Origin of the sequence: Thioclava sp. ES.031 (genome assembly GCF_002563775.1) — a bacterium.
Lineage (GTDB): Bacteria > Pseudomonadota > Alphaproteobacteria > Rhodobacterales > Rhodobacteraceae > Thioclava.
This window is the reverse complement of record NZ_PDJO01000001.1, coordinates 3438522-3493890: the sequence shown is the minus strand read 5'-3', so window position 1 is coordinate 3493890 and position 55369 is coordinate 3438522. Positions and strand designations below refer to the sequence as shown.

General features: G+C 65.3%; 56 protein-coding genes and 1 other RNA gene (2 of these 57 only partly in view). 34 read left to right on the top strand and 23 right to left on the bottom strand.

The genetic code is table 11. The features are described from left to right. On the top strand, positions 1-33 hold the end of the coding sequence (locus AXZ77_RS16565; protein WP_255266531.1) for an NAD kinase. 732 nt of this gene lie to the left of the window's left edge; the window shows 33 of its 765 coding nt (coding positions 733-765); the start codon falls outside the window, past its left edge; its stop codon occupies positions 31-33. Positions 34-36: 3 nt separating this feature from the next. Here the strand turns inward: AXZ77_RS16565 and AXZ77_RS16560 are convergent, their stop codons facing one another. The 4 genes from AXZ77_RS16560 to AXZ77_RS16545 form a co-directional block, all read right to left on the bottom strand. Continuing rightward, entirely contained in the window at positions 37-1497 is a 1461-nt protein-coding gene (locus AXZ77_RS16560; RefSeq protein ID WP_098411992.1) for a sigma-54 dependent transcriptional regulator, read from the bottom strand. Next, positions 1487-2917 carry an ATP-binding protein gene (locus AXZ77_RS16555; RefSeq protein WP_098411991.1) on the bottom strand — a complete coding sequence of 477 codons (1431 nt, stop codon included), beginning with the start codon at positions 2915-2917 and terminating at the stop codon, positions 1487-1489. The genes AXZ77_RS16560 and AXZ77_RS16555 overlap by 11 nt, the downstream gene beginning before the upstream one ends. Before the next feature lie 270 nt (positions 2918-3187). Continuing rightward, a complete protein-coding gene (locus AXZ77_RS16550) occupies positions 3188-5080 on the bottom strand; it encodes a propionyl-CoA synthetase (RefSeq protein WP_098411990.1) in 1893 nt (630 codons plus the stop codon). Positions 5081-5286: 206 nt separating this feature from the next. Further along, on the bottom strand, positions 5287-7563 hold the full coding sequence (locus AXZ77_RS16545) for an NADP-dependent malic enzyme (RefSeq protein ID WP_098411989.1): 2277 nt from the start codon (positions 7561-7563) through the stop codon (positions 5287-5289). A 242-nt stretch (positions 7564-7805) separates the two neighbouring features. Here AXZ77_RS16545 and cdd point away from each other — a divergent pair, with 242 nt between their 5' ends. The 5 genes from cdd to AXZ77_RS16520 all read left to right on the top strand — a co-directional run bounded on the left by cdd (position 7806) and on the right by AXZ77_RS16520 (position 12337). Next, positions 7806-8198 (top strand): cytidine deaminase, encoded by a 393-nt coding sequence (gene cdd / locus AXZ77_RS16540; protein ID WP_098411988.1) that lies wholly within the window; start codon positions 7806-7808, stop codon positions 8196-8198. After that, complete coding sequence (locus AXZ77_RS16535; RefSeq protein ID WP_098411987.1) at positions 8198-9520, top strand: thymidine phosphorylase; 1323 nt, start codon at positions 8198-8200, stop codon at positions 9518-9520. Before cdd ends, AXZ77_RS16535 begins: the two co-directional genes overlap by 1 nt. Then, a complete protein-coding gene (locus AXZ77_RS16530; RefSeq protein ID WP_098411986.1) occupies positions 9517-10734 on the top strand; it encodes a phosphopentomutase in 1218 nt (405 codons plus the stop codon). The genes AXZ77_RS16535 and AXZ77_RS16530 overlap by 4 nt, the downstream gene beginning before the upstream one ends. A gap of 11 nt (positions 10735-10745) precedes the next feature. Beyond that, entirely contained in the window at positions 10746-11378 is a 633-nt protein-coding gene (gene upp / locus AXZ77_RS16525) for a uracil phosphoribosyltransferase (protein ID WP_098411985.1), read from the top strand. Between the two features lie 65 nt (positions 11379-11443). Next, entirely contained in the window at positions 11444-12337 is an 894-nt protein-coding gene (locus AXZ77_RS16520; RefSeq protein ID WP_098411984.1) for an SPOR domain-containing protein, read from the top strand. Between the two features lie 49 nt (positions 12338-12386). On the opposite strand, the gene AXZ77_RS16515 is transcribed toward AXZ77_RS16520, so the two are convergent. Together AXZ77_RS16515 and AXZ77_RS16510 are read right to left on the bottom strand one after the other, a co-directional pair. Then, positions 12387-13406: a hypothetical protein gene (locus AXZ77_RS16515; protein WP_083078366.1), complete on the bottom strand. Its 1020-nt coding sequence runs from the start codon at positions 13404-13406 to the stop codon at positions 12387-12389. 174 nt (positions 13407-13580) lie between these two features. Continuing rightward, positions 13581-14015: a DsrE family protein gene (locus AXZ77_RS16510; protein WP_098411983.1), complete on the bottom strand. Its 435-nt coding sequence runs from the start codon at positions 14013-14015 to the stop codon at positions 13581-13583. Positions 14016-14211: 196 nt separating this feature from the next. Here AXZ77_RS16510 and rnpB point away from each other — a divergent pair. The 4 genes from rnpB to rpmG all read left to right on the top strand — a co-directional run bounded on the left by rnpB (position 14212) and on the right by rpmG (position 16318). Further along, positions 14212-14625, top strand: an RNA gene (gene rnpB, locus AXZ77_RS16505) — RNase P RNA component class A. Between the two features lie 191 nt (positions 14626-14816). After that, complete coding sequence (locus AXZ77_RS16500; RefSeq protein ID WP_078522514.1) at positions 14817-15200, top strand: DUF302 domain-containing protein; 384 nt, start codon at positions 14817-14819, stop codon at positions 15198-15200. A gap of 80 nt (positions 15201-15280) precedes the next feature. Next, positions 15281-15991, top strand: coding sequence for a tellurite resistance TerB family protein (locus AXZ77_RS16495; protein ID WP_098411982.1), 711 nt, complete (start codon positions 15281-15283; stop codon positions 15989-15991). Positions 15992-16150: 159 nt separating this feature from the next. Beyond that, positions 16151-16318: a 50S ribosomal protein L33 gene (gene rpmG / locus AXZ77_RS16490; protein ID WP_011750518.1), complete on the top strand. Its 168-nt coding sequence runs from the start codon at positions 16151-16153 to the stop codon at positions 16316-16318. Positions 16319-16734: 416 nt separating this feature from the next. Here the strand turns inward: rpmG and AXZ77_RS16485 are convergent, their stop codons facing one another. Together AXZ77_RS16485 and AXZ77_RS16480 are read right to left on the bottom strand one after the other, a co-directional pair. Next, positions 16735-17067 (bottom strand): AzlD domain-containing protein, encoded by a 333-nt coding sequence (locus AXZ77_RS16485; protein WP_098411981.1) that lies wholly within the window; start codon positions 17065-17067, stop codon positions 16735-16737. After that, a complete protein-coding gene (locus AXZ77_RS16480) occupies positions 17064-17810 on the bottom strand; it encodes an AzlC family ABC transporter permease (protein ID WP_255266530.1) in 747 nt (248 codons plus the stop codon). Before AXZ77_RS16480 ends, AXZ77_RS16485 begins: the two co-directional genes overlap by 4 nt. Before the next feature lie 88 nt (positions 17811-17898). Here AXZ77_RS16480 and mobA point away from each other — a divergent pair, with 88 nt between their 5' ends. Together mobA and AXZ77_RS16470 are read left to right on the top strand one after the other, a co-directional pair. Further along, on the top strand, positions 17899-18501 hold the full coding sequence (gene mobA, locus AXZ77_RS16475; protein WP_255266529.1) for a molybdenum cofactor guanylyltransferase MobA: 603 nt from the start codon (positions 17899-17901) through the stop codon (positions 18499-18501). Next, positions 18498-19085, top strand: a complete 588-nt coding sequence (locus AXZ77_RS16470; protein ID WP_255266528.1) for a GNAT family N-acetyltransferase — start codon at positions 18498-18500, stop codon at positions 19083-19085. Before mobA ends, AXZ77_RS16470 begins: the two co-directional genes overlap by 4 nt. An 80-nt stretch (positions 19086-19165) precedes the next feature. Here AXZ77_RS16470 and AXZ77_RS16465 read toward each other — a convergent pair whose 3' ends face one another. Continuing rightward, positions 19166-20212: a hypothetical protein gene (locus tag AXZ77_RS16465; protein ID WP_255266527.1), complete on the bottom strand. Its 1047-nt coding sequence runs from the start codon at positions 20210-20212 to the stop codon at positions 19166-19168. Positions 20213-20269: 57 nt separating this feature from the next. Next, on the bottom strand, positions 20270-20740 hold the full coding sequence (gene greA / locus AXZ77_RS16460) for a transcription elongation factor GreA (protein ID WP_078522518.1): 471 nt from the start codon (positions 20738-20740) through the stop codon (positions 20270-20272). A gap of 238 nt (positions 20741-20978) precedes the next feature. Between greA and AXZ77_RS16455 the strand changes: the two genes are divergently transcribed. The 3 genes from AXZ77_RS16455 (at position 20979) to AXZ77_RS16445 (ending at position 24283) form a co-directional block, all read left to right on the top strand. Next, positions 20979-22625 carry an electron transfer flavoprotein-ubiquinone oxidoreductase gene (locus AXZ77_RS16455; protein WP_098411979.1) on the top strand — a complete coding sequence of 549 codons (1647 nt, stop codon included), beginning with the start codon at positions 20979-20981 and terminating at the stop codon, positions 22623-22625. Positions 22626-22769: 144 nt separating this feature from the next. Then, positions 22770-23600 (top strand): hypothetical protein, encoded by an 831-nt coding sequence (locus tag AXZ77_RS16450; protein WP_141536298.1) that lies wholly within the window; start codon positions 22770-22772, stop codon positions 23598-23600. 32 nt (positions 23601-23632) lie between these two features. Beyond that, entirely contained in the window at positions 23633-24283 is a 651-nt protein-coding gene (locus tag AXZ77_RS16445; RefSeq protein ID WP_098411977.1) for an acetyltransferase, read from the top strand. A gap of 2 nt (positions 24284-24285) precedes the next feature. Here the strand turns inward: AXZ77_RS16445 and AXZ77_RS16440 are convergent, their stop codons facing one another. Continuing rightward, positions 24286-25317, bottom strand: coding sequence for a DegT/DnrJ/EryC1/StrS family aminotransferase (locus tag AXZ77_RS16440; protein WP_098411976.1), 1032 nt, complete (start codon positions 25315-25317; stop codon positions 24286-24288). A gap of 285 nt (positions 25318-25602) precedes the next feature. On the opposite strand from AXZ77_RS16440, the gene AXZ77_RS16435 reads away from it, so the two are divergent. Beyond that, on the top strand, positions 25603-27477 hold the full coding sequence (locus tag AXZ77_RS16435; protein ID WP_141536297.1) for a tetratricopeptide repeat protein: 1875 nt from the start codon (positions 25603-25605) through the stop codon (positions 27475-27477). Continuing rightward, entirely contained in the window at positions 27464-28345 is an 882-nt protein-coding gene (locus AXZ77_RS16430) for a 4-(cytidine 5'-diphospho)-2-C-methyl-D-erythritol kinase (protein ID WP_098411974.1), read from the top strand. The genes AXZ77_RS16435 and AXZ77_RS16430 overlap by 14 nt, the downstream gene beginning before the upstream one ends. 46 nt (positions 28346-28391) lie before the next feature. On the opposite strand, the gene AXZ77_RS16425 is transcribed toward AXZ77_RS16430, so the two are convergent. Beyond that, a complete protein-coding gene (locus AXZ77_RS16425; protein WP_255266526.1) occupies positions 28392-29426 on the bottom strand; it encodes a polyprenyl synthetase family protein in 1035 nt (344 codons plus the stop codon). Between the two features lie 36 nt (positions 29427-29462). Between AXZ77_RS16425 and AXZ77_RS16420 the strand changes: the two genes are divergently transcribed. The 3 genes from AXZ77_RS16420 to AXZ77_RS16410 all read left to right on the top strand — a co-directional run bounded on the left by AXZ77_RS16420 (position 29463) and on the right by AXZ77_RS16410 (position 30734). After that, positions 29463-29675, top strand: a complete 213-nt coding sequence (locus tag AXZ77_RS16420) for a DUF2007 domain-containing protein (RefSeq protein WP_075773958.1) — start codon at positions 29463-29465, stop codon at positions 29673-29675. A 5-nt stretch (positions 29676-29680) separates the two neighbouring features. Further along, positions 29681-30448, top strand: a complete 768-nt coding sequence (locus AXZ77_RS16415) for a tRNA1(Val) (adenine(37)-N6)-methyltransferase (RefSeq protein WP_098411973.1) — start codon at positions 29681-29683, stop codon at positions 30446-30448. Positions 30449-30566: 118 nt separating this feature from the next. Beyond that, positions 30567-30734: a YdcH family protein gene (locus AXZ77_RS16410; RefSeq protein WP_078548964.1), complete on the top strand. Its 168-nt coding sequence runs from the start codon at positions 30567-30569 to the stop codon at positions 30732-30734. An 82-nt stretch (positions 30735-30816) separates the two neighbouring features. Here AXZ77_RS16410 and AXZ77_RS16405 read toward each other — a convergent pair whose 3' ends face one another. From AXZ77_RS16405 to AXZ77_RS16390, 4 genes are all read right to left on the bottom strand, one after another. After that, on the bottom strand, positions 30817-31737 hold the full coding sequence (locus tag AXZ77_RS16405; protein ID WP_098411972.1) for a DMT family transporter: 921 nt from the start codon (positions 31735-31737) through the stop codon (positions 30817-30819). 67 nt (positions 31738-31804) lie between these two features. Next, positions 31805-32527, bottom strand: a complete 723-nt coding sequence (locus AXZ77_RS16400) for a beta-ketoacyl-ACP reductase (protein ID WP_078569828.1) — start codon at positions 32525-32527, stop codon at positions 31805-31807. A 106-nt stretch (positions 32528-32633) separates the two neighbouring features. Beyond that, positions 32634-33809: an acetyl-CoA C-acetyltransferase gene (locus tag AXZ77_RS16395; protein WP_078548959.1), complete on the bottom strand. Its 1176-nt coding sequence runs from the start codon at positions 33807-33809 to the stop codon at positions 32634-32636. A 141-nt stretch (positions 33810-33950) separates the two neighbouring features. Next, positions 33951-34793 (bottom strand): EAL domain-containing protein, encoded by an 843-nt coding sequence (locus AXZ77_RS16390; protein ID WP_098412592.1) that lies wholly within the window; start codon positions 34791-34793, stop codon positions 33951-33953. A gap of 165 nt (positions 34794-34958) precedes the next feature. On the opposite strand from AXZ77_RS16390, the gene AXZ77_RS19765 reads away from it, so the two are divergent. After that, positions 34959-35327 carry a PAS domain-containing protein gene (locus AXZ77_RS19765; RefSeq protein WP_255266525.1) on the top strand — a complete coding sequence of 123 codons (369 nt, stop codon included), beginning with the start codon at positions 34959-34961 and terminating at the stop codon, positions 35325-35327. Beyond that, the gene (locus AXZ77_RS16385; RefSeq protein WP_255266524.1) at positions 35299-36201 is read left to right on the top strand and encodes a histidine kinase; all 903 of its coding nucleotides are present in this window, start codon (positions 35299-35301) and stop codon (positions 36199-36201) included. Before AXZ77_RS19765 ends, AXZ77_RS16385 begins: the two co-directional genes overlap by 29 nt. A gap of 274 nt (positions 36202-36475) precedes the next feature. Here AXZ77_RS16385 and AXZ77_RS16380 read toward each other — a convergent pair whose 3' ends face one another. Next, positions 36476-37024, bottom strand: a complete 549-nt coding sequence (locus AXZ77_RS16380; RefSeq protein ID WP_098411971.1) for a TlpA disulfide reductase family protein — start codon at positions 37022-37024, stop codon at positions 36476-36478. A gap of 27 nt (positions 37025-37051) precedes the next feature. On the opposite strand from AXZ77_RS16380, the gene argH reads away from it, so the two are divergent. The 4 genes from argH (at position 37052) to AXZ77_RS16365 (ending at position 42797) form a co-directional block, all read left to right on the top strand. After that, a complete protein-coding gene (argH, locus tag AXZ77_RS16375; protein WP_078522532.1) occupies positions 37052-38458 on the top strand; it encodes an argininosuccinate lyase in 1407 nt (468 codons plus the stop codon). Then, complete coding sequence (locus AXZ77_RS19640) at positions 38455-38613, top strand: hypothetical protein (RefSeq protein WP_165756994.1); 159 nt, start codon at positions 38455-38457, stop codon at positions 38611-38613. Before argH ends, AXZ77_RS19640 begins: the two co-directional genes overlap by 4 nt. Positions 38614-38732: 119 nt before the next feature. Beyond that, positions 38733-39998, top strand: a complete 1266-nt coding sequence (lysA, locus tag AXZ77_RS16370) for a diaminopimelate decarboxylase (RefSeq protein ID WP_098411970.1) — start codon at positions 38733-38735, stop codon at positions 39996-39998. A 39-nt stretch (positions 39999-40037) separates the two neighbouring features. Then, entirely contained in the window at positions 40038-42797 is a 2760-nt protein-coding gene (locus tag AXZ77_RS16365) for a DUF4175 domain-containing protein (RefSeq protein ID WP_255266523.1), read from the top strand. A gap of 53 nt (positions 42798-42850) precedes the next feature. Here AXZ77_RS16365 and AXZ77_RS19760 read toward each other — a convergent pair whose 3' ends face one another. Then, positions 42851-43996 (bottom strand): zinc-ribbon domain-containing protein, encoded by a 1146-nt coding sequence (locus tag AXZ77_RS19760; RefSeq protein WP_255266522.1) that lies wholly within the window; start codon positions 43994-43996, stop codon positions 42851-42853. 138 nt (positions 43997-44134) lie between these two features. Between AXZ77_RS19760 and AXZ77_RS16355 the strand changes: the two genes are divergently transcribed. Genes AXZ77_RS16355 through AXZ77_RS16345 form a run of 3 tightly spaced genes read left to right on the top strand, consistent with a single transcriptional unit; the run spans position 44135 to position 46475 of the window. Further along, entirely contained in the window at positions 44135-44806 is a 672-nt protein-coding gene (locus AXZ77_RS16355) for a cell division ATP-binding protein FtsE (protein ID WP_078542197.1), read from the top strand. A gap of 8 nt (positions 44807-44814) precedes the next feature. Then, positions 44815-45699, top strand: a complete 885-nt coding sequence (locus tag AXZ77_RS16350) for an ABC transporter permease (protein WP_098411969.1) — start codon at positions 44815-44817, stop codon at positions 45697-45699. Further along, positions 45699-46475, top strand: coding sequence for a 1-acyl-sn-glycerol-3-phosphate acyltransferase (locus tag AXZ77_RS16345; protein ID WP_255266521.1), 777 nt, complete (start codon positions 45699-45701; stop codon positions 46473-46475). The genes AXZ77_RS16350 and AXZ77_RS16345 overlap by 1 nt, the downstream gene beginning before the upstream one ends. 100 nt (positions 46476-46575) lie before the next feature. Here AXZ77_RS16345 and AXZ77_RS16340 read toward each other — a convergent pair whose 3' ends face one another. Continuing rightward, positions 46576-46908 (bottom strand): helix-turn-helix transcriptional regulator, encoded by a 333-nt coding sequence (locus AXZ77_RS16340; RefSeq protein WP_098411968.1) that lies wholly within the window; start codon positions 46906-46908, stop codon positions 46576-46578. Positions 46909-46991: 83 nt separating this feature from the next. Between AXZ77_RS16340 and AXZ77_RS16335 the strand changes: the two genes are divergently transcribed. Then, the gene (locus tag AXZ77_RS16335; RefSeq protein WP_098411967.1) at positions 46992-48212 is read left to right on the top strand and encodes an MFS transporter; all 1221 of its coding nucleotides are present in this window, start codon (positions 46992-46994) and stop codon (positions 48210-48212) included. Positions 48213-48243: 31 nt separating this feature from the next. Here the strand turns inward: AXZ77_RS16335 and AXZ77_RS16330 are convergent, their stop codons facing one another. Further along, complete coding sequence (locus tag AXZ77_RS16330; RefSeq protein ID WP_098411966.1) at positions 48244-49203, bottom strand: acetyl-CoA carboxylase carboxyltransferase subunit alpha; 960 nt, start codon at positions 49201-49203, stop codon at positions 48244-48246. 183 nt (positions 49204-49386) lie between these two features. Here AXZ77_RS16330 and AXZ77_RS16325 point away from each other — a divergent pair, with 183 nt between their 5' ends. Next, entirely contained in the window at positions 49387-49854 is a 468-nt protein-coding gene (locus tag AXZ77_RS16325; protein ID WP_176536062.1) for a GyrI-like domain-containing protein, read from the top strand. 197 nt (positions 49855-50051) lie between these two features. Here AXZ77_RS16325 and AXZ77_RS16320 read toward each other — a convergent pair whose 3' ends face one another. Next, complete coding sequence (locus AXZ77_RS16320; protein WP_098411964.1) at positions 50052-51008, bottom strand: L-malyl-CoA/beta-methylmalyl-CoA lyase; 957 nt, start codon at positions 51006-51008, stop codon at positions 50052-50054. Between the two features lie 289 nt (positions 51009-51297). On the opposite strand from AXZ77_RS16320, the gene dgcN reads away from it, so the two are divergent. The 3 genes from dgcN to AXZ77_RS16305 all read left to right on the top strand — a co-directional run bounded on the left by dgcN (position 51298) and on the right by AXZ77_RS16305 (position 54212). Then, the gene (gene dgcN, locus AXZ77_RS16315; RefSeq protein WP_098412589.1) at positions 51298-52299 is read left to right on the top strand and encodes an N-acetyltransferase DgcN; all 1002 of its coding nucleotides are present in this window, start codon (positions 51298-51300) and stop codon (positions 52297-52299) included. Positions 52300-52369: 70 nt separating this feature from the next. Beyond that, the gene (gene dgcA / locus AXZ77_RS16310; RefSeq protein WP_098411963.1) at positions 52370-53332 is read left to right on the top strand and encodes an N-acetyl-D-Glu racemase DgcA; all 963 of its coding nucleotides are present in this window, start codon (positions 52370-52372) and stop codon (positions 53330-53332) included. A 19-nt stretch (positions 53333-53351) separates the two neighbouring features. Continuing rightward, a complete protein-coding gene (locus AXZ77_RS16305; RefSeq protein WP_098411962.1) occupies positions 53352-54212 on the top strand; it encodes a D-amino-acid transaminase in 861 nt (286 codons plus the stop codon). Between the two features lie 91 nt (positions 54213-54303). Here AXZ77_RS16305 and AXZ77_RS16300 read toward each other — a convergent pair whose 3' ends face one another. Both AXZ77_RS16300 and AXZ77_RS16295 read right to left on the bottom strand, forming a co-directional pair. Beyond that, a complete protein-coding gene (locus tag AXZ77_RS16300; RefSeq protein WP_098411961.1) occupies positions 54304-54816 on the bottom strand; it encodes a hypothetical protein in 513 nt (170 codons plus the stop codon). Between the two features lie 215 nt (positions 54817-55031). Further along, positions 55032-55369: the 3' portion of a calcium-binding protein gene (locus AXZ77_RS16295; protein WP_098411960.1), read on the bottom strand. It continues 601 nt past the right edge of the window; only the last 338 of its 939 coding nucleotides appear in the window; its start codon lies beyond the right edge, outside the window — the gene reads right to left on this strand; its stop codon occupies positions 55032-55034.

The following is a 55369-nucleotide window of genomic DNA, read 5'->3' as shown; positions in this document are numbered from 1 at the left end:
GAAGAGCGGTTGATGCGCGAACAGTTCGCCTGAAGTTCAGCCCTTCGACAGCCACGCCTCGCGCTTGCGATAGATCGTAGAGGGCGCGACCCCCAGTTCCAGCGCAGCGCGCGGGATCGATCCGTCATGCCGGGTGATCGCGGCCTCTATCGCCGCACGTTCGATCTCGGCGAGGGTGCGGTTCGCGAAGGGATCGGAAGTCTGCACAGCGGTGGATGCGGCGCGGCTCATCGCCGGATCGAATTCCGGCAGCATATGAGCGCGCAGCACCGGTCCGTCATGCATCACGATCGCGGCGCGGATCACGTTCATCAGCTGGCGGACATTGCCGGGCCACGGGCGGTCCTCCAAGCGGGTGATTGCCTCCGGCTCGATCTCGCTGAAGTCGCGCTCCTCCTGGGACGCGAACCGCTCCAGCGCCATCCGCGCCAGAGGGCCGATATCCTCGCGATGCAACCGGAGCGGCGGCATCTCGATCGCGAGCACCATCAGCCGGTAATAGAGGTCTTCGCGGATCACGCCGCTTTGCAGCATGGTGGTGGGCGAACTGGTGGAGGCGCAGACGATGCGCACATTGACGTCGATCGGTTGGTTCGCGCCGAGCGGTTTGATCTGGCCGCTTTGCAGGAACCGCAGCAGCTTGATCTGCGCGGTGGGGGCAAGTTCGCAGATATTGTCGAGCAGAAGCGTCCCGCCATTGGCCTCAGAGAACGCGCCGGGCTTGTCCTCCAAGGCGCCGGGGAAGGCCCCGCGGCTATGACCGAACAGCTCGCTATCGGTGCGCTCGGCAGTCAGTGCGCCGCAATCGAGCGCGATGAACGGCCCATCGGCACGCGGGCTCACGGCGTGTACCGCTTGGGCGCAAAGCTCCTTCCCGGTGCCGCTTTCGCCCCAGATATAGACCGGGGCGGTCGAACGCGCCGCAGCGCGGATCCGGGCGTAGAGTGCCCGCATCTGTGGCGCGTTGCCGATGAAATCCCCGACCGTGTCTTCGCCGGAGCTCGCGTCGTCGAGATCCGCCCGCAGAGACAGGCTGCGCGCGCTCTTGATGGCGCTGCTGAGACGCGGTTCGTCGATCGGTTTCACGAGGAAGTCGATTGCGCCCTCCTGCATCGCCCGCACCGCGCGGTCGATCGAGCGGTCGGCTGTGACCGCAATGATCGCCGTGTAGGGGCGCAGAGCCAGCATTTCGGCGATCAGCGTGTCGCCGTCGCGATCGGGCAGCATCAGGTCCAGCAGAACCATGCGGATCGGGTTCTCGCGGAAGATGCGCATCCCTTCCTCGGCGCTTGCCGCGAGATGGGTGACAAAGCCGGCGTTGCGCAGATAGGCGTCATAGATCGCCCGGAGCGATCCCACATCTTCGATCAATAGAAAATGTTCGGCCTCGGAGTCGACGCTGTTCCGCCCGCTTCGGCTGAGGCCGTATTGCGGGCTATCCGTCTCGGAGCTGGTATCCCTGTCCGGGGAGGTCGTATCGAAGTCACTAGTTCTCATGCTGTAAATCAGTCTTCGCGTTCAAATTATTTCGGGTGGTGGCTATCAGCCGGTCGATGAAAATGAGGGCGACCCGGCCAAGATCTTGAATATCTTCATAAGTCCCATGTCGGGTTGCACTGTCAAGCGCGCGTGCATGCCGCGAGAGGGGGTGGTCTCCCGCCACTCCGGCCACCGCACTGAGCTTGTGGCTCAGCAATTGCAGGGCGCAGAGGTCGAAAGGGGGCAGTGCGAGCGACAGCCCGTGACGTACCGTCTCGAGATCGGCGATCAGTTCCTGTCCGAGCCCCGCTGGCAATGCCTTATCAGCCAGACGCAGATGGGCGAGCAAACCGCGCGGCGGCGTAGTTACGCGTGGTACGGTCGTCATGCAACCAGCCTCTTCCAAGGCGCGCAGGATCGGCTGCAGGCCCAGCACCGGCTTGATCAGGCAGGCATCGGCGGCGCCTTTCTCCACGTCGCGATGGCCGCTGCACTGGATGATCGGCAGTTCCGCCCAAGGCAGACCGGAGCGGCGAATGGTGGCGATCACCTCGGGGCCGCGGCTGCCGGGCATTTCGACATCCAGCACCGCGAGATCGAACCGTTCGGCCAGCAGTTGCGCGGCTGCGGTGTCGCCGCGGCGCAGCCCGGTCACCTGCGCGCCCATCGCGCTCAGGAACTTCTCGAGCACGGCGCGGCTCATCTCGCTGTCATCGGCGACGAGCACGTTCCACCCGCTCAGATCGGGCAGGGGGGCATCGCGCATCGTGGAGCTGATATCGATGGGACGGGCGGGAAGCGACACGCGGATTTCGGCCCCGCCTTGCGGCGCGTTGGCGAGGTCTATCTTGCCGCCTGCCTCTGCCACCAGCGCGTGACAGATCGCAAGGCCCAGACCTTGCCCCTCGGGATTGCGGAAGGTGGCGGGTTCGCTGCGTTGCCCGGCACAGGCGGGCGCGCGCAGGCGCTCCTCGGGGAAGCCGTCGCCCTCGTCGCGCACGGTCAGTAGCAGCCCCTGGGCCGGATCGAAGCCGAGCGACAGATGGATCGTGCCGCGCCCGGCATAGCACAGCGCGTTGCGCATCAGGTTGGCGAAGATGCGGTTGAGCGGCACGCGATCGATTGCCAGCACCGGCGGCAGATCGGGGGCCATTTGGATCGCGAGCGACATGCCCCGGGCGGCAGCCGCGCCCGTCCAGCGGCGGCGCACCCGTTCGAGCGCGTCGGCAATGACCAAGAGCGGCGTAGCGGGCGTCGCCTCAGTCTCGCTGGCCGGATCGCTTGCGGCATCCTCGCTCGGAACGGCAGGTGCGCGTGTATCCGCCCCGTCCAGATCCAGCAGCTGCGCCAGATCGCTCGCCGCTTCGCGCGCACGTTCGAGTTGCCCATGCGTGCCTTTGCCGCCCGGATCGGCCAGCGCCGCGTCCAGACCACACATTACATCGGCCAAAGCGGCGCGTAGATCGTGCTGCCATAAAGGACCCAGATCGCATCGCAACGTCGCGAGAGGCGTTTGGTCAGTGGGATCGGGCAGCTTCCGGTTCGTCAAAATAACCCCTCGATGGATGATTCCGGGGTGCGGTTCTCAAATTAACCTTCCATAGCATAAACAATAACATAAAGCCGCACCCATTGTGGATGCGGCTTCTTAACTCGGGCGTAAACTTTTGACGTGGTGCTTATCAGCGCCACTCATTGTAAGCGCCGCTCATTTTTTCGGATAGCCAAGACCTTTCAGCGCCTCGGTGATCTCGTCGAGGATCGCGGGATCGTCGATTGTCGCGGGCATTTTCCACTCCTGCCCGTCTGCGATCTTCACCATCGTGGCCCGCAGGATCTTGCCCGAGCGGGTCTTCGGCAGGCGGTCCACCACGGTGGCGAGCTTGAAGGCCGCGACCGGGCCGATCTGTTCGCGCACGCGGCTCACGCATTCCTTGATCACCTCGCCATGCGGGCGGTTGCAGCCCGAATTGAGGCACAGGAAGCCCATCGGGGTCTGACCCTTCAGGTCGTCGGCCACACCGATCACCGCGCATTCGGCGACGTCGCTATGCCCGGCAAGGACCTCTTCCATCGCCCCGGTCGAGAGACGGTGCCCGGCCACGTTGATGACGTCATCGGTGCGCGCCATGATGTAGAGATAGCCGTCCTCGTCGACATAGCCCGCATCGCCCGTCTCGTAATAGCCGGGGAATTGCTCGAGGTAGCTTTTCTTGAAGCGCGCCTCGGCATTCCACAGTGTCGGCAGCGTGCCCGGAGGCAGCGGCAGCTTGATCGCGATGGCGCCAAGCTGGCCCGTCTCGACCGGGTGGCCGCCCTCGTCGAGCACCTGAATGTCGTAGCCCGGCATCGGCACCGAGGGGCTGCCTACCTTGGTCGGCAGCTCTTCGATCCCGATCGGGTTCGCGGCGATGGCCCAGCCGGTCTCGGTCTGCCACCAGTGATCGACCACCGGCACGCCGAGATGTTTCTGCGCCCATTCGACAGTGGCGGGGTCGGCCCGCTCGCCTGCGAGGAACAGCGCCTGCAGATCGTGCAGCGCGTAGCGTTTGATCCATTCGCCATTCGGGTCCTCGCGCTTGATCGCGCGCAGCGCCGTGGGGGCGGTGAAGAAGCTCTTGATGCGATTGTTCTGAATGATCCGCCAGAACACGCCCGGATGCGGGGTGCCGATCGGCTTGCCCTCGAATACCACCGTGGTCGCGCCCGCGATCAGCGGGCCGTAGCAGATGTAGGAGTGGCCCACGACCCAGCCGACATCCGAGGCCGCCCAGAACCGGTCGCCCGCCTCGATATTGTAGATGTTCTTCATCGACCATTGCAGCGCGACGAGATGGCCGCCGGTATGGCGCACGACGCCCTTGGGCTGGCCGGTCGTGCCGGAGGTGTAGAGGATGTAGACCGGGTGGTTGCCCTCGACCGGAACGCAGTCCGCGGGCTTCACGCCATATTGGAAGCCGTGCCACGAGAAGTCGCGCCCCTCGATCAGCTTCGCCACTTCCTGTTCGCGCTGGAAGATGACGCAGAATTCCGGCTTGTGCTCGGCCTGTTCGATCGCCTCGTCCAGAAGCGGTTTGTAATGCACGGTGCGCCCGGGCTCGAGGCCACAGCTTGCCGCGATGATCGCCTTGGGGGTGCAGTCGTCGATCCGCACCGCGAGTTCATGCGCCGCGAAGCCGCCGAACACGACCGAATGGACCGCGCCGATCCGGGCGCAGGCGAGCATCGCCTCCAGCGCCTCGGGGATCATCGGCATGTAGATGATGACGCGGTCGCCCTTTTCGACGCCGCGCATCTTCAGCGCGCCGGCGAGCGATGCCACACGGGTCTGCAGTTCCTTGTAGGTGATGCCCTTGGTCGAGTGGGTGATCGGGCTTTCATGCATGATCGCGATCTGATCGCCGCGCCCCTGCTCGACATGGCGGTCGACCGCGTTCCAGCAGGTGTTGACCATCCCGTCCGAGAACCATTCGTAGAGCGGCGCGTTTCCGTCAAACAGGGCCTTCGAGGGCTTCTCGTCCCAGTCGATCTTCTCGGCGGCGTCCATCCAGAATTTCTCGGGATCGGCCTGCCAGGCGGAATAGACCTCTTTGTAGCCCATGCGAACATCTCCTCCTCAGGAATTTGGAGATGTGTTACGGAGCACAACGCGTTGACGCAAGAATGTTACCGCGCACAATCGGGTGCGACGCTAAAAAATTTGCAGAAAGCGCGATAAAACGCCCGCAAACTTTTGCAAACTGCGGGCGAGTTTTCAGCTTCTTTGCAGCCCGGGAGGGGTTTGCAAATTTCGCAGGTGGGCGCGACTCAGCTGTAATGGGCGACCGGCGTGCCTGCGATGGCCGACATGTTCAGCAACCCGCGCGAAGTGATCGAGGGCGTCACGATATGCGCCTTGTTGCCCATCCCCATCAGGATCGGCCCGACTTCGAGCCCGCCTGCTTTCATCTTGAGGATGTTACGTACGCCCGAGGCCGCGTCGGTATTGGCGAAGACCAGCACATTTGCCGCCCCCTCGAAGCGCGAATTCGGCATCAGCCGGGCGCGGGTCTCGGGATCGAGGGCGGCATCGACATGCATCTCGCCCTCAAAGTCGAAATTCACTTCGCGCCGGATCAGCAGGTTCATCGCGGCGCGCATCCGCTCGCCCGAGTCGCTGTCGAGATTGCCGAACTGGCTGTGCGAGCACAGCGCGATCTTCGGCGTCAGACCGAAGCGCGAGACATGGCGCGCGGCGCCGCAGACCGTCTCCATGATCTGCTCGGGCGTGGGCGCGTGATGGACATGGGTGTCGGCCACGAAAAGCGGGCCGTCCTCGAGGATCATCAGGCTCAGCGCGCCTTGGGCATGCAGCCCGTCGCGGGCGAGGATTTCGCGCACGTATTTCAGGTGCCAGAGATATTGCCCGAACGTGCCGCAGATCATCGAATCCGCTTCCTCGCGATGGACCATGACCCCTGCGATGGCGGTGGAGTTGGTGCGCATGATCGCACGCGCCAGATCGGGGGTGACACCGCGCCGGGCCATCAGCTCGTGATAGGTGCCCCAATAGTCGCGATAGCGCGGGTCGTTTTCCGGGTTCACGATCTCGACCGCGCCCAGATCGAGCGGCAGCCCAGCCCGTTCGCAGCGCATCTCGATCACGTCGGGACGACCGATCAGGATCGGCGTGTCGGTGGTCTCCTCGATCATCGCGTTGGCGGCGCGCAGCACGCGCTCATCCTCGCCCTCGGCGAAGACGATGCGACGTCTCGCGGTCGCGGCGGCATCGAAGACCGGGCGCATCAGCAGAGCGGATTTGAACACCGAGCCGTCGAGCTGAACCTTGTAGGCATCCAGATTTTCCAGCGGGCGGGTCGCCACGCCGGTCTCCATCGCGGCTTTCGCCACGGCAGAGGCGACGATGCCGATCAGCCGCGGATCGAAGGGTTTCGGGATCAGGTAATCCGCCCCGAAGGTCAGCTTCTCGCCGCGATAGGCGGCAGCGGCCTCGGCGGAGGTCGTTTGCCGCGCGAGCTTGGCGATCCCTTCGACGCAGGCGATCTGCATCTCGTCGTTGATCGTCGTCGCGCCCACGTCCAGTGCGCCCCGGAAGATGAAGGGGAAGCACAGCACGTTGTTGACCTGGTTCGGGAAATCGCTGCGCCCGGTCGCGATGATCGCATCGGGCGCGACCTCGCGGGCCACGTCGGGCAGGATTTCCGGGTTCGGGTTCGCCAGCGCGAAGATGATCGGCTGCTTGGCCATCTTCTGCACCATCTCGGGCTTCAGCACGCCGGGGCCGGAAAGGCCGAGGAACATATCCGCGCCTTCGATCACCTCGTCGAGCGTGCGCAGATCGCTGTCCTGCGCGTAGTCCGCCTTTTGCGGCGTCATGTCAGCTTCGCGGCCCTCGTAGACCAGACCCTCGATGTCGCAGAGCCAGACATTCTCGCGCTTCACGCCCAGCTTCAGCAGCATGTTGAGGCAGGCGATGCCCGCCGCGCCACCGCCGGTCGAGACGATCTTGATGTCCTCGAAGTTCTTCTTCGCGATGCGCAGCGCGTTGGTCGCGGCGGCCCCCACCACGATCGCGGTGCCGTGCTGGTCGTCGTGAAAGACCGGGATGTTCATCTTCTCGCGGCAGATCTTCTCCACGATGAAGCAGTCGGGGGCCTTGATGTCTTCGAGGTTGATCGCGCCGAAGGAGGGCTCGAGCGCGCAGACGATCTCAGCGAGCTTCTCGGGGTCGTTCTCGGCGACTTCAATGTCGAAACAGTCGATATCGGCGAATTTCTTGAACAGAACCGCCTTGCCTTCCATCACCGGCTTCGCGGCGAGCGGGCCGATATTGCCCAGGCCCAGCACGGCCGAGCCATTGGTGACGACGGCGACCAGATTGCCCCGCGCGGTGTAGTCGCGTGCGGTGTCGGGGTCTTCTTTGATGGCAAGGCTCGCCTCGGCCACGCCGGGCGAATAGGCGCGGGCCAGATCGCGCCCGTTGGCGAGCGGCTTCGTCGCGCGAATTTCCAGTTTTCCGGGTTTCGGCTTGGCGTGATAGTCCAGTGCCGACTGACGCAGGTTGTCCTGACGCAGCTCTTCCATGAGATCCTCCCGAAACTGGTTTAGCGCTAAACTAATTTTTCGCGCGCGACTCTCCCGTCGTTCTAGATAGCACGAAGGGGGTGATTGCAACCCCTCCGAATTACGTTGCGGCATGAACTCCACGCGAGGCGGCGGGGTGGCGCGAGGTGAGCGCTTGCATCCGACGCAGGCGCGGCGCAGGATCGGGAGAACTCAACCGGCTGGACAAATTTTACGCTCCGGCCATGGCCCGGAGACCGCCGATGTCGTTGCTCGATTCTGCCCGTCAGGTGCGTGAAAACGCCTATGCGCCCTATTCGAAATTCAAGGTCGGTGCGGCGGTGCGCGGGGCGTCCGGCACCATCTTTAGCGGCGTGAATGTCGAGAACGTGGCCTATCCCGAAGGCACCTGTGCCGAGGCTGGCGCGATCGCCGCGATGGTGGCGGCGGGCGAGACCGAGATCACCGAGGTCGCCGTGATCGCCGACAGCCCGACGCCCGTGCCGCCCTGTGGCGGCTGCCGTCAGAAGTTGGCGGAATTCGCGCGCCACGACACGCCAGTGACGCTGGCCACGACCGAGGGCGAGCGGCTCGACACGACGGTGGGCGATCTGCTGCCCGGTCGCTTCGACATGAGCCACATGGAAAACACCTGATGGACGCCCGCAGCATTATCCAATCGGTGCGCGACGGCAAAAGCCTGAGCGCAGATCAAGCCCAATGGTTCGCGCGCGGTCTGGCCGATGGCTCGGTCTCGGACGCGCAGGCGGGGGCTTTCGCGATGGCCGTTCTGCTGAAAGGCATCGGCACGGAGGGGCGCGTCGCGCTGACGCAAGCGATGCGCGATTCCGGCGAGGTTTTGCGCTGGGACATGCCCGGCCCGGTGATTGACAAACACTCGACTGGCGGAGTGGGGGATTCCGTCTCGCTGCTGCTTGCGCCCGCGCTGGCGGCTTGTGGCTGCTACGTTCCGATGATCTCGGGGCGGGGCTTGGGCCATACCGGCGGCACGCTCGACAAGATGGAAGCGATCCCCGGCTATGACGCGACGCCCGGCATCGGAGCTTTGCGCAAGGTCGTGGGCGAGGTCGGCTGCGCCATCGTCGGCGCGACGGGCGAAATCGCCCCCGCCGACAAGCGCCTCTACGGCATCCGCGACATCTCCGGCACGGTCGAGAGCATCGACCTGATCACCGCCTCGATCCTGTCGAAGAAGCTTGCCGCCGGGCTGGAAGGGCTGATTCTCGACGTGAAGGTCGGCTCGGGCGCGTTCATGGCGCGGCCCGAGGATGCGAAGGCGCTCGCGCAGAGCCTTGTGGCCACCGCGAATGGTGCGGGCTGTAAGACCACGGCGCTGATCACCGACATGGATCAGCCGCTGGGCCATTCGGCGGGCAATGCGCTCGAGGTGATCGAGGTGATGGAGACGCTGACCGGCACCGGCGTGAACGAGGCGCTTTGGGACGTGACCGCGGCGCTGGGCGGCGAGGCACTGGTGCTCGCGGGGCTGGCCAAGGACGCGGTCGACGGAACGGCGCGGATCGACGAAGTGCTCAGCAACGGGCGCGCGGTTGAGGTCTTCGGCAAGATGGTCGCCGCTTTGGGTGGTCCGAGCGATTTCGTCGAACGCTTCCCGGATCGTCTGCCCTCGGCCCCGGTCATGCGCGCAGTGGAGGCCCCGCGCGCGGGCTTCGTCAGCCGCATCGACACGCGCGCGGTGGGCGAGGCGGTGGTGCATCTGGGCGGCGGGCGTCTGGTCGGCACCGACAAGATCAACCCCTCGGTCGGTCTGTGGGAGATCGTGGCGCTGGGCGAGGATATGGCCGCGGGCGACCCGATGGTGACGATCCATGCCGCGAATGACCGCGATGCCGACGCCGCCGAAGCCGCCCTTCTAGCCGCGATCGAATTGAGCGACGAGGCCCCCGAAGAGCCGCCGCTGATCCACGAACGGATCGGCCCGGAGGATATGCAATGAGCCGCGCCTTTCTGATCGTGATGGACAGCGTCGGGATCGGCGGTGCGCCCGATGCGGATCGCTTCTTCAATGACGGCGCGCCGGATACGGGCGCGAATACCGTGGGCCATATCGCGCAGGCCTGCGCGGAAGGGCGCGCAGAGGAAGGCCGTTCCGGTCCGCTGAATATGCCCACGCTGGCGGGACTTGGTCTGGGCGCGGGCGTGAAGCTCGCCTCGGGCGAGGATGCGCCGGGGCTCATGGCCGAGCCGACCGGGCTCTGGGGTGCGGCCACCGAGGTCTCTCCCGGCAAGGACACGCCCTCGGGTCACTGGGAGCTGGCGGGTGTGCCGGTGCCGTGGGAATGGCATTACTTCCCCGATCAGACGAACAGCTTCCCGCCCGATCTGGTCGCGAAAGCCTGCGAGATCGCGGGTACGGACGGCATTCTGGGAAATTGCCATGCCTCGGGCACGAACATCATTGAAAGTCTCGGCGACGAGCACATCCGCACCGGCTGGCCGATCTGCTACACCTCCGCCGATAGCGTCTTCCAGATCGCAGCCCATGAGGAGCATTTCGGCCTCGAGCGCCTTTTGAAGCTCTGCGAAGGGCTCGCGCCGACGCTCCATGCGATGAAGGTGGGGCGTGTGATCGCGCGACCGTTCATCGGCGAGAACGGGCAGTTCACCCGCACGCCGAACCGCCGCGATTACGCGATCCCGGCGCCGTCTCCGACGCTGCTGGACTGGGCCTATGATGCGGGCCGCGTGACCCATGCGATCGGCAAGATCGGGGATATCTTCTCGCATCGCGGCATCACCCATCTGCACAAGGGCAAGGGCGATGCCGATCTGGCCGATCACCTGATCCGGCTGGCAGATGAGGCCGAGGAGGGCTCGCTCACCTTCGCCAATTTCGTCGAGTTCGACAGCCTCTACGGCCATCGCCGCGACATCTCGGGCTATGCCCGCGCGCTGGAATGGTTCGACACGGTGGCCGCGCAATTCCTCGACCGCCTGCAACCGGGCGATCTGGCGATTTTCACCGCCGATCACGGCAACGATCCAAGCTGGCGCGGCACCGATCACACCCGCGAACGGGTGCCGGTTCTGGGCGCGGGCCCCGGTATCGGGTCGCGCAGCGTGGGCAATGTGGGCTATGTGGATCTCGCGGCCTCGCTCGCCACGCATCTGAACATTCCGGCGCAAGGGCCGGGCAAAAGCTTTCTGTGAGGGACAACACAATGAGTGACCATCTGACCGTCGTCAAACATCCGCTGGTGCAGCACAAACTGACCCTGATGCGCGAGAAGGACACGTCGACCGCGTCCTTCCGTCGCCTGCTGCGCGAGATCAGCCTGCTGCTGGCCTATGAGATCACCTCGGAGCTGGAACTGACCTCGAAGAATATCGAGACGCCGCTTCAGGAGATGGACGCGCCGATCCTCGCAGGCAAGAAGCTCGCGCTGGTCTCGATCCTGCGGGCGGGTAACGGGCTGCTCGATGGCGTGCTGGAGCTGATCCCGGCGGCGCGCGTGGGCTTCGTCGGCCTCTACCGCGACCCCGAGACGCTGAAGCCGGTCGAGTATTACTGCAAGCTGCCGAGCGAGCTCGAAGATCGTCTGACCATCGTGGTCGATCCGATGCTCGCCACCGGCAATTCCTCGGTCGCAGCGATCGACCTGATCAAGAAAAAGGGCGCGAAGAACATTCGCTTCATGTGCTTGCTGGCAGCCCCCGAGGGCGTCGCGCGCATGAAAGAGGCGCATCCGGACGTGCCGATCGTGACTGCAGCGCTTGATGAGAGGCTCGACGATCACGCCTATATCGTGCCGGGTCTGGGCGATGCGGGCGACCGGATGTTCGGCACGAAGTAAGGCCAACACCCTTTACTCAAAGGCAAACCCGTCTATCCTCCCCTTGGAAACATCAGGGGGTGGATATGCGACGGAAAGCAGGGGCGGCGGCCGGTCTGGGCGCGATTCTCACGCTGGGGCTGGGAGGCTTCGCATCGGAGTCGCAGGCGCAGCAATATGTGCCCGCCGAAATGCCCCCGGCGAGCTACACCGATCCGCAATATGTCGACAGTCAGGGCTGCGTGTTCGTGCGCGCGGATTATGGCGGGGCCGTGCGCTGGGTGCCGCAGATGAATAGCGACCGCGGCATCGTCTGCGGTCATACGCCCAGCGTGGCGCCCACCGTGCCGGTTGCGTCTGTAACCGTGGCTCCGAACCCTGCGGCCCGCGCCACGGCCGCGATGCGCGCGCCCTATTCGCCGACCCCGACCTCGCCGCCTGTGCCGCGCGATCCGTCGCGCGTGTCTCACAGCGTGAGCGTCGGTGGACTCGCCCCGGTGGTGACCCGCGCGCCCAAGCCGCAGAACGGGTGGACGACTGCGTTCGACGATGGGCGGCTGAACCCCTATCGCGGCCCGCGCACCGTCCACGGCAACGCACAGATGCGCGCGCGCTGGACCGAAGAGACGCCGATGCAGCTTCGCCCCACCGCGACGCCTGATCAGGTGTATGTCGAGGGCTCTCATCCGCCGGTGCCGAACTCCCGGATCGTGGTGGTGCCGACCGTCACCGTGTCGAGCAAATCGGTCGCCCCGGTCGGTTCGAACGGCAAGCAATATGTGCAGGTCGGCAGCTTCACCAATGTCGCGAATGTCGCGACCGCGACGAAGCGTCTGCAGGCGCTGGGCCTTCCGGTCGCGACCTCCAAGACGCAGGCGCTGACGGTGGTCTATGCCGGGCCGTTCTACGACAGCGCGAAGCTGAATTCGGCGCTGGCCTCGGCGCGTCGGGCGGGCTTCCCGGATGCGCTCGTGCGCTGAAGAGGCGTGAAGGCGCAAGACGGATCAAGCGGCCCTTCGGGGCCGTTTTTCATTGCGCCGAGCAGATGTCCTGCAGCGCCACCCATTGCGCATCTTCCAGAACCGGCTTCGGCGCGGGTTGGCCCTTGAACGGGTCGGCCTCGATCAGGCCCAGCACCGACTCTCCGGTCGGGTCGAGCGCGTAGGCATAGGGCGTCGCGCTGACCCCGGCATCGCGGAAGGCGCGCAGCAGCGTGTCGCCATCGGCCCGCGCCGGGGGATGCTGCAGCAGGTCCTGCGCGTATTCGGCCAGCCCGCTCTCGGGAAGATCGCCCGTTGTCAGCAGCCGCAGCGCAGCCGCGGGGCCGAGACGGTCGAGCATCCGATGCAGCGGGCGCCCTCCGGCGGCGCTGTTCTGCGCGGCGATGATGTAGCCCGCGACGACCTCGGGCGTATCCGGCCCGTCGATCGTGTCGCGTCCGACCACGGTCATCCCGCCCGGCAGCAGCCGCGCCCCTTCGAGCGCCTGCGGCAGGACCGCAATGACCGATTGTCCGGGCAGCCGCTCCGCCAGCGCGGACAGGGCGCGATCGCCGCCGGGGCTGTGACAGGCCGAGCCGGTCATCTTCACCATCTCGGAGAGCAGCTTGCGGCCGATCTCGACGCGTTTCGCTTGCGGCGCGACGCGCGCGGCATGATCGACCAGCGCCGAGGGCAGCCAGAACAGCGCCACGGCGCCAACTGCCAGCAGCACCGCCCCGATGAGCACGCCGCGCAGCCGCCCCGGATGCGGGCGCTTTGCCTCGATCATCGCATGGACCTTCTCGATCGCGGCGATCATCGTCTCGTCTTCGATCTCGAGCTCTTCGCCCGGCTCCTCGGAGGGGGCGAAGATCGCGGGGCGTTTGCCGGGATTGCGGCGATGCATGGCCGGCAGTGACCAATGCGCGAGCGCCGTGCCGGAGCGCGCCTCCGACAGCACAAGCGTCGCGTCGCCCAGCGAGAGGATCACCTCGCGGCGCTGCGCGTCCGCATCGGGACGCCATATACCGATCGCCTCGAGGCGTTCATATTCGGAGAGGGCGGTCATGCGGGCCCGTTTCTGCTCTTGTTTGTCAAGAGGATAGCCGATCCTGCCCGGGGGTCAATCACACAGCCCCGCGTGGAACGAAGCCGCCCCGCACGAGATACCGTGCGGGGCGAGTTGGGTCGCAATTCAAGTCGAAGCGCGCGGAAAGCGAAGCGCCGCCCGCGCGGTCGTCCGTCAGGGCCGCAGATAGGCGTAGCCATCGCGTTGCAGGTCGACGAGATAGGCTGCGCCGGAGGGGACGATTTCCGCCTCTTCGACCATCGGAGGCTCCTTCCCGAGCTTCTTGGTCATCGCCGCGAGCGTGTTGGCGCAGGCGCGGAAATGGATCGGCTGACCCAGCATCGCCATTTCCTCGACGCGGGCTTTCACCGGCGAGGTGTCGGCGCGCAGCATGTTGAGGCCCGGCCCGTAGGTGACCAGCTCGATCTGGACGTCTTCGCCTTGGTCTTTGTAATATTTGATCATGTTGAGCGCGTTGTTCAGCGCCATGTTCATGACTTTTGCGTCGGAGCTGTTCACCTGAATGGCGATCTTCTCGGTCGCCAGTGCGGGCACGGCCCAAACCATCGCCGCGAGCGCAAGCCCGAGGCGGAGTCCTCCCTTTACCATCGTGATCTCCCTTTCACTTCATGGACGACCAGCGTCAACGTGCCGCAGTCGAAAAGCAAGAGATTGCACGGATCGCTCCCGAAATTTCACGGCCTCGTGATGCGAGGAGCCGCTTCTTGGCTTAAGAAAAGCCCCCCGCGGCGTGTGCGCAGGGGCGATTGACCGCGCGGGGGCGAGTGTCTATCTGCTGCCTTGCGCGGATGGCTGGATGGCCGCGAGTTCCCGTAGCCCCGTGAATGCGGGTAGCCGGGGGCCCGAGGAAAGTCCGGACTCCATGAAGCAACGGTGCCGGGTAACGCCCGGGCGGGGAAACCCGACGGAAAGCGCCACAGAAAACAGACCGCCTCGGTTTCGGCCGGGGTCAGGGTGAAACGGTGGGGTAAGAGCCCACCGCGGGACTGGTAACAGGACCGGCACGGCAAGCCCCACCGGGAGCAACGCCGAATAGGGATCGCGCGCTGCGCCGCTTGCGGTGACGGCAGGGGAGCTTCGCCCCGAGCGGTCCGGGTTGGCAGCTAGACCCTGTGAGCAATCGCAGGGCGAGAGGAATGGTCATCCATGGGGGCGCAAGCCTCCGGGACAAAATCCGGCTTACAGGCCATCCGCGCAAATTCTTCTTCAGCTTCAAGATCGAGGGCAAGGAACAAGCCCCCGCCCGCACGGGTTCCCGCCACTGCGGCACAGTGAGCGCGCATTGAAGCACAGGCCTCTCCATGATCGTGACTTGCGTTTCGCATCGAATTGGCCACGCTCGACGCAAAGGCGCGAACAGCCGAGACCAACTAGGGGAGAGAGATTGCCATGGGCTATACGATCGACAAGGTGATGACCGGGGCATTCGACGAGGTCGAGGCGAAAGTGCGCGAGGCGCTGGCCGAGGCGGGCTTCGGCGTGCTGACCGAGATCAACGTGTCCGCCACGATGAAGGCCAAGCTCGACAAGGACATGCCGCGCTACAAGATCCTCGGCGCCTGCAACCCGAAGCTTGCCTATGAGGCGATCGGCGTCGCGCCGCGGATCGGGGCGATGCTGCCGTGCAATGTGGTGCTGCGCGAGGTGGAGGACGGGATCGAGGTCAGCGCCGTCGATCCCGTGGCCTCGATGCTCGCGGTCGAGAATGACGATCTCACCGAGGTCGCGAGCCAGGTGCGCCAGATGCTCGCCGACGTGGTTGCCAAGCTGTAAATCGCGTGAGTTTTTCCTAGCCAAGCGCGTCCCCGCGCGCGAAGCTGTCGCAACAGGAATCCGCATTTCGGGGGAATGATATGAGCTTCGTGAAGACATTGGCTACGCTCGCGGTGGGTTTCGCCGCCGCCAAGGGCGTGGAGCGTTTCAACAAGATGGGCGGCCTCGACGGTATGAAGGACGCGCTCGGCAAGGCGGGCGAGCCCGGCGGTATGGGCGACCAGATGGGCGAGTGGGCCGAGAAGATGGGCATGCCCGGCGGCAAGGAGACCGTGCGCGGTCTCTTCGGCCAGTTCGGCTCTCAGGCGGCCTCCGCGACGGCGGCTACCGAGGCGGGGCTTGGCGCGCTGATCGGAGCCATGACCGGCGCCGCGAAAACGGGCGCGGGCAATATCTCGGAGATGCTCGGCGCCGTGACCTCCGGCACGCCGGTCAACGCGATGATGGAAGATCAGGCCAAGCTGATGATCCGCGCGATGATCCAGGCCTCGAAGGCTGATGGCGAGATCGACGAGACCGAGCGCCAGACCATCCTCGATCACCTGTCCGACGCCTCCGACGAGGAGATCGCCTTCGTGAAATCCGAACTCGACGGCCCGATCGACATCACCGCTCTGGCCAATGCCACCTCGGACCACATGAAGTCGCAGGTCTATTCCGCAGCGCTTCTGCCGATCACCGTCGATACCGAGGCGGAGAAGCAATATCTGGCGAATCTCGCCGCGGCGCTGGGCCTCGAGACGGAGAAAGTCGCCCAGATTCACGAGACGATGGGCAAGCCGCTGATCTGAGCGGAAAAGGGCGTCACCGCTTTATGAGCCGCGGGCGAAGAATTTTCAGCCTGCGGCCCGGTTTGCCGGTTGACTCCGCATCGCGCATCGCTAAAAGGCGGGCTTCAAGGATTCCGCGGGTGCGTAGTTTTTTCGATGCCCGGAGCTAGGAGATAAACAATGGCGAAGCCGACGACGATCAAGATCCGTCTGAACTCGACGGCGGGCACCGGGCACTTCTATGTGACCAAGAAGAACGCCCGCACCATGACCGAAAAGATGACCGTGAACAAATACGATCCGGTCGTGCGCAAGCACGTCGAATACAAGGAAGGCAAGATCAAGTAAGATCGCCTGACCTTGACGGTTAGAAGGCCGTGCCTCCGGGCACGGCCTTTTTCTTTTTGGGCTGGAAACTCGCTGCCCGGATCAGCCGCGAAGCGGCCCGGGCCGCACCCGACCTCCCCCCGGGGAGGGCGCATTGGCGATGTCGTCGCGGGTATAGCTGTCCTGCGGGCTTGCGAGATAAAACGCTTAACCACAAGCGTTGCAAAGCGCCCACCCGAGGTGGGGCGCGGCCCTCTGTAGGCTTAAGACGGAGATAGTGGGGTTTCCCCGGCGCATTGCTCGCGCAATCCGCGTTCGCCACTTCGGTGGCTCCACTGGAGCCCCCGATCTGCGCCTTCAGAAATCGCGCACCGGCGCCTCCACGGTCGGTGCGTTCGCCGCGGAGGGCTTCCACTGGAAGCCCTCCGAGACGCGGCTCACCCCACCAGCCAAAGCGACAGGTAAAGCGCGGCGAGCCCGCTGAGAATCGCCCACAGAGTGTTGCGCGTGGCGATGCCCACGCCCAGCGTCGCGAAGGCGGCGATCATTCGCGCGGGGTCGGTCTCGCCGCCCGTGCCCGCGGGCCACAGCACCAGCGGCGCCACAAGCCCCGGCAGGACCGCGACCGGCGTGTAGCGCAGATAGCGCAGCGCCCATTCCGGCAGTTGCCGGTCGCCGAGAAAGCCCATGAAGGAATAGCGCAGGAAGAACGTGCCGATCCCCAGCGCGATGATGACTCCCCAGACCAGGGCGTCCGAATACCCGTTCATTCCCGCACCGCCTTTCTACGCGCGACCCAAAGCTCGACCTGCGCCCCCGTCACCATTGCGGCGACCGCAGCGATCATCAGCCCCACGCCCGAAGGCAGGAAGCTCAGCGCCAGTGCGCCGACGACCGAGACCGCCGCCGCGGCGACATGGGCGAGCGTGCGCAGCGCCGGCCCGATCATCGCGAGGAAGGTGATCGGCACCGCGAAATCGAGCGCGAATTCCGGCGGGATCTTCGCGCCCACCAGCGCGCCGACCAGCGTCGCCACATACCAGTTCGGGCAGACCGGGGTGCAGACGCCCGCGTAATAGGCCAGCTTCTCTGCGCGGCTCATCTCGGGCTCGGCCTCGTATTGGTTGGCCGCCATCGCATAGGCCTGATCGACCATGAAATAGGCCACCAGCGCCTTCTGCCATATCTTCGCCTTGCCGAAATGCGGGGTCAGCGCCGCCGAATACATCGCCATGCGCAGATTGACCGCGAGCGAGGCCGCGAGGATCAGCAGAACCGGCGCGTGATCGCCCATCAATTGCAGCGCGGTGAACTGCGCAGCCCCTGCGATGACCATCACCGAGAAGCCCATGACCTGCGCCAGATCGAGCCCGGCATTGGTCGCCGCCACGCCGAACAGCAGCCCGAAGGGCACGATCACCAGAAGGAACGGCAGGCCATGCCGAAATCCGCGCCAATAGGCGGCTCGGATCGTGCCTTTCGGGGGCGTCCCGTTCGCGGTCATGTCCGACATGATGCTTGTCTCCCGTTCTCAGTTGCGGGACAGATAGGGAAGGATGCGGGCAAAGGCAAAGCGCGCGATTGTATTGGAGGCAATCATCTTGACCGCTGGCGAAGATGTCGGGCCGCGTGTGGTCGCGGTGATCCTTGCGGGCGGGCAGGGGCGGCGCATGGGCGGCGTCGACAAGGCGATGATGATGCTCGCCGGACGTCCGCTGTTTGCCCATGTCGCAGCCCGGATCGGCCCGCAGGTGGCCCGGCTCGCGATTTCCGCCAATGGCGCGGCGCTGCGATTCGCCCCGATCCCCGTGCTGCCCGATACGCCCCAGCGGCGCGGCGAGGGGCCTCTGGCGGGGCTCCTGAGTGCGCTCGACTGGGCGGCAGAGCAGGGCGCGCAGAGGCTGCTCAGCGTGCCCGTCGATACGCCCTTCCTGCCCCATGATCTGGTCGCGCGGCTCAACGCCCCTGGCGGTGCGGCCTATGCCGCCTCGGGTGGCCGCGATCATCCGAGCGTGGCGCTGTGCCCGGTCGAAGATCGCGCGCGCATCGCAGAGCTGTTCGCCTCCGGAGAGCGGCGCTTGCGCGCGGCCTTCCCGGACGCGGCGCGGGTGGAATTCGAGGGCCACCCCGACCCGTTCACCAATCTCAACACGCCGGAAGATCTGGCAGCGGCGGCCGCGCATCTGGCGGAGGCGACACGGTGACTCAGGTGTCGATCCGGCACGGGCTCGCACGCGAGCATCGCACCGCTGCGGCGGGGCTCTACTGGCAGGCCTTCGGCGGCAAGCTCGGGCGCGTGATGGGCCCCGAGCCGCGTGCCCTGGGCTTTATCGCCGACGTAATCGACCCCAGCCACGCGCTCTCGGCGCTCGATGGCAACGGCGCGCTTGTGGGCGTGGTCGGGTTCCGCACCCATCGCGGCTCTTTCGTCGGCGGAAGCTGGTCCGATCTGCGCAGCCATTACGGGCGCAGCGGCGGGCTTTGGCGCGGGGCTTGCCTGCATCTTCTCGCGCATGACCTGCCCGCGGGCGGGATGATGGTCGACGGGATCGCGGTGCGGCCCGAGCTGCGCGGGGCTGGCATCGGGCGCGCGCTGATCGAGGCGCTGTCCCATGAGGCGCGCAGGCGCGGCTATGCGGCGCTCTGCCTCGACGTGATCGACGAGAACCTGCGCGCACGCGCCCTGTATCAGCGGCTGGGCTTCGAGGTCACGGGGCGGCGCACGTCACGGCTGACGCGGCTCGTCTTCGATTTCCGTTCGGTGCAGTTGATGCGCCGCGCGCTGTGAAGGCTCTGCCGCCGCCGCGCCCATTCGTATTGGCCAAAATATCCCGGGGGTGAGGGCGAAGCCCGAGGGGGCTGGCCCCCTCAGTCGAAACTGCCGGTGACGCGCCCCAGAAGCATGAAGGCGCGTGCGGTGCGGGTCTCGGCCATCTCGGCGATGTCCTGATCCGACGCATTCTTCTCGAATTCCGCGAAGGTGCGGTCGAACTGGCGCAGGAAGTGATGCGCCACGTCGCGGAAGATCGTGTCGCCGCGCATCCGGCCTGCGCTGAGCGCGAGCGACGAGCGGTCGCGAATGCCGCCGAGGCTGGTGATCTCGCGCCCGCGCTCGCCTTGTGCGAAGCGACGCCACAGCTCGGGCCGGGCGCGGTCGGGCTTGAGGTCGTCCATGTAGATGCCGTCCTGCGCGAGCAGGTTCAGCACGTCCTGCGCCGAGCGCAGCAGCTTTGCCGTGGCGCGGTCCTCGAGGGCGCGGCGCAGCGCGCGGAAGCCCTCGGTGTCGTCGGGCGAATCCGGGAAGTTCAGGGCGCGGACGAAATCGGCGACCGAGAGTGGCGCACGCAGCTCCTCGGCGGGGGTGCCGAGCGCCAGCATCGGTTCGCTGTCATCGGGTCGCGGCGGGGGCGGTGCGACCAGCGCCGCCTTGCGATCGGCCGAGGGCTGGCTCGCCTGCACGTCGCGGCGCGAGGCGAAGGTCGCGATCGTGGTCTCGGCCTGCCGGGCCACGGCGGCGATCTCGTCGAGCTTCTTCTCGACATTCTGATCGGTGCGCAGCGCCTGCTGATTGAGCCATGCCGTGCGCATCGCTTCGATGGATTGCTTGAGGGCGGCGGTCTCGGCGCGCATCTCGCGGGTGGCGCGGGCCGTTACGGCGGCGACCCAGATCATCACGATCGGCACTGCCATCCCGACGACGAGGCTGACGGTGGCGAACAGCGATGCGGCGCGCGCGATCCCCGGGGCGAAGAACCAGAAGGCCACGACCATGAGGACCCACAGGAGGCTCAGCCCCAGCGCGATCCATTCGGGCGCGCCGGGATATCGCGTCTTGAGGCGTGGACGACCGGCAGGCGGTTGTGGTCCGCCGGGCATGGCGAACCGGTCCTTGTCCTGCTCTGCGGGTCCTTCCATTCAGGCTCTCCGTCAGTGGCGCGCGGTGAAATGCTCACCGCACAGGGGACGACCGCGTCAGGCGAAAACGATCTTGAGGATTTCGTAAGCCTTGTCGCCACCCGGCGTGCGAACCTCGACCGAGTCGCCCTCGTCCTTGCCGATCAGCGCACGCGCCAGCGGCGATTTCATGTTGAGCTTGCCCTTCTCCAGATCGGCCTCGGGCTCGCCGACGATCTGGTAGGTCTTCTCTTCGTCGGTGTCCTCGTCGACGATGGTGACGGTCGCGCCGAATTTGACGGCGCCCGACATCTTCGACGGGTCGATCACCTCGGCCCGGCCCAGAAGCCCTTCGAGCTCCTTGATCCGGCCTTCGATAAAGCCCTGCTTCTCGCGTGCCGAATGGTATTCGGCATTCTCCGAGAGGTCGCCCAATTCCCGCGCTTCCGCGATCGCAGCAATGATCGCGGGCCGCTCTTCGGACTTGAGCTTTTTCAATTCTGTATTGAGCGCGTCGAAACCCGCGCGCGTCATCGGTTGTTTGTCCATGGAAGGCTCCCGAATTCGGAACTGTCCCCAATTCAGGGCATCTAAATCTGCTCTGACCCCCGGAAGTCAAGTGGACAGCGCGATTTTCGCGGCGATTTGCCGATCTTGCCGCTCTTTGGGAGTGGCTGCAATTTGGCGCAAGATTGTTGCGCGGCATCGCAGCGTAACAATTGCCTCGTTACGCGAGGTAGGCTAGGCAGGACGCCAGCTAGGACGACCAGCAAGGGGTTCGACAGACATGACCGACGTGACGCGCGAGTCGATGGAATATGATGTGGTGATCGTGGGCGCGGGGCCTGCAGGGCTTTCGGCGGCGATCCGTCTCAAGCAGATCGACCCGGAGCTCGAGGTCGTCGTGCTCGAGAAGGGCTCGGAAGTGGGCGCGCATATCCTGTCGGGCGCGGTGCTCGACACCAGCGGTTTGGATCAGCTGATCCCCGACTGGAAGGACAAGGGCGCGCCGATCACCGTGCCGGTCAAGAAGGACAATTTCTACATGCTGGGCGAGGCCGGGGCGATGCGCATCCCGAACTGGCCGATGCCGCCCTTGATGTCGAACCACGGCAAATACATCGTCTCGATGGGCAATGTCTGCCGCTGGATGGCCGAACAGGCCGAAGGTCTGGGCGTCGAGATTTTCCCCGGCATGGCCGCTTCGGAAATCGTCTGGGACGGCGATCGCGTCGCCGGTGTCGTCGCGGGCGAGTTTGGCAAGGAAGCCGATGGCACGGAAGGCCCGGGCTACGAGCCGGGCATGGAGCTGCGCGGCAAATACGTGATGATCGCCGAGGGCGTGCGCGGCTCGCTCGCCAAGGTGGTGATGGAGAAGCACAACCTCTCCGACGGTCACTGCCCGCAGAAATTCGGCCTCGGCATGAAAGAAATCTGGGAGATCGATCCGGAAAAGCACCGCGAAGGCACCGTGACCCACACGATGGGCTGGCCTCTGGGCGGTAACGCTGGCGGCGGGTCGTTCATCTACCACCTTGAGAACAATCAGGTCTATGTCGGCTTCGTGGTGCACCTGAACTACGAGAACCCGCACCTCTACCCCTACATGGAATTCCAGCGCTTCAAGCATCACCCGATGGTCGCGGAACTGCTCGAAGGCGGCAAGCGCGTGGCTTATGGCGCGCGGGCGATCTCGGAGGGCGGCTGGCAGTCGATCCCGAAACTGACCGTGCCGGGCGCGGTGCTGCTGGGCTGCTCTGCGGGGCTCGTGAACGTGCCGCGCATCAAGGGCAACCATAACGCGATGCTGTCGGGCATCGCTGCGGCGGAAGCTGCGGCGGAGGCCATCAAGGGCGGGCGTTCGGGCGATGAGCTGACCGAATACGAAGCCGATCTGCGCTCGGGCCCGATCGCGAATGACCTCAAGAAGGTCCGCAACGTGAAGCCGATGTGGTCGAAATGGGGGATGATCCCCTCGCTCGTCCTCGGCGGGCTCGACATGTGGACCAATGACCTCTTCGGCTTCTCGCTGTTCGGCACGCTCAAGCATGGCAAATCGGATGCGAAATCGACCGGCGAGGCGAGCAAGTTCAAGCCGATCGACTATCCCAAGCCCGACGGCAAGCTGAGCTTCGACCGCCTGACCAATGTCAGCTTCTCCTTCACCAACCATGAAGAGAGCCAGCCCTGCCACCTGAAGCTGAAGGATCCGTCAGTCCCGATCTCGGTGAACCTGCCGAAATATGACGAGCCCGCACAGCGCTACTGCCCGGCGGGCGTCTACGAGGTGGTCGGCGAGGGCGACGACGCGAAGTTCCAGATCAACTTCCAGAACTGCGTCCACTGCAAGACCTGCGACATCAAGGATCCGAGCCAGAATATCAACTGGACCACCCCGCAGGGCGGCGACGGACCGAACTACCCGAACATGTGATCGCGAAAGGGGCCTGCGGGCCCCTTTTTGTACCGGACTCTGGGAAGGCCGCATATGCCGACGCAAACCCCGACTGGCTCGTTTCCGACCCGGCCGATCGTCGTGGTCTGTCGCCCCTTCGACGAGAACAGCGGGGGGCAGATCGTGCTCCACGCGCTGATCGACCGCATGCGGAGTCTCGGCGTCGACGCCTATGCGAGTCAGCCCTACAAGACCTACCGGTCCCTGCGCCCCGCATGGCTTGGCGCGTTGAAGCGCTGGAACTATCGTCGGAAGCTGCCGGACTTCGCCGCGCATGAGAGCATGGATGTGCCCATGGCCTCCGATGCGGTGCTTGACGATGCGATCGTTGTCTATCCGGAGACGGTCAGGGGCAATCCGCTCGAAGCCGAGCGCGTGGTCCGCTGGCTGCTGAACCGCCCCGGCCTGTTGGGCGGCAATGAGACCCTCGATCCGGGCGAAGAAGTCTTCTTCTATCAGGAAGCCTTCGCCGAGGGTGTGGCCCCGGTTGCCCCCGATCGTCTACTGCGTGTGCGGTGGTTGCGCGAGGACGTCTATCGCGACGAAAATCGCCCGCGTTTCGGCAGTTGCCGGATGATCCGGAAGGGAACGGACACGCTCTCGCAAATCCCGGAAGGCGACCGCGCGATTCCGCTCGACGGTCTCAGTCACCAAGAAATCGCCGAGGTTTTCAACAAGACCGAGGTTTTCTACTGCCACGACCTCTACACGATGTATGCCTATTACGCGGCGCTGGCGGGCTGCGTGCCGGTGGTCGTTCCGCGTCCCGGCTTGAGTGCGGAGGATTGGCGGGAAGGCTTCGAGTTGAAGCACGGGGTCGCTTATGGTGAGGAGGAGATCGACTGGGCGCGCGCGACGCGCGATCAGTTGATTGCCGACATGGCAGCGGCCAAAGAGCAGGAAACCGAGAATGTCTTGCGCTTTCTCGCTATTCTGAAAGAGCGCTTCGGCTGATCGCGCCCGGCTTCGAGGAGGAATTTGTGCCCATGCGAAACATCGTGATCTATGGCTGCGGCGGGTTCGGGCGCGAAGTCCTTCAGGTGATCCATGCGATCAATGCGGAGGCTCCGACCTGGAACGCGCTCGGCTTTGCGGTCGATCCCGGCATTGAGCATCCGGAGACGGTCCACGGGCTGCCGGTCTCCTCTGACCTGTCCAGCTTCGGATACGACCCGTTACCGGATGTCGTCATTGCGATTGGGGCTCCGGCTGCACGCAAGGACATTGCGACCCGCTTGGGTGCGCGCGGACACGCTTTTCCGGCGCTGGTACATCCGAGGGCGTGGCTCGGTGAAAACGTTCGTCTGAGCGACGGCGTCGTCATTTGCGCAGGCGCCTGCCTGACGACCGATATCGCGCTGTCCGATCACGTTCACATCAATCTCAGCGCGACGGTCGGGCATGATGTGGAAATCGGGGCCTTCTCGACGATCAGCCCGGGGGCGAATATCTCGGGCAATGTCCGCTTGGCGGAGGAAGTCGAGATCGGCACCGGGGCGAGCATCATTCAACGCATCCCCGTCGGCCGGGCTTCGGTGATCGGCGCAGGGGCTGCGGTCGTCCGGGCGATTCCCGAAAACAGTGTCGCGGTGGGTGTCCCCGCGAAGGTTATCCAGACCCGGAGCGATCCCGCCTGAGCTCAGAGCAGGCGCTCGATCGCCTCCCGCAAAGCCCGGTCGCTCAGCAGGGCGACATCGGGATGCGTCGGGATGTTGACGAGATTGCGATACAGCTCCGTCGTCTTCGGCAGGTCAGCCAGCGGTTTGTAATATTTTCCGAAGGTCAGCTGCTTGCTGTCCAAGATCGTTTCCAAAGGGATTTCCGTCTGTCCAAGATAACCCCAGCTCATGGCGGGCGCGCCGATGTTGAACGGCGTCAAAGGGCGCAGGCCAAGCTCGCGCGCAATGTCATGCACGCGCTCGGCCTGCTCGAAATACTCTTTCTCCCAAGTGTCGACCCGCTCGAGGCGGTCGATCAGAAAGGCGCAGGAAATATCGGAAATCTTGCCGTTGTTCACCCAACAAGACGGCTCCGCTGGAACCGCCCCGTAATTGATCAGGCTGTAGAACTCTTCGGATAGCTCCGCGGGTGTAATCGCAAGACCACCTTCACCCATGCCATAAGGCTTGGTGTGGTGCAGGCTGAGCGCCTGCCACGGCCAATCGGGCAAGTCGCGGCTGATCCCCGCCGCGTTATCCAGAAGCAGGAATTTCCCGTTGGCCTTGGCGTATTCGATATAGGCGGAGAAGTCCCGATGAAGACCGAACGGGTTCACGACGACGAGCCCGTCGAAACTGTCTTCGGGAAGCGCCTTCAACTGATCCAGGTCGAGAAGCCCCTGATCGTCACAATCGACGAAGCGCATATCGGCGAAGTGGCCGCGTCCCAGGTTCTGAAAGCTGAACGCGGAGCCGACCCATCGCAGCGCGCGCCCCTCGCGCAGCGCCAGAAGCTTGGCCATTGCTTCCAATGCAACTCCGGCGTTCGCGCAAGGGGTGACGGCGGTTTCCGACCCCAAGCTGAAATGCGCCCCAAACGACTCCGCGAGCTTTCGGTACAGGGGGCCGCGGTTCGCCCAGCTATTTTCACGCCTGCACAGGTCGAGCAAAGCGGACACACGAGTCATGTCGGGTGACTTGGCATTGATGAACTTGACTGGGCTATCGGTCACGAGGCGATCGCCTTTTCAACGCTGGGAGAATTTATCATGCAGATCGTTAAACCTAAAGTTGTTGGATCTGCAAATGGTAGATGCGCATAGCCTCCGGGCCTGCTGCGGTCTCCTCGTCTTGCTCGAAGGTGCGATTGAGTATTCGCGCGCGTCTGTTTTCCGTCAATTCCCTCATCACAACGCCGTGTCTGTGCAGGCGGCTTCCCGCGTGCGGTGGTACGGCTCATTGTAATGCCCGCATCGCGCCGTTACGCTCGATTTCAACCCGAATGAGAGGACCGTTTCGTGTCGAGTTTGAAGACCCCGCTGCGCCTTGCGCTCTTCGCCCTCTTGATGGGCTCCACCGCGCCTATGCCGCTGCTGGCACAGGATGCGCCCAAGGCGGGCAGCGCCGAAGATGCGGCGCAGGCCGCCGATGACGTCGCCGCGAAAGGCGATGCTGCCGACACCGCGAATGACCCGAGCCCGGCAGAGGCGGGGGCTTATCTCGCCGCGCGCATCGCGTCGCAGCAATTCGATTTCGCCGAGGCTGCGCATTACTACCGTCAGTTGATGGCCAGCGGCGATACCAGCGGCGCGACCGCGGAAGCGACGCTCGTCTCCGAGATCGCGATCGCCGATTTCGACCGCGCCACGCCGCTTGCGCAGCAGATGGTGGAGGCCGGGACCGGCAGCCAGATCGCGGCGCTCACCGCGCTGGCGGCCGATGCGCATGACAAGAACTGGACCGGGGCGCTCGCGCTTCTCGACAGCGGCGCCGATCCCGGGCCGCTCGTGGGCGGTCTGACCAAGGCCTGGGCGCTGGCGGGCGACGGCAAGATGTCCGACGCCTCCGCCGCGTTCGACGAGGTTGGCAAGCAGCAGGGCCTCGCGGCCTTCGCGGGCTTCCACAAGGCGCTCGCGCTGGCGCTGGTCGGCGATTACGAAGGCGCCGATGCGATCCTGAGCGGCGAGCATGGCGAGAAGATCACCTCGACCCGGCGCGGCGTTCTGGCCCATGTGGAAGTGCTCTCGCAGCTCGAGAAGAACAAAGAGGCGCTGAAGCTGATCGAGGATCGCTTCGGTAAGGATCTCGATCCGCAGCTGAAAGATATCCGCAAGAAGCTGGAGGCGGGCGACACGCTGCCCTTCGACGTCGTGCGCAACGCGTCCGACGGCGTGGCGGAGGTCTATTACTCGGTCGCGCAGGCGCTGATCGGGGATGCGCCCGACACGTTCACGCTGGTGCATTCGCGGCTGGCGAACATGATCCGGCCCGACATGGATGATGCGACGCTGCTGACCGCGTCGATGCTCGACCAGCAGGGCCAGTACGATCTTGCCATCGAAGCCTATGCCGACATCAAGCCCGACAGCCCGATCTACCACGCTGCCGAGATCGGACGCGCGGAATCGATGGTGCGCGCGGGCCGCAACGATGCGGCGATCGAAGTGCTCGAGAACCTGTCGCGCAGCCGTCCCAATCTCGTGGGCGTCTGGACCGCGCTCGGCGATACGCTGCGCCGCGAGAGCCGCTTTGCCGAGGCTGCGAAAGCCTATGACAAGGCGATCGATCTGCTCGGCCAGCCCGAGCCGAAGGACTGGTTCGTCTGGTATTCGCGCGCCATCGCGCAGGAACGCTCGGGCAATTGGGACGAGGCCGAGAAGGGCTTCCGCGAGGCGCTGCGCCTCTCGCCCGATCAGCCCTCGGTGCTGAACTATCTGGGCTATTCCTACGTGGACAAGGGCGAGAATCTCGACGAGGCGCTCGACATGATCCGCAAGGCCGCAGCCGAGCGTCCCGATGCGGGCTTCATTATCGACAGCCTCGGCTGGGCGCTGTTCAAGCTTGGCCATTATCAGGAGGCGGCCCAGAAGATGGAGCGCGCCGTGGAGCTCGAGCCGCGCGATCCGCTGCTCAATGACCACTTGGGCGATGTGCTCTGGGCCGTGGGGCGTCAGCGCGAGGCGAAATTCCAGTGGCGCCGCGCGTTGTCCTTCGCGACCGACGATGCGGAGACCACCGAGGAGCTCGATCCCGACGCGATCCGCCGCAAGATCGAGGTGGGGCTGGACCAGCTGCGCAAGGAGCAGGGTCTGCCGCCGCTCGAGGATAAGGGCCCGAGCAAGGATTCGGCTCAGGCTGCCCCCGAAACGCCCGCGAGCGATGCGAATAATTGACGCCTTCGCGCCGGCGAAGATCAACCTGACGCTCCATGTCATCGGCCAGCGGGCCGATGGCTATCACCTGCTCGACAGTCTCGTGGCCTTCGGGCCGATGGGAGACCGGCTGGTGCTGCGCGAGAGCGACGCGCTTTCGCTCAGCGTGGCTGGACCGGAGGCGGCGGGCGTGCCTGCCGATCCATCGAACCTCGTGCTGAAGGCGGCAGCCCTCCTGTCGCGCCCGGCGGGGCAGGGGGCCGAGATCCATCTCGACAAGCATCTGCCGCCCGCCTCGGGCATCGGCGGAGGATCGTCGGACGCGGCGGCTGCGCTGCGCGCGCTGGCTGCGCTTTGGGGCCAGCCCCTTCCGGCAGAGACCGCACAGCTTGGGGCAGACGTGCCGATGTGCCTGACGCCGCAGCCCCAGCGCGTGCGCGGTATCGGCGAGACGCTCGACCCCGTTGCCCTGCCGCCGCTGCCCGCGCTTCTGGTTAATCCGCGCGTGGAGGTGCCGACGCCTGCGATCTTCAAGGGGCTCGATTCGAAGGACAATCCCCCGATGCCGGAGGCGCTTCCGAGTTTCACTGGCGCGCCCGATTGCATCGACTGGCTCGCGACCCAGCGCAACGACCTGCAGGCTCCTGCCATCGCCTCCGCCCCGGTGATCGGGGAGGTTCTGGACGGGCTCATGACGCTGCCCGGCTGCCGCCTCGCGCGGATGTCGGGCTCGGGCGCCACCTGTTTCGCGCTGTTCGAAACGCTGGAGGGCGCGCAGGCTGCCGAGGCGATGCTGGCCCAACGTCGCCCCGACTGGTGGCACGCGTCCGGCATGCTCGGCGATCAGACGCAAAAGGCGCAGCCCCAAAGCCGCGCCTCTTCTTCTTGACCCAAATATCCCGGGGGGAGCCCGCAGGGCGGGGGGCAGAGCCCCCTCAGCGCAGCCGCGCCACTACGTAATCGGCGAGATCGTCGAGCATCTGCCGCAGCTCGCTCTCGGGCAGGACCTTGAGCCGCTCGCGCCCGCGATCGGCCCATTCGAGGGCTGCCGCGCGGGTCTCTTCCAGCGCGCCGGTCGCGTGCAGCAGTTCCAGCGCATGCTCCAGATCGCCGTCGCGCTGGTCGCCCTTGTCGATGGTGCGGGTCCAGAAGACGCGGGCGTCCGCGTCGGCCTTCGCCAGCGCCTTGATCAGCGGCAGGGTCAGCTTGCGCTCGCGGAAATCGTCGCCCACGTTCTTGCCCATCGTCTCGGCATCGCTGAGATAATCCAGCAGATCGTCGACCACCTGGAACGCGATCCCGAGGCTTTCGCCGTAATCGTGCAGCGCCGCGATCTGATCCTCCGGTGCGCCCGCCAGAACCGCGCCCGCCTCGGTCGCCGCCGAGAACAGCGCCGCAGTCTTGCCGCGCACCACCTTGTAATAAGTGTCCTCGGTCGTGTTCAGGTCTTCGGCTGCCGAGAGCTGCAGCACTTCGCCCTCGGTGATCACGGCGGAGGCGTTCGACAGGATCGACAGAACCCGCAGGTTGTCGGTGTCGGTCATCAGCTGGAAGGACCGCGCGAAGAGGTAATCGCCAACGAGCACGCTCGACTTGTTGTCCCAAAGCAGGTTCGCGGTCGGGCGGCCCCGGCGCTGCTTGCTCTCGTCGACCACGTCGTCATGCAGCAGCGTCGCGGTATGGATGAACTCGACCGCCGCCGCGAGGTTGTGATGCAGGCTGCCCTCGTAGCCGCACAGCCGCGCCGCCGCGACGGTCAGCATCGGCCGCAGCCGTTTGCCGCCCGCGCCGACCAGATGGGCGGTCACTTCGGGGATGCGCGGCGCGTTTTCCGAGGCCATGCGCTCGGCGATCAGCGCATCCACCGCCGCCATGTCGCTTGCCAAGGCTTCCGCAAGCCGGTCATGCGGTTTCGCCGTGTTGTCGGGCTTGTCGTCGAGGCTCATGTTCATCCCTTCGATCTGCCTCATCTCGACAGCCCTCGCAAGGGGCCGTAAGTGAGGGATATGAAAGAGCTACTGCGCAGCACGGACCCGGTGAAACTGGCCATGGCGACCGCCCTTCTCGAGGGCGAGGGTATAAGCACGTTTCAACTCGACGTCCATACGAGCGTGCTGGAAGGCTCGCTCGGAATCCTTCCGCGCCGCCTGATGGTGCGCGACAGCGACATGTTCATGGCGCAGGCGGTTCTGCGCGATAACGAGATAAAATCGGATTGACGCCCATGGATCGGTTCGGGCCCGAGGATCTGACAGTCGATGGCTTTCTCGGCGGGCGGTTGCGCATCGCCCAGCCGCGTGCGGGTTACCGTGCGGCGATGGACCCGGTTCTGCTGGCGGCGGCCTGTCCGGCGCAGGCGGGCCAGTCGGTTCTGGAGCTCGGCTGCGGGGCCGGGGTGGCGAGCCTGTGTCTTGGCTGGCGGGTGCCTGGGCTTGCGCAAAGCGGGGTGGAGCTGCAGCCCGCCTATGCCGATCTCGCGCGGCGCAACGCGGCGGAGAACGGGATCGCGCTCGAGGTGATCGAGGGTGATCTGGCGCAGATGCCCGCCGATCTGCGCGCGCGCAGCTTCGATCACGTCATCGCCAACCCCCCCTATTTCGGGCCCGAGGATGGCACGCCCGCCGCCGATCCCGGCCGCGAGCGCGCACAGCGCGAGGCGACGCCGATCAGCGCATGGCTCGACGCGGGGCTGCGGCGGCTCAAACCCGAGGGGCGGATCACGCTGATCCAGCAGGCCGACCGTCTGGCGGATCTGCTGGTGGGGCTGCACGGGCGGACCGGCGCGATCACCGTTCTGCCGATCGCCCCCCGCACAGGGCGCGCGGCGCGGCGGGTGATCGTCACGGCCCGCAAAGGCGCGCGGACGCCGCTGCAGCTTCTGGCGCCGCTGATCCTGCATTCGGCGCCGGTGCATTCACGCGACGCAGAGGATTTGACGGATATTGCGCGTGAAATCCTGCGCGAAGGTCAAAAATTGCCGATTCCGCGTTAACTCTTTCGCAAGATTTCGCGAAAATGCTGGGGATAACCCGTCGCTATACGACATTTCCGTGACACGACTCAAAACCTGTGCTGCAATCGACGGGCTGACAACTGGAGAGGAGACTGCCATGTCGCTTGGTTCGCATATCACCGAACTTCGCAAAAAACATGAGGCTCTGTCGATGGAGGTCGAGCGCGCTTCGCGCAGACCCGGCATCGACGATCTCGAAATCGCTCAGATGAAAAGGCAAAAACTTAGGCTGAAAGAGGAAATCCGGCGCCTCGAAACGGCCTGAGGGCCCTCCCACGAGTTTAACCGGGCCGTCCTTCGGGGCGGCCCGTCTCTTTTGAAAGGGGCCGTTCGAGGAGGGCGCCGACTCAGGCTGAACCTTTCCGCGGTATCTCCTGCCCGGTCATATCCGGCGGAGGGGGCGCGGCGCGCCGACGCCGACCGCCAAGCGCCGCCAGCCCGGCGCCCCCGGCGATCATCGCCGCCGCGATCAGCAGGGTAGGCCGCGCGTCCGCAATCCCAACTGCGACCAGCACCAGCGTCGAGACCAGAGGGGCCGCATAGGAGGCCGTGCCCAGCAGCTGAATATCGCCCCGTTTCACGCCAAGATCCCATGTGTAGAAGGCAAACCCGACCGGCCCCAGCCCCAAGCCGATCACCGAGGCCCAGCCGATCGCGCTTTGCGGCCAGATCGTCGGCTCCAGCGCCAGATGGGCGACGGCCGACAGGGCCGCGCTCGCGAGGCAATAGACCGCGACCGCCGCCGTCGGCACCGCCCCGAAGCGCCGCGACAGCAGCGAATAGCTCGACCATGTCAGCGCGCAGATCAACGCCAGCCCATAGCCGGGCAGCGCCGCGGGATCGGCGGAAATCCCGCCCCCGAGGATCAGCGCCGCGCCCCCGAAGGCAAGCACCGCCCCCGCGACATGCCAAAGCGTCAGCCGCTCGCCGGGCAGCAACCCGGAAAACAGCACGATCAGCAGGGGCCAGAGATAGGCGATCAGCCCAGCCTCGGCCGGGGGTGCGAGGCGCAGCGCCGAGAAATAGAGGAAATGATAGCCGAACAGCCCCGCCGTCCCGGCGAGATAGACCTTCCACGACACGTGCCGCAGCTGCCCCAGCGCACCGGTCGCCACCAGCCAGATCACCCCCACCGCGCCGCCCAAAGCGAAACACAGCGCATTCAGCATCAGGGGCGGCACCGGGGCCGATCCCACGGTGAACAGCGCCAGCAGCGCCCACAGCAATACCGCCGTGAACCCGATCGAAGTGGCCTTGCCGCGTGTCATGCTGTCCCCGCCAAAACAAAGAGGCCCGCAAAATGCGGGCCTCCGTCGAGAATGCCAAGAGGCGAAATCAGATGAAATACTGACCGCCATTCGCGGTGATCGTCGAGCCGGTGATGAAGCCCGCATCGTCGGAGGCGAGGAACACCACGCAGCGCGCGATCTCTTCGGGCTCGCCCAGACGGCCGACCGGGATCTGGCCGATGATCGACTCGCGCACCTTCTCCGGCACCGCCATGACCATCTCGGTCGCGATATAGCCGGGGCAGATCGCGTTCACGGTGATGCCCGCGCGTGCGCCTTCCTGCGCTAGCGCCTTGGTGAAGCCCAGATCACCCGCCTTCGCCGCCGAGTAATTCGCCTGCGCGAACTGCCCTTTCTGGCCGTTGATCGAGGAGATGTTCACGACCCGGCCGAACTTGCGCTCGCGCATCTTCGTCCAGAGCGGATGGGTCATGTTGAAGATGCCGCTGAGATTGGTGTCGATCACCTGATTCCACTGCTCGCGGGTCATCTTGTGGAAGGGCGCGTCGCGGGTGATGCCCGCGTTGTTCACCAGAACGTCGATCGGGCCGACCTCGGATTCGATCTGCTCGATCCCCGCCGCGCAGGCGTCGTAATCGGCGACCGACCATTTGTAGGTCTTGATCCCTGTTTCCTCGGTGAACTTGGCCGCAGCCTCGTCATTGCCGGCATAGTTCGCGACGACCGTGTAGCCCGCCGCCTGAAGCGCCTTCGAGATCGCCGCGCCAATGCCGCGCGATCCGCCGGTGACCAATGCAACTCTCGCCATGATTTCTCCTCCAAATGGAATGCCCTTGAAGCGCTGTTACCGAAAATGACAAGAGCGCGCAACAAAGTTGCGCGCTCTTTTTGCAGATGCAGCATTTTTTTTGCCGTTAGAGGCCTTCAATGCACATTGCGACGCCCATACCGCCACCGATGCAGAGCGTGGCGAGGCCTTTTTTCGAGCCCTGACGCTTCATCTCGAACAGCAGGGTGTTGAGGATTCGCGCGCCGCTGGCGCCGATCGGGTGGCCGATAGCGATGGCGCCGCCATTGACGTTCACCTTGCTGACGTCCCAACCCATGTCCTTGTTCACCGCGCAGGCCTGCGCCGCGAAGGCTTCGTTGGCTTCGATCAGGTCGAGATCGGAGGCTTTCCAGCCCGCCTTCTCCAGCGCCTTGCGCGAGGACGGGATCGGGCCGCAGCCCATGATCGACGGGTCGAGCCCGGCGGTCGCATAGGAGGCAATGCGGGCCAGCGGCGTGAGCCCGCGCTTCTCGGCCTCTTCCTCCGACATCAGCAGCACCGCGGCCGCGCCGTCATTGATGCCGCTCGCGTTGCCCGCGGTCACCGAGCCGTCCTTGGCGAAGGCCGGGCGCAGCTTCTGCATGTTCTCGATCGTCGCGCCGTGGCGGATATATTCGTCCTGATCCACGACCGTGTCGCCCTTGCGCGTCTTCACGGTGAAGGCGGCGATCTCGTCGGCGAACTTGCCAGCCTTCTGCGCGGCTTCGGCCTTGTTCTGCGAAGCCAGCGCGAATTCGTCCTGCATCTCGCGCGAAATCTGCCACTGGGTCGCGACATTCTCGGCGGTCTGGCCCATGTGATAGCCGTTGAACGCGTCCCACAGGCCGTCCTTGATCATCGAGTCGATCATCTTCATGTCGCCCATCTTCTGCCCCGCGCGCAGATGCGCGACATGCGGGCTGAGCGACATGCTTTCCTGACCGCCCGCGACGACGATATCGGCATCGCCGCACATGATGTGCTGGGCGCCGAGTGCGACCGTGCGCAGGCCCGAGCCGCAGACCTGGTTGATCGACCAAGCGGCGCTTTCGATCGGCAGGCCCGCGTTGATATGAGCTTGGCGGGCGGGGTTCTGGCCTTGGCCCGCAGTCAGCACCTGACCGAGGATCGTTTCGGACACATCGGACTTCTCGATCCCGGCGCGGGCGACGACGGCCTCGATCACGGCGGCGCCGAGGTCATGTGCGGGCGTATTGGCAAACGCACCCAAAAACGAGCCAACCGGCGTGCGCGCGGCCGAGACGATGACGACATTGGTCATGGGATCCTCCTCATCACTTAAGCGGGCGCGAAAGCGCGTCCGTTCTGCTGCTGCGCAGCATGGCGGAAGGGAACGAGAGGTCAAGCTTAATCCCGTCGCTCGGGAAATTGTTAACGCAAGTTTATTGCGCTCTGGCTGCGGTCATGCACGTCTCCGTTGCGGTTCGTGAGACTGGCTCCACGGGGGGTGGATCGTCGGTGCGCCGAAGTAATAGCCTTGCATGCAATCGACGCCGAGGCTTGCCACATATTCGGCATCCTCCAGCGACTCGACCGCTTCGGCGATTGTGAACATCTTGAAATGGCGCGCCACGTCGAGCAGCGATTTCGTCAGCGCCTGGTTGTCCGGATCGTGCGAGATGCCGCGAATGAACTGCCCATCGACCTTGATGATGTCGAAGTAGAAATCGCGCAGATAGCGGAAAGACGTGTAGCCCGCCCCGAAATCGTCGAGCGCGAAACTGACGCCGCGGGCCTGCAAATCTTCCATGAAGACGCTGACCAGTTCGGGAATTTCCATCGCCGAGCTTTCGGTAATCTCCAGTATGAGACGTTCGCCGACGGTTTCATCGACTGCGAGGCCGCGATTGAGAACCTTGGTCCATGGGGCGTAGCCGATCGAGCGCGCCGACATATTGACCGCCAGGCGCAGATCCGGCTGCCCGAGGAGCGCTTTCAGCCCCAGTTCAAGCGAGAGGCAGTCGAGTTTCCGCCCGACCTCCGTCCGTTCGATCGCATTGATGAATTCCTTCGCGGGGATAATGCGCCCGCGATCGTCGAGAACCCGGATCAGGCCCTCGTAAAACGCGGGTCGGTCGGGGCGACAGGTCTGGATCACGGGCTGATAGGCCAGCATGACGTCATGCCGGTCGATCGCCGAACCCACCATGGCCAAGGCCTGCCGGCTTTGCTCGGCAGCCGCAAAGCTCAGCGGGCTATCTTCGTCACGATGCACCGGCATGGTCCTCGCGTCTCGATTCGTCATCTGCCCCTCCTTCGCCTTCGAGCCAAGCATCCGCGCAAGCGCCTAAGAAGCGGTAAAGACCGGGAAATACGCCGGACTCGTGGTTAGCGGGAAATTCGCATCCGGCGTTAAGTCGATGGTAACCGGCAGGTGCCTAGGGTGGACCTCAATGGAACAGAATGGGCGATGACGAAAATGGGGCAGCCGGGACTGCGCGGCACCAACGAGGTGCCTTTCGCGCTGGAAGAATTGTTCTACTCGCGCACCGATACGCGCGGGGTGATCCAATCGGGCAACGAGATTTTTCGGCGCACCGCGGGGTTCGAGTGGTCCGAGATGATCGGGGCGCCGCATAAGATCGTGCGTCATCCCGATACGCCGCGAGCGGTGTTCAGGGTGCTTTGGGATGCGCTGAAAAAAGGCTATCCCATGGGCGCCTATGTGAAGAACAAGGCGAAAGGCGGCGGGTGGTATTGGGTCTTCGCGGTCGTCATGCCGATCGAGGGGGGGCTACCTCTCGGTCCGGTTGAAACCGACGAGCGAGCTGTCCGATGAAATCCACCAGCTCTACCGTGATCTCTCCGCGCGCGAGCGGGCAGAGTCGCTCGACCCGGAGGAGAGCGCGACGCTGCTGCGTGATTTCGCGGAGCGTGGCGGCTATTCCAGCTACACCGCCTTCATGGCCTATGCGCTGGCGCTTGAGCTTACCGAACGGGATCGCCGCCTCAATCGAAACGCCGATGAGAATACGCGGATGCTGGCCGAATTGAACACCGCGATGGGGCGGCTCACGAAGGAGCAATTCGGACTTCTTCGCAGTTTCGAAGCATTGCAATCCGTGCCGAACAACATGCGGATCGTCGCCTCGCGGCTCGAGCCGTCCGGGGGGCCGGTATCTGCGATCTCGGAAAACTACAAAGCCTCGTCTGCTGTGATCTCGGAGCGGCTGCGCAAATTCGTTGCCGGTCGCGGCAATCTCTGCGGTCAGATGGCCTTCCAGGTCGCGCGCGCCGTGTTCCAACTGGGCTGCGCGCGCGTCCTCAACGAAATGAGCACCAATTTTATGGGCGAAGAGGTGCAGAATGATCAGCCCCGAGAGGACGAACGCGCCTTGCTGCAGTCGCTCGTCACCAAAGGCACTGCCGATGCGAATGCCGCGATGCGTCAAGCGGCCGAACTCGCCGACGATATGATGAACCAAAGCCGAGACATTCGTCGCCAGTTGCTCGGGCTCGACACGATCCGCGTCCTCGGGCGCGTCGAGTGTGGGCGCATGCGGGATGCGAATGGTGGGCTCGCGGCTACGATCGACCAGCTCGACAGTTTCCATGACGATATCAAAGGGCGTCTTGAGGCCATCCTGGCCCTGTCAGAAGAGATCGAACATTGGCTAGGGCGCTACCTGCGCGCGGGGAGAAGCGCAGCGTGAGGCTTGGCAGACCCGAGCGCCAAGGAAAACATTCTGCGTAGAAACGTGTAGAACATGGTTCGCGCGGGCAGAGACGTGGCTGGAAGTTCAGGTGCAGCCCGCAAGCCGGGCTCTGCAGAATGTTTCGACACGCGGGAGGGGTCGCGCGGGATGCGATCGAAGATCGGGCCGCAACGGAAGACGAAGATCGGGCCGCAACGGAAGACGAAGATCGGGCCGCAACGGAAGAGCGGTCCGGCGACAAAGCGCCTGCCGCCGTCACACCACCCTGCGCTTACTTCTCGTCGATCAGGGCCTCAATGACCTTCTTCGCCTCGGGCGAATCCCATTCCGCGCCGCCGATCATCCGGCCAACCTCATGACCGTTCTTGTCGATCAGCACCGAGACCGGAAGTCCAAGAACCCCCATCGCGCGGGCGGCGAAATTGGCGTCGTCGTGGAAGCGGGGCAGGGCGTCGATGCCTTCCTTGTCGAAGAAGGCGGCGACTTTCTCGGGCGAGTTCGAGCCGCCCGTGGCAATCGTCATCACCTGAAACCCATTCTCGCCGTAGGCTTTTTGCAGCGCATTCAGCGAGGGCATTTCCTCGCGGCAGGGCGGGCACCACGTCGCCCAGAAGTTGATCAGGACCACCTTGCCTTCGAAGTCTTTCATCGAATGCTCTTCGCCGCTTTCGTCGGTCACCGTGAAGGGCGGCAGCGGCAGCGGTTCGTCATAGGTGACGAGGGATTCCATCTGCCCCGATTTCACCGCATCTAGATCCGCGGCCTGCGCAACATTTGCACCCAGCGCCAGCGCCGTATAAAGGACGAGAAACCGTAACATATAGCCTCCTAGCAAGGGCCTCAGACCATGACCGATCAGACCGACGAGAACAAGTCCTCCAACGCGATGTGGGGCGGGCGTTTCGCCGCGGGGCCTGACGCGATCATGGAGGCGATCAACGCCTCGATCGGGTATGACCAGCGGCTCTACGCGCAGGACATCCGCGGCAGCCGGGCCCACGCCGCGATGCTCGCCGCGCAAGGCATCATTAGTGATAAGGACGCCGAGGCGATCGGAGAAGGTTTGCTCACGGTTTTGTCAGAAATCGAAGCGGGCGGATTTCCCTTCTCGACCGCGCTTGAAGACATCCACATGAATGTCGAGGCGCGGCTGAAAGAGGTGATCGGCGAACCGGCCGGGCGGCTGCACACGGCACGGTCGCGCAACGATCAGGTCGCGACCGATTTCCGTCTCTGGGTGCGCGAGCAATGCGATGCCGCGATCACCGGGCTCGACACGCTGATCCGCGCTGCGCTGACCCGGGCCGAGGAGGGCGCCGATTGGGTCATGCCCGGCTTCACCCATCTGCAGACCGCGCAGCCGGTGACCTTCGGCCATCACATGATGGCCTATGTCGAGATGTTCGCGCGTGACAAATCCCGCTTTGAGGACGCGCGCAAACGGATGAACGAATGCCCGCTGGGGGCTGCGGCGCTTGCCGGCACGGGCTTCCCGATCGACCGCCACGCCACGGCCGAGGCGCTGGGCTTCGACCGGCCGATGGCGAACTCGCTCGACGCGGTGTCGGATCGGGATTTCGCGCTGGAATTCCTCTCGGCCGGGTCGATCTGCGCGGTCCACATGTCGCGCCTCGCCGAAGAGCTGGTGATCTGGTCCTCGGCGCAGTTCCGCTTCGTGGCGATGTCGGACAAGTGGTCGACGGGCTCGTCGATCATGCCGCAGAAGCGCAACCCGGACGCGGCCGAGCTGATCCGCGCCAAGATCGGGCGCATCCTTGGGGCCTCGGTCGCGCTGTTCACCGTGATGAAGGGGCTGCCGCTCGCCTATTCGAAGGACATGCAGGAAGACAAGGAACAGGTCTTCGATGCCGCCGACAACCTGATGCTCGCGCTTGCCGCGATGGCGGGGATGATCGGCGACATGACGGTGAACGCGGACAAGCTGGAGGCCGCGGCCTCGGGCGGCTTCTCCACCGCGACCGATCTGGCCGACTGGCTGGTGCGCGAGGCGGGGCTGCCCTTCCGCGACGCCCACCACGTCACCGGCTCGCTGGTCGCGATGGCTGAGGAAAAAGGCTGCGATCTGCCCGATCTGAGCCTCGAACAGATGCAGTCGATCAATCCGGCGATCACCGAGAGCGTCTTCGACGTGCTCGGGGTTCACAACTCGGTCGCCTCGCGCCAATCTTACGGCGGAACCGCGCCCGATCAGGTGCGCGCGCAGATCGCTCGCTGGAAGGAACGGCTTGGATGAAATTCGCGGCTCCGTTCCTGCTGATCGGTCTGCTTGGCGCCTGTGCCGCCGATCCGGAGCTGCACACACATGTCGGCATCAATCGTGACGGCATCAAAGTTTATCCCGCCGCGACGGCGCGCGTTGGCATCATGACCCTTTCGGTGACCCCATGACCAAGACCCTGACCCTCGCCCTGACGCTTCTTCTCTCGCTCGCCGCCTGCGGTGTCGACGGCCCGCCCGTCCCGCCGTCCGAGGCGGATGGTAACCAGTCCCAGTAATCGAGACCTCTCATGGATCATTTCCTCTATCGCGACGGCGTCCTTCATGCAGAGGATGTGCCGATCCCCGAGATCGCGGCGGCTGTCGGCACGCCGTTCTACGTCTATTCGACCGCCACGCTGGAGCGCCATTTCAAGCTGTTCGAAGAGGCGCTTGGCTGGACCGATCACCTGATCTGCTTCGCGATCAAATCGAACTCGAACCTCGCGGTGCTGAAAGTTCTGGGCGATCTGGGCGCGGGCATGGATGTGGTCTCGGGCGGCGAATATCGCCGGGCGCGGGCGGCTGGCGTGCCGGGGGACCGGGTGGTGTTCTCGGGCGTCGGCAAGACCCGCGAGGAGATCGCCTACGTCCTCGAGAACGGCATTCGCCAGTTCAATGTCGAGTCCGAGCCGGAGCTGCTGGCGATTTCCGAGATTGCCGCGTCGATGGGCGTCACCGCGCCGATCGCGCTGCGGGTGAACCCGGATGTCGACGCGAAGACCCATGAGAAAATCGCGACCGGAAAATCCGAGAACAAGTTCGGCATCCCGATCGCCAAGTCCCGCGCGGTCTATGCCGAGGCGGCCCAGCTGCCCGGCATCGAGGTCGTGGGCATCGACGTGCATATCGGCTCGCAGCTGACCGATCTGGAGCCTTTCGAGGCCGCCTTCCTCAAGGTCCGCGAGCTGACCGAGGCGCTGCGCGCAGATGGCCACGATATCCGCCGTCTCGACCTCGGCGGCGGTCTGGGCATTCCCTACGAGCGGTCGAATTCCGCGCCGCCGCTGCCCATCGAATACGGGCAGGTGATCCAGCGCACCGTCGGCGATCTGGGCTGCGAGATCGAGATCGAACCGGGCCGCCTGATTTCGGGCAATGCCGGGCTGCTGGTCACCTCGGTGATCTGGCTGAAAGAGGGCGAGGGGCGCGATTTCCTCATTCTCGACGCGGCGATGAACGACCTCGTGCGGCCCTCGATGTATGGCGCGCATCACGACATCGTCCCGGTGATCGAAGCCGCGCCGGGTACCGAATCCGCGCCTTTCGACATCGTCGGCCCGGTGTGCGAGACCGGCGACACCTTCGCCAAGGCGCGCAATCTGACGCCGCTCGGCCCGGGCGATCTGGTCGCCTTCCGCTCGGCGGGGGCCTACGGTGCGGTCATGTCCTCGGAATATAATTCGCGCCCTTTGATCCCCGAGGTTCTGGTGCGCGGCGGCGAATTCGCTCTCATTCGGGCAAGACCGAGCTTTGAGGAAATGCTCTCCCGCGATACGATCCCGGAGTGGCTCTGATCCGTAGGAAGGGAATCGGGGCCGACGGATAGGGAGAGTATGCCGGTCAGGAACTGGTTCAGCAAAGCTTCGCGCGACGCGGCGACGAAGGAGGACGGGCAGGCCGCTCTGGCCCCGCTCTCCCGGCCTATTGCGCTGACCCATGCCGGTATGATCGTCGAGCGGGGGCTGCGCGCCTTCTGGCCGCTTCTCTCCGTTCTCGCGCTGATCGCCACCGCCATCGCCTTCGCGCTGCCCGCCTATCTGGGCCCGGGCGGGCGCTGGTTCTGGCTGGTTGCGCTGATCGCCTCGCTCGCCGCGCTGGCATGGGGCGCGTGGCGGATGCGCTGGCCGCGCCGCACGGATGCGATTGCGCGACTCGATGCGACGCTGCCGGGCCGCCCGCTTTCGGCGCTGACCGACGAGATGGCGCTGGGGCAGAACGATCCCGCCGCCCGCGCGCTCTGGTTGGCGCATCTGCGGCGCATGGCCAAGGCCGCGCAGGCTGCCCGCGCGCCGCGTCCGAAACCCGATCTCGCCCGCCGCGATCCCTATGCGCTGCGTCTTACCGCGCTGACGGCCTTGGTCGTCGCGGTGATCTTCGGCGTGCCGCAGCGGCTTTTGCACCCGACCGAGGGGCTGCCGACACCTGCGGGCTCTGCCGAGGCCGCGATGGGGCCGAGCTGGGAAGGTTGGGCCGCGCCACCGCGCTATACCGGCAAGCCGGGGCTCTATCTGAACAAGGTCGAGGGCGACGAGTTGATCGTGCCCGAAGGCACCCGCTTCTCGATCCGACTGTATGGCGCGTCCGGCGCGATCGGCTTCTCCGAAAGCGTCTCGAACCCTGCCGCGCTACCGGAACAGGGCGCGGCGCAAACCGCCAGCGGCATCGAGACGCATGAATTCGAAGCCGTCCGCGACGGGCTTCTGGAGTTCAAAGGCCCCGCCGCGCGGCGCTTCAACGTGGTGGTGCGCCCTGACGAGGCGCCCTCGGTCGCGCTGGCCGGGACGCCCGACCGCCGCGCCGATGGTAAGCTGAGTCTGCCCTTCACCGCGCAGGACGATTATGCCGTGACCAAGGGCCATGCGGTGATTTCGCTCGATCTGGCGAAGGTCGATCGCCGCTACGGTCTGCAAATCCCGCCCGAGCCGCGCGACGATCTGATCTATGATCTGCCGCTGCCGATTTCCGGATCGCGGGCCGATTTCACCGAGAGCCTCGTCGAGGATGCCGCGAAGCATCCTTGGGCGAACCTGCCGGTGAAACTGACGCTCGATGTCGAGGATGGGCGCGGCCAGACCGGCACTTCCGGCACGCAGGAGATCATCCTGCCCGGCAAGCGCTTCTTCGACCCGCTCGCCTCCGCCCTGATCGAAGTGCGCCGCGATCTGCTGTGGTCGCGCGACAACCGCGGCTATGCCGATCAGTTGCTGCGCGCGATCTCGAACCGGCACGAGGGCTTCATCAAGCGCGAGGAGGTGTATCTGATGATCCGCCTCGTGATCGGTCGGCTCGACGATCCCGACCTGTCCCCCGAGGCTCGCGACGAGATCGCCGAGGCTCTGTGGAAGATGGCGGAGCTGGTCGAGGATGGCGGCTTGGCGGATGCGCTGGCTGCGATGCAGAAGGCGCAGGAAAAGCTCTCCGAGGCGATCCGCAACGGGGCTTCGAAGGATGAGATCGCCAAGCTCATGCAGGAGCTGAAAGAGGCGACCGACAATTACATCCGGATGCTTGCCGAGCGCTCGCAGGAGCAGGAACAAGGGCCGCAATTCGGTCAGCAGCCGCAGCAGGGCCAGCAGATTACCGGCGACCAGATCCAGCAGATGATGGACCAGATCCAGAAGCTGATGGAGGAGGGCCGGATGGCCGAGGCGCAGGAGCTGCTCGACCAGCTCGCGCGGATGATGGAGAACCTCAAGGTCCAGCAAGGTCAGGGCGGTCAGGGCGACATGCCCGGCGGTCAGGCGATGCGCGACATGCAGGACACGCTGCGCAAGCAGCAGGAGCTGTCGGACGATGCGTTCCGCGACCTGCAGGATCAGTTCATGACGCCCGAGGAGCGCCAGCAGCAGGCCGAGAACGGTCAGCAGGGCCAGCAAGGGCAACAGGGTCAGCAGCAGGGTCAACAAGGTCAACAGGGCGAGCAAGGCCAACAAGGTCAGGGCCAGCAGCCCGGTGACCAGCCCGGTCAGGGCCAAGGCCAGGACGGACAGGCGCAGCGCGACGGTCAGGGGCAGGGCGATCAGCCTGGCCTGAACGGCGGGCAGGGCGGTGTCGATGGCCAGAGCCTCGCGGATCGCCAGCGCGCATTGCGTCGCGAACTCGACCGCCAGCGCGGGCTGCTGCCGGGCTTCGGCAACGAGGCGGGCCAGCAGGCCGAGAAGCGTTTCGACGACGCCGGGCGCGCGATGGATCAGGCCGAGGAGGCGCTGCGCGAGGGCGACAATTCGGCGGCGATCGACCGTCAGGCCGACGCGATCGAGGCGTTGCGCGAAGGGATGCGCGCATTGGGCGAGGCGATGCGCAACGAACAGGCGCGCCGCGACGGTCAGCAGCCCGGTCAACAGGGCAATCAGCAGGCGGGCCAACCCGGCCAACTGGGCGGTCGCGAGATGCCGCGCGATCCGCTCGGCCGCGCGCAGGGCGAGGGCAATCAGCTCGGCACGGATCGTCAGATGCTCAACGGCGAGGATGTCTATCGCCGGGCGCAGGATCTGCTCGATGAAATCCGCCGCCGCTCGGCCGATCGTCTGCGCCCCGAGGAAGAGCTGGACTACCTCAAGCGGCTGCTCGATCAGTTCTCGAATGCGGGCTGACGCCGCGCGCCCATAAGTTCAACTTATGCGCGGCGGCAGATTATTAGGAAAACTTATTCGGTGAAGCCGTCCGAGGTCGCTTCGGGCGAGAGGCGATGCGTCAGGATCTGCAACTGGTCGTCGAGCCAGATGCGCCCCTCATCCACCGCGACGACATATTGCGTCAGCGGCGATTTCAGTGCCGGGACTTTCGCGGCGATGTCCGGCGCGAAGGCATAGAGCAGCGCCAGTATCGCAGTGATCGCCATCACGAAGATGAAGCCGCGGCTGAAGCCCGAGCGGCGGCGGCGCGCCATCTCCGGCGAGAATTCGGCCACGCTGTCGCCCTCGCGATCGGAGGTCGCGGTGAGGGTCGAGTTGATCTCGTCGATGTCGGGCAGCCGTTCGCGCCCGCGCATCGTGTGCATATCTTCGTCATCCTCGCCGAGCAGGTCGGCCACGCGATCCTCTTCGGACTCGCTGAGATCGGAGAAGTCCTGCGCGCCTTTGCGGCGGCGCGCCAGATCGGCGGTGGCGGCCTCGGCGGCGCGTTCCGCGTCTTCGCTGGTCTCGCGCTCTTCGAGGTTCAATTCGTCTTGCGTCTCCAGCTCGCTCGAGCCTTCGGCGCGGCGCTGCGCGGCTTCGCGCTCGGCCTCTTCGCGCAGGATCGACAGCAGCCCGTCATCAAGCGGTTTGCGCGGGGTGGCACCGACGCGCGGGGCAGGGCCGAGGCCCGGCTCGTCCTCCTCCTCGTCGTCTTCGCGATCCTCCGGCTCCGCCGTCGAGACCATCGCCGCAATGGCGGCATCCGTGTCGTCGGTGTCCGGCGTCGTCACGACCGGCTCGGGCTCGGGCAGGGGCGTTGCGGCTTCGGGCTCGGGTTGCTGCTCTGGTTCGGGCAGCGGCTCGGGCTCGGAAACATGTTCGGGTTCGGAGGGTTGCTCGGGTTCGGAAACGGCCTCGGATTCGGTGGGCGTCTCCGCCGTCACCTCTGCCTCAGTCTCCTCAGGCGCAGCCTCGGCCTCCGTCTCGGTGTCGAGATCCCAACCTTCGGGCGGGGGCGCTGCGGTTGTGGTTTCGGGCTCGGCGGAGAGCATATCCTTGCTCGGCTGGAACCAGCCGTGCCCGCAATTGGAGCATTGCACATCCCGTCCGCCATCTGGGATGACAGCGTCATCCACTTCGTATTGCGCACCGCAATTGGGGCAAACCAACCGCATATTGTCCCATCCCTGCCCGTGTTGGCGTTTTGCCGTTCTGGCCAACCACTGTCTTATGTTGTAGCAAGCGCGGGCGGAATGTCCAAATGATTTGGGCCACTTAATTCGCGAAGCGCGCACCAAGTAGAGGGGCTGGCAGTGATCGAGCTGCAAAATGTGGCGATGAGCTATAGCGGGGCGGAGCTCCTTAGCGATATGTCCCTGACGCTTGCCCCTGGGTCATTCCATTTTCTGACCGGACCGTCGGGGGCCGGGAAGACCACATTTCTCAAACTATGCTACGCGGAATTGCTGCCGACGGCGGGGCATTTGTCGCTGTTCGGCAAGGATGTGCGCGAGATGAACCGGGACGAAATCGCCGGGCTGCGCCAGCGCATCGGCGTCGTGCATCAGGACTGCCAGTTCCTCGACCACCTTTCGGTGGAAGAGAACGTGGCGCTGCCGATGACGGTCAATCGCCGCACGCCCGACATGACCCAGCTGCGCGAATTGCTGGCTTGGGTCGGGCTGAAACGGCAGGCGAATGCGCTGCCGCCGCAATTGTCGGGCGGGGAGCGGCAACGCGTCGCTCTGGCCCGCGCGGTCATCATGTCGCCCGATGTGATCCTCGCCGACGAGCCGACGGGCAACCTCGATTGGGAGATGTCGCTGCGGCTGCTGTCGCTGCTGGTCGAGCTGAACAAGATGGGCAAGACCGTGGTGATCGCGACCCACGATCTGAACCTGATCCGGCAGGCGAAGCCGCAGGTCTCGGCGCGGGTGCTGCGCATCGCGAAGCGCCATCTGCATACGGCGGGGGCCGATCTGTGAAGCTGACCATGCTGACATTCGCCTCCGAGACGACCGGGCCGGATCGGGTCGTGCCGCCGACCGGGTTCACCGCGCGGCTGACGCTGTTTACCGCGGCCGCGATGGCCTTCCTTGCGGTCTTCGCGCTGGCGCTGTCGCTGGCGACCGGGCGGCTCGCCGATCGCTGGGCGGATAGCCTCGCGCGCTCGGCCACGATCCGCATCTCCGCCCCGCCCGAGCAGATGGATGCGCAGGTTGCCGCCGTGCAGGAAGTGCTGAAGACGACGCCGGGGGTCGCCTCGTCGCGGGTGATGGGCGATGACGAGATGAAGGGGCTGCTGAAGCCGTGGTTCGGCCCCGATCTGCCGGTGGATGCGCTGCCGCTGCCGAAGCTGATCGCAGTGACCGAGACCGGCGCGGGCGTCGATGCCGAGGGGCTGCGGCTGCGGCTGCAGGCCGAAGCGCCCGGCGCGATCTTCGACGACCATACCCGCTGGCGGCGTCCGCTGGTCGCGGCGGCGGAGCGTATCCGCACGCTGGGCCTGTTGTCGCTGCTGCTGATCTTCGGCGCGATGGCGGGGATGATCACGCTTGCAGCACAAGCCGCGCTGGCCGCCAACGGTCAGGTAATCGCGACGCTGCGGCTGGTGGGGGCGAAAGACGCCTTCATCGCGCGGGCCTTCGTGCGTCGCTTCACCACGCGTGGGCTGATCGGCGCGGTGGCGGGCACGGTGCTGGGGATGCTCGCGGTGGCGCTGCTGCCCTCGACCGAGGCTGCGGGCGGCTTCCTCACCGGCTTGGGCTTTTCCGGGGCCGCGTGGCTCTGGCCATTGATCATTCCGCCGATCGCCGCGATCGTGGCCTTTGCCGCCACCCGCTTCGCCGCGCTGCGTATGCTCAGGAGACTTCGCTGATGTCCGACCCTTCGCACCGCCCCGGAAAGGTCACGCCGCTGACCCATGTGATGACCGGGCTTTACTACGTTCACATCGCGCTCGCGACGGTGCTGATCGGGGCCTGGGGGCTTGTGTTTCAGGTGCTGCCCAAGGGGCGGGCCGGTGTGCATCGCACCGCCGGAATCTGGACGCAGCATCTGCTAACCATGGCGCGGGTCTATCTGGGGCTGCGATACGAGCTGCGCGGTACGCCGCCCGAGGGCGACTGCATCGTGGCGGCCAAGCATCAGAGCTTTTTCGACATTCTGATCCTCGCCAATCACCTGCCGCGCCGGGCCTTCGTGATGAAGAAGGCGCTCTTGAACGTGCCGGTCATGGGGTGGTTCGCGCATAAGGCGGGCTGCATCCCGATCGACCGCTCCAAGGGGTCGGAGGCGATGAAGGTGATGCTGGGCGCGGTCGAAGAGGCGCGCGCGACGCATGGGCTGGGCCAGCTGATCATCTATCCCGAGGGCACGCGCGTGCCGCCGGGCGAGAGGCGCCGTTACAAGCAGGGCGTGGGCGTGGTGGCGGAGGCCACGAAGCTGCCGGTGGTGCCCGCCGCGACCAATGCGGGCCTGTTCTGGAGCAAGCGCGGCTGGCCGATCCGGTCGGGCGTGGCGGTGACCGAGTTCCTGCCGGTGATCGAGGCGGCGGGCTCCGCCTCCGAGACGCTGGCGGCGGTCGAGGCGGTGGTGGAGCCGCGCTCGGATGCGCTGATGGCAGAGGCCGGGTTCGAGCTGCCCAAGCCCTGAGCGGGTCGCGCCGGAGGGCGCCTCCGGTGGGGATATTTTTACCAAGGCGAAGGGGCGCGGCTGCGCTGATGGACGCAGGCGCGGGAACACGTTGGCGTGATCAGCTCTCGCGCAGATCAGCGTCGAGGATCGGGTCGATCAGGCCGGGGAAGCGCGCTTCGAGGTCGTCCCGGCGCAGGGTGAGCAGGCGGCCGCGGCCGTTCGGGTTCGGCTCGTTCCGGATTACGCCGGATTCCCGCAAGACCTTGAGAATGTGAGATTTCGTCGACTTCGGGACATCCGCTGCCACGGCGCTGCAGGCGGCTGCTTCGAGCGGTCCGTCGCGCAGATTGCGGGCGATTTCGCGCCGCGCCGGGTCGCTGAGCGCGAAGAGCACTTGCGACAGTGACAGCGAGTCAGCGGGGGGATGAGAGAGTTCGGGGGGCGTGCTCATGGTTCGATAATACTTGAACCATGCGTCCTGTCGAGTATGTGGAGGTTCGACAATTTTCGAACCAATCGCATCAGGAGACAGCGATGACCGACGACACGGATTCTGGCCCGCGCGCCCCATCTCCAAATTCGCCCGCGCGGAGCCGGGCAGGCTTCGTGCTGGCAATCACGGGGCTCGTTCTGATGTTGGCGGGCGCGAGCGCGCCGTCGCCCTTCTACCCGGTCCTGCAGGCGCAGATCGGCTTTTCCTCGGCGATGATGACGGGGATTTTCGCGATCTATGCCGGGGCGCTTCTGATAACCTTGCTGGTCTTCGGGCGGCTCTCCGATCATCTCGGACGGCGGCCGGTCCTGTCGGTGGGCTTCGTGCTGCTTGCGCTCGGGATGCTCGAATTCCTCTGGGCGGATACGGCGATGACGCTGCTGTTGGCGCGGGTGCTGCAGGGCATGGCGAGCGGGCTGCTGATCTCGACCCTGAGCGCGAGCTCGACCGATCACGAGCCGCCCGCGCGGCCCGGTCTGGCGGCGGTCTGGAATGCGGTCGCGCCCTTGGCGGGGCTGGCGGCTGGGGCGCTGGCGGGCGGGGCGTTGCTGGCTTACGCGCCTGCGCCGCGCGTCGCGACCTTCCTTGGTCTGGCGGTCGTCTATGGCGTGCTGGCCCTGCTGGTCTGGCTGCCGCCGGAGACCGCGCCGCGCCACGCGGGGACGCTGGCCTCGCTGCGCCCGCAGGTCTCTGTGCCGCCCCATATCCGTGCGGCTTTCCGGCGCGGTGCGCCCGCGGTGCTGGCGGGGTGGGGAACCGGCTCGCTGTTCCTGTCGCTGGGTGCGCCGATCGTGGCGCAGGTCTTCGAGGTGCACACCGCGCTGGCGCAGGGGGCGATCGTCGCGCTCCTGTCGGGGACCGGAGCAGCCTCGTGCTATGCGACGCGCAATTTGGCCCCGCGCCGTATCGCGCTTCTGGGGACGGACGGGCTGGTGCTGGGCACGGTGCTGTCGCTCGCGGCGCTCGCGACGGGGAGTTTCGCGCTCTATCTTGCGAGCGTCTTCATCGCGGGGATCGGTTTCGGCACCTGCTTTGCGGGGGTGTTGCGTTCGCTCGCGCCGTTGGCCGCACCGGATGAGCGTGGCGGGCTGTTCGCGGCGCTGTTCACGCTGGCTTACTCGGCCTTCGGGGTGCCCGCGGTGCTGGCAGGTCTGGCGGTGCCGGAGCTGGGGCTGCGGCTGACGACCGAGATCTACGGCGCGGTCATCATCGCGCTTGCGCTGGGGGCGGGGCTGATGCGCAGGCAGGCGGAACCGGCGTGAGGCCGGTTCACGATGCGCGGGGGCTTCGGGCTTAGGCCGAAAGCCCCTTCGTGCCCATGTCGAGGAACTTCTTGCGGCGTGCCTTGATCAGATCGGCGGGCTTCTGGCCCTCCAGCTCTGCCAGCATCAGCGAGATTTCCGAGCCGACCGAAGCGATGGTCGCCGTGGAATCGCGCTGTGCGCCGCCCATCGGTTCGGAGATGATGCGGTCGATCACGCCGAGCTTCTTGAGATCCTGCGCGGTCAGGCGCAGCGCCTCGGCGGCTTCGCGCATCTTCTCGGCATCCTTCCACAGGATCGAGGCGCAGCCTTCGGGCGAGATCACCGAATAGACGGAATGTTCCAGCATCGCGACTCGGTCGCCGGTCGCGAAGGCCACTGCGCCGCCCGAGCCGCCTTCGCCGATGATGACCGAGATCAGCGGCACGCCGATCTGCAGGCATTTCTCGGTCGAGCGGGCGATGGCTTCGGACTGGCCGCGCTCTTCCGCGCCCTTGCCGGGATAGGCGCCGGGGGTGTCGATCAGGGCGACGACCGGCAGGCCGAAGCGGGCGGCCATGTCCATCAGGCGGATCGCCTTGCGGTAGCCCTCGGGGCGGGCCATGCCGAAGTTGCGCTCGATGCGGCTTGCGGTGTCGTTGCCCTTCTCGTGGCCGATCACCATCACCGGCTTGTCGCCGAGACGCGCGAGGCCGCCCATCACCGCGTGATCGTCGGCGAAGTTGCGATCGCCCGCGAGCGGCGTGTACTCGGTGAAGAGCTGGTCGATATAGTCCTTGCAATGCGGACGGTCGGGATGGCGCGCGACCTGACATTTGCGCCAGGGCGACAGGTCTTTGTAGAGGTCGCGCAGCATCGTCTCGGCCTTCTTGTCGAGGGCTGACGCTTCCTTGTCGACATCCATCTCTTCGTTTTGCCGGGCCAGCGCGCGCAGCTCTTCGGCTTTGCCTTCGATCTCTGCCAGCGGCTTTTCGAATTCGAGATAGGTCATGGATCACTCCGCATCCGGAAACTCGCGCCCTTAATGTCTTCAACGCTCGGGAATTGCAACTGGGTGGCGCATGGCGGGCGCGTCCTGATTGCGGGAGCGGCGGCGGCTTGCCTCATAGGCGCGGCGGATGGGAGGTGATAGACTGACCGAGGAAACGCGCGCTTTAACCGGATGAGGGTTAATTTGGCGTATGAAGTCGAGATCAAAGAGATGCCAGCGGTACGGCTTGCCGGGCTGGCACATAAAGGGCCTTACCCCTCGGTTGGCCCGGTCTTTCAGAAGCTTGTCTCGCTGATCCCGGAGCCGTCTTGGGCGGAAGTCGAGCATGCGGCGATGATCGGCCATGACAATCCGCGCAAAGTGCCGGCGGAGGAGCTGCGCTCGCATGCCTGTTTCGCGGTGGGCGAGGGGTTCGTGATCTTCCCGCCGCTTGCGGAGATTCGCTATCCGGCCGGGAAATATGCGGTGGTGACGGTGAAGGGGCCCTATGAGCAACTGCCCGAGGCCTATCGCTGGCTGGACGAGGAGTGGTTCCCGGCATCGGGCATGGAGCATCGCGATCTCGTGGCCTACGAGGTCTATCTCAACGATCCGATGAACACGAAGCCGGAAGATTTGCTGACGGAGATCCGCTTGCCGCTGCAGGGCTGAGGCGCTGCGATTTGCGGAACTGTCATCGGGCCGTCGCATAGCGCGGCTAGATGGCGTTTGCGTGGGGCGCCCGGCGCGAAAAAAACGGAAACGCCCCGGCCATAAGCCAGGGCGCTCCTTTTCCCTCATGCGGCCGGGCCTCCCCTCCCAACCGCTCCGGGATTCGATAACTATATCGCGATTCGTTCGCGCGCGGCTTAATCTTTAATCATTTCGGCTTGTCTTACAATCACTTCGGCTTGTTTGATTGACGCGATGTCGACGAGACGGCCTTTGTAGACGGTCGCACCCTCGCCGCGTGCCTTGGCCTCTTCCATCGCCGCGAGGATTTCACGGGCCTCGGTCACGGCCTCATCAGAGGGCGTAAAGACTTCATTTGCAAGGGAAATCTGCTTGGGATGGATGGCCCATTTGCCCACCATGCCAAGCGTCGCCGAGCGCAGCGCCTGCGCGCGGAAGCCGTCATCGTCGGAGAAATCGCCGAACGGGCCATCGACCGGCAGGATGCCATGGGTGCGGCAGGCGGCGACGATCGCGGCCTGCGCCCAGTGCCACGGGTCGGACCAATGCTTCTCGCCGTTACGCAGCATGTAGTAGTTTTCCTGCGTCCCGCCGATGCCGGTGGTCTGCATGCCCATCGAAGCGGCGAAGTCGGCAGCGCCGAGGCTCATCGCCTGCAGACGCGGAGAAGATGCCGCGATTTCCTCGACATGCGCGAGACCGGCGGCGCTCTCGATGATGACTTCGAGCGAGATTTTCTTGCTGCGGCCCTTCGCGGTTTCGATCGCGGTGACGAGCGCGTCGACGGCATAGACATCCGCTGCGCAGCCGACTTTCGGGATCATGATCTGGTCGATGCGCTCGGAGCCTTCCTCGAGCAGTTCGACCACGTCGCGATACCAATAGGGCGTGTCGAGGCCGTTGATGCGGACCGAGAGGTATTTGTTGCCCCAGTCGATCTCGTGGCTGGCCTGAATGATATTGCGCCGCGCCTGTGCCTTGTCGTCGGGGGCGACCGAATCCTCGAGGTCGAGATTGATCACATCGGCGGCGGAGGCGGCCATTTTCGGGAAGAGCTTGGTGTTCGAGCCGGGGCCGAAAAGCTGGCAGCGGTTCGGACGGGCAGGGGGCGTGGGTTGAACGCGGAAGCTCATGAAGCGGCCTTTCGCAAGGAAGTTACGTTTTTGGTTGCGGATTGGGTATATTGTTGCGCGGCCTCTTGCAAGGCGATTTTGCAAGCGCAGAATCAGGGCCGCGCTGCAGCATTGCTGGGGCCCGAAAATCCGGGTGATGCACGAAATTGCGGCGAATTGGCGCTTTTGCCGAAGGATCTTCCGCTTCGCTGGAAATGTTGCACGGAAATCCCCAAGAAATTTTTGCGCCGCGCCCTAATATCATCAACAAACAAGACAAAACACAGACCACAGGGAGACACGCATGTCGCTGATCGACACCCCTTACCTACTGTTTCTGGGCGATGCCCCCGATCCCTTGTCCGCAAAGGTCGCGCAGGGGATCAAGGACTGGCGGCCCGAATATGCCGTCGGCCAGTACCGGATGGAGGGATGCCAAGCCGACATGGGCATCCAAGATCTCGATATCAAAGAGGCCGTTGCGAAGGGCTGCAAGACGCTGGTGATCGGCGTCGCGAACCGCGGCGGCCTGATCTCGCAGAGCTGGAAGAAGGTGCTGGTAGAGGCGCTGGAAGAGGGGCTCGACCTCGCCTCGGGGCTGCACAACCTGCTGCGCGACGAGCCCGATCTGGTCGCTGTGGCCGAAGCCTGCGGCCGTCAGCTGCATGACGTGCGCATCCCGGCGGTGAAATACCCGATCGCCAATGGCGAGAAGCGCGCGGGCAAGCGCTGCCTTGCCGTGGGCACCGATTGCTCGGCGGGCAAGATGTATACCGCGCTTTGCATGGAGCGCGAGATGCGCGAGCGCGGCATGAAGGCCACGTTCCGCGCGACCGGCCAGACCGGCATCCTGATCACCGGCGATGGTGTGCCGCTCGATGCGGTGATCGCGGATTTCATGGCGGGCTCGATCGAATACCTCACGCCCGACAACGATTCCGACCACTGGGACCTGATCGAGGGGCAGGGCAGCCTGTTCCACGTCTCCTATTCGGGTGTGACGATGGCGCTGATCCATGGCGGTCAGCCCGACGCGCTGATCCTCGCGCATGAGCCGACGCGCACCCATATGCGCGGGCTGCCGGGCTACAAGCTGCCCTCGCTGCAAGAGCTGAGCGACATGGCGCTGGCGCTCGCGAAGGTCGCCAATCCCGCCTGTCAGGTGGTCGGCATCTCGGTCAACACTCAGAAGATGGGCGAGGACGAGGCCAAGGCCTATCTGGCGAAGGTCGAGGAAGAAATGGGCCTGCCCGCCACCGATCCGTTCCGCTTCGGTGCGGGCAAGCTGGTAGACGCGCTCGCCGCGATCTGATTGTCTCGCTTGTGACCCCTGCCGGATGCCTCCGGCGGGGATATTTGCACCAAGTCGAAGGGGGGCGCGGATGATCCGGGTGAGCCATGATACGTTCAAGCTGGCGCAGGTCTTTACCATCGCGCGCGGCTCGCGCACCGAGGCGCATGTGCTGAGCGTGACGCTGGAGCGCGAGGGCGTGACGGGGCGGGGCGAATGCGTGCCCTATGCGCGGTACGGCGAAAGCCTCGACAGCGTCACCGCGCAGATCGAGAGCCTGCCACAAGGGATTTCCCGCGCCGAGCTGCAAGAGGCGCTGCCCGCAGGCGCCGCCCGCAATGCGGTCGATTGCGCTTTGTGGGATTGGGAAGCCAAGAAGAAGGGCGTCCCGGTCTGGGAGCTTGCCGGGCTGGACAAGCCCGTGAGCCAGACCACAGCCTATACGCTGTCGCTCGACGAGCCGGTGAAGATGCGCGCGGCGGCCGCCGAGCATGCGCATCGCCCGCTGCTGAAGATCAAGCTCGGCACGCCCGAAGACATGCCGCGGCTGCGCGCGGTGCGTGAAGGGGCGCCGGAGTCGAAGATCATCGTCGACGCGAATGAGGGCTGGGAGATCGAGACCTTCCTCGACATTCAGGCCGAGTTGAAGAAGCTGGGCGTCGCGCTGGTCGAGCAGCCCTTGCCCGCGGCAGGGGATGAGGCGCTGTCGGATATCCAGCGGCTGGTGCCGATCTGCGCCGATGAGAGCTGCCATACCCGCGACGGGCTTTTGAACCTGCGCGGCAAATACGACGTCATCAACATCAAGCTGGACAAGACCGGCGGGCTCACCGAGGCCCTGCGGCTGCGCGATCTGGCGCGCGCCGAGGGGTTCGGCGTAATGGTCGGCTGCATGGTGGGATCGTCTCTGGCGATGGCGCCGGCGATGCTGGTCGCCCAAGGTGCCGATTACGTCGATCTTGACGGCCCGCTGCTTCTGGCCGAAGACCGCGATGTGCCGCTGCGCTACAAGGGCAGCGTGGTGGAGCCGCCGGAGCCGGAGCTCTGGGGCTGAGTTTGCAAGGAGCAAGAATATGAGCCGGATCGTCTATCTCAACGGAGAGTATATTCCCGAGGAAGAGGCCAAGGTCTCCGTCTTCGACCGTGGTTTCGTGATGGGCGATGCGGTCTATGAGGTGACTTCCGTTCTGGACGGCAAGATCCTCGAATTCGAAGGTCACATGAACCGGCTCGACCGCTCGATGGCGGAGCTGGAGATGAGCTGCGATCTGACCCGCGACGAATGGATCGAGATCCACCGCGAACTGGTCAAGCGCAACGAGATCGTCGAAGGGCTGATCTACCTTCAGGTCTCGCGCGGGAATGCGGGCGATCGCGATTTCCACTACCCTCCGGAGGGCACGCCCCCGACCGTGGTGCTCTATACCCAGTCGAAGCCGAACCTCGCCGACGATCCGAAGGCGAAACAGGGCATCAAGGTGATCTCGCTGCCCGACCTGCGTTGGCATCGCCGCGACATCAAGACGGTGCAGCTGCTCTATCCGTCGATGGCGAAGATGGCGGCCGAGAAGGCGGGCAAGAACGATGCGTGGTTCGTCGAGGATGGCTTCGTGACCGAAGGCTCGTCGAACAACGTCTATATCGTGAAGGGCAACAAGATCATCACGCGGCATCTGAGCGAGGACATTCTGCACGGGATCACCCGCGCCTCGCTGCTGAAATATGCCGCCGAAGCGCAGATGGAAATCGAGGAGCGTCCCTTCACCATCGAAGAGGCGCAAGCTGCGGACGAGGCCTTCTATACCTCGGCGTCGGCCTTCGTGATGCCGGTGGTCGAGATCGACGGCGAGACGGTGGCCGAGGGCGCGGTTGGCCCGGTGGCTGCGCGCCTGCGCGAGATCTATCTCGACGAGAGCCGCAAGGCCGCGATCTGATCCGCGCCGAGGCGCAACATCCAGAATTTAAAAAAGAAAAGACCCCGGCCAGCCCAACCGGGGTCTTTTCCTGTCATGCGGGCGGTGTCTCTCAGGCCGCCGCATGAGCGCGGAATTGGAAGGCATCTGGCGCGATTTGCTCGGGCGCGATGCCAGTGATGACAAGTTCGGCCTGACCTTCGATCACGACGAGCGTGCCTTCGGCGCAGGTGCGGAAGGTGATGTCGTCGCGACGCGGCGCAGAGCCGGTGAAATCGAGGGCGATGGCGTCGCCCGGTTCGAACCCGTTGATCCGCGGCAGCGGCTCGGGGCCGGCGGCGGGCGCAGGTGTCGGGGTGTGTTTTGCGCGGGTCTCGGCCTGTTGGTTCGGATGCGCCAGCAGCGCTTCGATGCGCATCATCACGGCGGCATCGAGGTCTTCCGCGCCGTCCTCCGCATTGGCGGTGCGCGTGTCGGGCGCCTCTCCCAGCGGAGCGCCGTGCGACGGCGCCGTGGCGGCCGCCCCGATGTCGGCGGTGGCGCGCGCTTGGCGCTGGCGCGGCAAGCCCTCGGCCCAGCCGAGAAGGCATAACGCGATGGTGGTGGCGATGAACAAGGCGAGCATGGTTTCTCCTGATCTTGCCTTGATCGTCGCGACATTTTGTCGGCTGCGCAAAAGTTTTGTGAGGCCGAAACCGCCCCATTGTTCAGAGGTCGTTAACCATCAGAGAGAATGTCGAGGATTAGTATCGCGATCGGATATGGTCGCGTTTTGGGGGCTTTACCGAAACGGAAGGAGGCCGCGCGATCGGCGGCCTCTCATCGTGATTCGAGAATGGGTCAGGCGTAGGTCGGGTGCCCGTAGTTCGTCCCGTCGGTCGCATAGATCGCGCCACCCGCCGCCTTGAGCGCGGCATATTCGACATTCTGGAGCGTCGCGACGTTCTGACCGTTGATCGACACGATGGAGTCCTTGCCGCTTTGCGAGACGGTGAAGTCCGACAGGTGCGAGAGGTCATCCACCTCGATGCCGAGAAATTCGCCGGACGCGTTCGGGTCCGGGTTCGGGCCGAGCTGTCCGAAATCGGTCACTGTCACCGGCGCATCGCCCTCGTTCCAGTTGACCGCGAACAAATCCGACCCGGTGCCGCCGGTCATCGTGTCGCCGTCATCGCCAT

Coding starts and splice junctions, on each gene's coding strand:
- AXZ77_RS16560 (WP_098411992.1), bottom strand. CDS start 1,497: ATGAGAACTAGTGACTTCGATACGACCTCCCCGGACAGGGATACCAGC.
- AXZ77_RS16555 (WP_098411991.1), bottom strand. CDS start 2,917: ATGTGTGGTCTGGACGCGGCGCTGGCCGATCCGGGCGGCAAAGGCACG.
- AXZ77_RS16550 (WP_098411990.1), bottom strand. CDS start 5,080: ATGGGCTACAAAGAGGTCTATTCCGCCTGGCAGGCCGATCCCGAGAAA.
- AXZ77_RS16545 (WP_098411989.1), bottom strand. CDS start 7,563: ATGGAAGAGCTGCGTCAGGACAACCTGCGTCAGTCGGCACTGGACTAT.
- cdd (WP_098411988.1), top strand. CDS start 7,806: ATGTCGTTGCTCGATTCTGCCCGTCAGGTGCGTGAAAACGCCTATGCG.
- AXZ77_RS16535 (WP_098411987.1), top strand. CDS start 8,198: ATGGACGCCCGCAGCATTATCCAATCGGTGCGCGACGGCAAAAGCCTG.
- AXZ77_RS16530 (WP_098411986.1), top strand. CDS start 9,517: ATGAGCCGCGCCTTTCTGATCGTGATGGACAGCGTCGGGATCGGCGGT.
- upp (WP_098411985.1), top strand. CDS start 10,746: ATGAGTGACCATCTGACCGTCGTCAAACATCCGCTGGTGCAGCACAAA.
- AXZ77_RS16520 (WP_098411984.1), top strand. CDS start 11,444: ATGCGACGGAAAGCAGGGGCGGCGGCCGGTCTGGGCGCGATTCTCACG.
- AXZ77_RS16515 (WP_083078366.1), bottom strand. CDS start 13,406: ATGACCGCCCTCTCCGAATATGAACGCCTCGAGGCGATCGGTATATGG.
- AXZ77_RS16510 (WP_098411983.1), bottom strand. CDS start 14,015: ATGGTAAAGGGAGGACTCCGCCTCGGGCTTGCGCTCGCGGCGATGGTT.
- AXZ77_RS16500 (WP_078522514.1), top strand. CDS start 14,817: ATGGGCTATACGATCGACAAGGTGATGACCGGGGCATTCGACGAGGTC.
- AXZ77_RS16495 (WP_098411982.1), top strand. CDS start 15,281: ATGAGCTTCGTGAAGACATTGGCTACGCTCGCGGTGGGTTTCGCCGCC.
- rpmG (WP_011750518.1), top strand. CDS start 16,151: ATGGCGAAGCCGACGACGATCAAGATCCGTCTGAACTCGACGGCGGGC.
- AXZ77_RS16485 (WP_098411981.1), bottom strand. CDS start 17,067: ATGAACGGGTATTCGGACGCCCTGGTCTGGGGAGTCATCATCGCGCTG.
- AXZ77_RS16480 (WP_255266530.1), bottom strand. CDS start 17,810: ATGTCGGACATGACCGCGAACGGGACGCCCCCGAAAGGCACGATCCGA.
- AXZ77_RS16465 (WP_255266527.1), bottom strand. CDS start 20,212: ATGGAAGGACCCGCAGAGCAGGACAAGGACCGGTTCGCCATGCCCGGC.
- greA (WP_078522518.1), bottom strand. CDS start 20,740: ATGGACAAACAACCGATGACGCGCGCGGGTTTCGACGCGCTCAATACA.
- AXZ77_RS16455 (WP_098411979.1), top strand. CDS start 20,979: ATGACCGACGTGACGCGCGAGTCGATGGAATATGATGTGGTGATCGTG.
- AXZ77_RS16445 (WP_098411977.1), top strand. CDS start 23,633: ATGCGAAACATCGTGATCTATGGCTGCGGCGGGTTCGGGCGCGAAGTC.
- AXZ77_RS16430 (WP_098411974.1), top strand. CDS start 27,464: ATGCGAATAATTGACGCCTTCGCGCCGGCGAAGATCAACCTGACGCTC.
- AXZ77_RS16425 (WP_255266526.1), bottom strand. CDS start 29,426: ATGAGGCAGATCGAAGGGATGAACATGAGCCTCGACGACAAGCCCGAC.
- AXZ77_RS16420 (WP_075773958.1), top strand. CDS start 29,463: ATGAAAGAGCTACTGCGCAGCACGGACCCGGTGAAACTGGCCATGGCG.
- AXZ77_RS16415 (WP_098411973.1), top strand. CDS start 29,681: ATGGATCGGTTCGGGCCCGAGGATCTGACAGTCGATGGCTTTCTCGGC.
- AXZ77_RS16410 (WP_078548964.1), top strand. CDS start 30,567: ATGTCGCTTGGTTCGCATATCACCGAACTTCGCAAAAAACATGAGGCT.
- AXZ77_RS16405 (WP_098411972.1), bottom strand. CDS start 31,737: ATGACACGCGGCAAGGCCACTTCGATCGGGTTCACGGCGGTATTGCTG.
- AXZ77_RS16400 (WP_078569828.1), bottom strand. CDS start 32,527: ATGGCGAGAGTTGCATTGGTCACCGGCGGATCGCGCGGCATTGGCGCG.
- AXZ77_RS16395 (WP_078548959.1), bottom strand. CDS start 33,809: ATGACCAATGTCGTCATCGTCTCGGCCGCGCGCACGCCGGTTGGCTCG.
- AXZ77_RS16390 (WP_098412592.1), bottom strand. CDS start 34,793: ATGACGAATCGAGACGCGAGGACCATGCCGGTGCATCGTGACGAAGAT.
- AXZ77_RS19765 (WP_255266525.1), top strand. CDS start 34,959: ATGACGAAAATGGGGCAGCCGGGACTGCGCGGCACCAACGAGGTGCCT.
- AXZ77_RS16380 (WP_098411971.1), bottom strand. CDS start 37,024: ATGTTACGGTTTCTCGTCCTTTATACGGCGCTGGCGCTGGGTGCAAAT.
- argH (WP_078522532.1), top strand. CDS start 37,052: ATGACCGATCAGACCGACGAGAACAAGTCCTCCAACGCGATGTGGGGC.
- AXZ77_RS19640 (WP_165756994.1), top strand. CDS start 38,455: ATGAAATTCGCGGCTCCGTTCCTGCTGATCGGTCTGCTTGGCGCCTGT.
- lysA (WP_098411970.1), top strand. CDS start 38,733: ATGGATCATTTCCTCTATCGCGACGGCGTCCTTCATGCAGAGGATGTG.
- AXZ77_RS16365 (WP_255266523.1), top strand. CDS start 40,038: ATGCCGGTCAGGAACTGGTTCAGCAAAGCTTCGCGCGACGCGGCGACG.
- AXZ77_RS19760 (WP_255266522.1), bottom strand. CDS start 43,996: ATGCGGTTGGTTTGCCCCAATTGCGGTGCGCAATACGAAGTGGATGAC.
- AXZ77_RS16350 (WP_098411969.1), top strand. CDS start 44,815: ATGCTGACATTCGCCTCCGAGACGACCGGGCCGGATCGGGTCGTGCCG.
- AXZ77_RS16345 (WP_255266521.1), top strand. CDS start 45,699: ATGTCCGACCCTTCGCACCGCCCCGGAAAGGTCACGCCGCTGACCCAT.
- AXZ77_RS16340 (WP_098411968.1), bottom strand. CDS start 46,908: ATGAGCACGCCCCCCGAACTCTCTCATCCCCCCGCTGACTCGCTGTCA.
- AXZ77_RS16335 (WP_098411967.1), top strand. CDS start 46,992: ATGACCGACGACACGGATTCTGGCCCGCGCGCCCCATCTCCAAATTCG.
- AXZ77_RS16330 (WP_098411966.1), bottom strand. CDS start 49,203: ATGACCTATCTCGAATTCGAAAAGCCGCTGGCAGAGATCGAAGGCAAA.
- AXZ77_RS16320 (WP_098411964.1), bottom strand. CDS start 51,008: ATGAGCTTCCGCGTTCAACCCACGCCCCCTGCCCGTCCGAACCGCTGC.
- dgcA (WP_098411963.1), top strand. CDS start 52,370: ATGATCCGGGTGAGCCATGATACGTTCAAGCTGGCGCAGGTCTTTACC.
- AXZ77_RS16305 (WP_098411962.1), top strand. CDS start 53,352: ATGAGCCGGATCGTCTATCTCAACGGAGAGTATATTCCCGAGGAAGAG.
- AXZ77_RS16300 (WP_098411961.1), bottom strand. CDS start 54,816: ATGCTCGCCTTGTTCATCGCCACCACCATCGCGTTATGCCTTCTCGGC.